General features: G+C 70.6%; 52 protein-coding genes and 1 tRNA gene (2 of these 53 cut by a window edge). 45 read left to right on the top strand and 8 right to left on the bottom strand.

Annotation, left to right across the window (positions count from 1 at the left end):
* Positions 1 to 1,091: the 3' portion of an exo-rhamnogalacturonan lyase family protein gene (locus HW837_RS29175; RefSeq protein ID WP_193380474.1), read on the top strand. It extends 1,657 nt beyond the left edge of the window; 1,091 of the gene's 2,748 nt are visible here — the last part of the coding sequence; its start codon lies off the left edge, out of view; its stop codon occupies positions 1,089 to 1,091.
* Between the two features lie 106 nt (positions 1,092 to 1,197).
* Here the strand turns inward: HW837_RS29175 and HW837_RS29170 are convergent, their stop codons facing one another.
* Positions 1,198 to 3,654, bottom strand: coding sequence for an SCO7613 C-terminal domain-containing membrane protein (locus tag HW837_RS29170; protein WP_237270428.1), 2,457 nt, complete (start codon positions 3,652 to 3,654; stop codon positions 1,198 to 1,200).
* Positions 3,655 to 3,756: 102 nt separating this feature from the next.
* Here HW837_RS29170 and HW837_RS29165 point away from each other — a divergent pair, with 102 nt between their 5' ends.
* Together HW837_RS29165 and HW837_RS29160 are read left to right on the top strand one after the other, a co-directional pair.
* Positions 3,757 to 4,215, top strand: a complete 459-nt coding sequence (locus HW837_RS29165; protein ID WP_045557367.1) for an SRPBCC family protein — start codon at positions 3,757 to 3,759, stop codon at positions 4,213 to 4,215.
* A gap of 39 nt (positions 4,216 to 4,254) precedes the next feature.
* A tRNA-Val gene (locus tag HW837_RS29160) sits at positions 4,255 to 4,326 on the top strand.
* A 39-nt stretch (positions 4,327 to 4,365) separates the two neighbouring features.
* Here the strand turns inward: HW837_RS29160 and HW837_RS29155 are convergent.
* Complete coding sequence (locus tag HW837_RS29155; RefSeq protein ID WP_193380476.1) at positions 4,366 to 5,094, bottom strand: 3'-5' exonuclease; 729 nt, start codon at positions 5,092 to 5,094, stop codon at positions 4,366 to 4,368.
* A 168-nt stretch (positions 5,095 to 5,262) separates the two neighbouring features.
* On the opposite strand from HW837_RS29155, the gene HW837_RS29150 reads away from it, so the two are divergent.
* From HW837_RS29150 to thrS, 3 genes are all read left to right on the top strand, one after another.
* Positions 5,263 to 5,829, top strand: coding sequence for a DUF4365 domain-containing protein (locus HW837_RS29150; RefSeq protein ID WP_193380477.1), 567 nt, complete (start codon positions 5,263 to 5,265; stop codon positions 5,827 to 5,829).
* Complete coding sequence (locus HW837_RS29145; protein ID WP_078853399.1) at positions 5,826 to 7,076, top strand: hypothetical protein; 1,251 nt, start codon at positions 5,826 to 5,828, stop codon at positions 7,074 to 7,076. The genes HW837_RS29150 and HW837_RS29145 overlap by 4 nt, the downstream gene beginning before the upstream one ends.
* A 105-nt stretch (positions 7,077 to 7,181) precedes the next feature.
* Positions 7,182 to 9,158, top strand: coding sequence for a threonine--tRNA ligase (gene thrS, locus HW837_RS29140; RefSeq protein WP_045557208.1), 1,977 nt, complete (start codon positions 7,182 to 7,184; stop codon positions 9,156 to 9,158).
* A 41-nt stretch (positions 9,159 to 9,199) separates the two neighbouring features.
* On the opposite strand, the gene HW837_RS29135 is transcribed toward thrS, so the two are convergent.
* The gene (locus tag HW837_RS29135) at positions 9,200 to 9,856 is read right to left on the bottom strand and encodes a potassium channel family protein (RefSeq protein ID WP_193380478.1); all 657 of its coding nucleotides are present in this window, start codon (positions 9,854 to 9,856) and stop codon (positions 9,200 to 9,202) included.
* A 67-nt stretch (positions 9,857 to 9,923) separates the two neighbouring features.
* Here HW837_RS29135 and HW837_RS29130 point away from each other — a divergent pair, with 67 nt between their 5' ends.
* A complete protein-coding gene (locus HW837_RS29130) occupies positions 9,924 to 10,484 on the top strand; it encodes an HIT family protein (RefSeq protein WP_045557210.1) in 561 nt (186 codons plus the stop codon).
* Positions 10,485 to 10,721: 237 nt separating this feature from the next.
* Here HW837_RS29130 and HW837_RS29125 read toward each other — a convergent pair whose 3' ends face one another.
* Entirely contained in the window at positions 10,722 to 12,395 is a 1,674-nt protein-coding gene (locus HW837_RS29125; protein ID WP_045557211.1) for a hypothetical protein, read from the bottom strand.
* 217 nt (positions 12,396 to 12,612) lie between these two features.
* Positions 12,613 to 14,811, bottom strand: coding sequence for an elongation factor G-like protein EF-G2 (locus HW837_RS29120; RefSeq protein ID WP_045557212.1), 2,199 nt, complete (start codon positions 14,809 to 14,811; stop codon positions 12,613 to 12,615).
* A gap of 229 nt (positions 14,812 to 15,040) precedes the next feature.
* Here HW837_RS29120 and pgsA point away from each other — a divergent pair, with 229 nt between their 5' ends.
* From pgsA to HW837_RS29040, 15 genes are all read left to right on the top strand, one after another.
* Entirely contained in the window at positions 15,041 to 15,781 is a 741-nt protein-coding gene (pgsA, locus tag HW837_RS29115) for a phosphatidylinositol phosphate synthase (RefSeq protein ID WP_193380479.1), read from the top strand.
* Positions 15,778 to 16,767: a phosphatidylinositol mannoside acyltransferase gene (locus HW837_RS29110; protein WP_193380480.1), complete on the top strand. Its 990-nt coding sequence runs from the start codon at positions 15,778 to 15,780 to the stop codon at positions 16,765 to 16,767. Before pgsA ends, HW837_RS29110 begins: the two co-directional genes overlap by 4 nt.
* Positions 16,764 to 17,924 carry a glycosyltransferase family 4 protein gene (locus tag HW837_RS29105; RefSeq protein WP_045557215.1) on the top strand — a complete coding sequence of 387 codons (1,161 nt, stop codon included), beginning with the start codon at positions 16,764 to 16,766 and terminating at the stop codon, positions 17,922 to 17,924. Before HW837_RS29110 ends, HW837_RS29105 begins: the two co-directional genes overlap by 4 nt.
* 102 nt (positions 17,925 to 18,026) lie before the next feature.
* Positions 18,027 to 18,572 (top strand): LemA family protein, encoded by a 546-nt coding sequence (locus HW837_RS29100; RefSeq protein ID WP_045557216.1) that lies wholly within the window; start codon positions 18,027 to 18,029, stop codon positions 18,570 to 18,572.
* 249 nt (positions 18,573 to 18,821) lie between these two features.
* On the top strand, positions 18,822 to 19,739 hold the full coding sequence (gene pdxS / locus HW837_RS29095; protein WP_045557217.1) for a pyridoxal 5'-phosphate synthase lyase subunit PdxS: 918 nt from the start codon (positions 18,822 to 18,824) through the stop codon (positions 19,737 to 19,739).
* 6 nt (positions 19,740 to 19,745) lie between these two features.
* On the top strand, positions 19,746 to 20,354 hold the full coding sequence (gene pdxT / locus HW837_RS29090; RefSeq protein WP_045557218.1) for a pyridoxal 5'-phosphate synthase glutaminase subunit PdxT: 609 nt from the start codon (positions 19,746 to 19,748) through the stop codon (positions 20,352 to 20,354).
* Between the two features lie 48 nt (positions 20,355 to 20,402).
* The gene (locus tag HW837_RS29085) at positions 20,403 to 21,155 is read left to right on the top strand and encodes a YebC/PmpR family DNA-binding transcriptional regulator (protein WP_045557219.1); all 753 of its coding nucleotides are present in this window, start codon (positions 20,403 to 20,405) and stop codon (positions 21,153 to 21,155) included.
* 202 nt (positions 21,156 to 21,357) lie between these two features.
* Complete coding sequence (gene ruvC, locus HW837_RS29080; RefSeq protein WP_045557220.1) at positions 21,358 to 21,888, top strand: crossover junction endodeoxyribonuclease RuvC; 531 nt, start codon at positions 21,358 to 21,360, stop codon at positions 21,886 to 21,888.
* Positions 21,885 to 22,490, top strand: a complete 606-nt coding sequence (gene ruvA, locus HW837_RS29075; RefSeq protein WP_045557221.1) for a Holliday junction branch migration protein RuvA — start codon at positions 21,885 to 21,887, stop codon at positions 22,488 to 22,490. Before ruvC ends, ruvA begins: the two co-directional genes overlap by 4 nt.
* 85 nt (positions 22,491 to 22,575) lie before the next feature.
* Positions 22,576 to 23,646 (top strand): Holliday junction branch migration DNA helicase RuvB, encoded by a 1,071-nt coding sequence (ruvB, locus tag HW837_RS29070; protein WP_045557222.1) that lies wholly within the window; start codon positions 22,576 to 22,578, stop codon positions 23,644 to 23,646.
* 174 nt (positions 23,647 to 23,820) lie between these two features.
* Positions 23,821 to 24,330, top strand: coding sequence for a preprotein translocase subunit YajC (yajC, locus tag HW837_RS29065; RefSeq protein ID WP_045557223.1), 510 nt, complete (start codon positions 23,821 to 23,823; stop codon positions 24,328 to 24,330).
* A 132-nt stretch (positions 24,331 to 24,462) separates the two neighbouring features.
* Positions 24,463 to 26,247 (top strand): protein translocase subunit SecD, encoded by a 1,785-nt coding sequence (gene secD / locus HW837_RS29060; RefSeq protein WP_093789360.1) that lies wholly within the window; start codon positions 24,463 to 24,465, stop codon positions 26,245 to 26,247.
* Between the two features lies 1 nt (position 26,248).
* Positions 26,249 to 27,343: a protein translocase subunit SecF gene (gene secF, locus HW837_RS29055; protein WP_045557225.1), complete on the top strand. Its 1,095-nt coding sequence runs from the start codon at positions 26,249 to 26,251 to the stop codon at positions 27,341 to 27,343.
* Positions 27,340 to 27,879 carry an adenine phosphoribosyltransferase gene (locus HW837_RS29050; RefSeq protein ID WP_045557226.1) on the top strand — a complete coding sequence of 180 codons (540 nt, stop codon included), beginning with the start codon at positions 27,340 to 27,342 and terminating at the stop codon, positions 27,877 to 27,879. The genes secF and HW837_RS29050 overlap by 4 nt, the downstream gene beginning before the upstream one ends.
* A gap of 347 nt (positions 27,880 to 28,226) precedes the next feature.
* Positions 28,227 to 30,788 carry a RelA/SpoT family protein gene (locus tag HW837_RS29040; protein WP_045557227.1) on the top strand — a complete coding sequence of 854 codons (2,562 nt, stop codon included), beginning with the start codon at positions 28,227 to 28,229 and terminating at the stop codon, positions 30,786 to 30,788.
* A gap of 89 nt (positions 30,789 to 30,877) precedes the next feature.
* Here HW837_RS29040 and HW837_RS29035 read toward each other — a convergent pair whose 3' ends face one another.
* Both HW837_RS29035 and HW837_RS29030 read right to left on the bottom strand, forming a co-directional pair.
* Complete coding sequence (locus HW837_RS29035) at positions 30,878 to 32,107, bottom strand: DUF349 domain-containing protein (protein WP_045557228.1); 1,230 nt, start codon at positions 32,105 to 32,107, stop codon at positions 30,878 to 30,880.
* Between the two features lie 135 nt (positions 32,108 to 32,242).
* Positions 32,243 to 33,088, bottom strand: coding sequence for a peptidylprolyl isomerase (locus tag HW837_RS29030; RefSeq protein ID WP_045557229.1), 846 nt, complete (start codon positions 33,086 to 33,088; stop codon positions 32,243 to 32,245).
* A gap of 170 nt (positions 33,089 to 33,258) precedes the next feature.
* Between HW837_RS29030 and HW837_RS29025 the strand changes: the two genes are divergently transcribed.
* From HW837_RS29025 to nusB, 20 genes are all read left to right on the top strand, one after another.
* Complete coding sequence (locus tag HW837_RS29025; RefSeq protein ID WP_193380481.1) at positions 33,259 to 33,975, top strand: MBL fold metallo-hydrolase; 717 nt, start codon at positions 33,259 to 33,261, stop codon at positions 33,973 to 33,975.
* Between the two features lie 13 nt (positions 33,976 to 33,988).
* Positions 33,989 to 35,251: a histidine--tRNA ligase gene (gene hisS, locus HW837_RS29020; RefSeq protein WP_045557231.1), complete on the top strand. Its 1,263-nt coding sequence runs from the start codon at positions 33,989 to 33,991 to the stop codon at positions 35,249 to 35,251.
* 147 nt (positions 35,252 to 35,398) lie between these two features.
* Positions 35,399 to 36,037, top strand: coding sequence for a vitamin K epoxide reductase family protein (locus HW837_RS29015; protein WP_177261790.1), 639 nt, complete (start codon positions 35,399 to 35,401; stop codon positions 36,035 to 36,037).
* A 90-nt stretch (positions 36,038 to 36,127) separates the two neighbouring features.
* Positions 36,128 to 37,483: a replication-associated recombination protein A gene (locus HW837_RS29010; RefSeq protein WP_045557233.1), complete on the top strand. Its 1,356-nt coding sequence runs from the start codon at positions 36,128 to 36,130 to the stop codon at positions 37,481 to 37,483.
* A gap of 295 nt (positions 37,484 to 37,778) precedes the next feature.
* Positions 37,779 to 38,393, top strand: coding sequence for a 30S ribosomal protein S4 (gene rpsD / locus HW837_RS29005; RefSeq protein WP_033532580.1), 615 nt, complete (start codon positions 37,779 to 37,781; stop codon positions 38,391 to 38,393).
* Positions 38,394 to 38,587: 194 nt separating this feature from the next.
* Entirely contained in the window at positions 38,588 to 39,034 is a 447-nt protein-coding gene (locus tag HW837_RS29000) for a DUF948 domain-containing protein (RefSeq protein ID WP_193380511.1), read from the top strand.
* Between the two features lie 7 nt (positions 39,035 to 39,041).
* Positions 39,042 to 39,416, top strand: a complete 375-nt coding sequence (locus tag HW837_RS28995; RefSeq protein WP_093789358.1) for a hypothetical protein — start codon at positions 39,042 to 39,044, stop codon at positions 39,414 to 39,416.
* A complete protein-coding gene (gene alaS / locus HW837_RS28990) occupies positions 39,416 to 42,088 on the top strand; it encodes an alanine--tRNA ligase (protein ID WP_193380482.1) in 2,673 nt (890 codons plus the stop codon). Before HW837_RS28995 ends, alaS begins: the two co-directional genes overlap by 1 nt.
* A 38-nt stretch (positions 42,089 to 42,126) precedes the next feature.
* Positions 42,127 to 42,591: a Holliday junction resolvase RuvX gene (gene ruvX / locus HW837_RS28985; protein ID WP_093789435.1), complete on the top strand. Its 465-nt coding sequence runs from the start codon at positions 42,127 to 42,129 to the stop codon at positions 42,589 to 42,591.
* A 124-nt stretch (positions 42,592 to 42,715) separates the two neighbouring features.
* Complete coding sequence (gene mltG / locus HW837_RS28980) at positions 42,716 to 44,512, top strand: endolytic transglycosylase MltG (RefSeq protein WP_193380483.1); 1,797 nt, start codon at positions 42,716 to 42,718, stop codon at positions 44,510 to 44,512.
* Positions 44,509 to 45,348 carry a shikimate dehydrogenase gene (locus HW837_RS28975; protein WP_193380484.1) on the top strand — a complete coding sequence of 280 codons (840 nt, stop codon included), beginning with the start codon at positions 44,509 to 44,511 and terminating at the stop codon, positions 45,346 to 45,348. Before mltG ends, HW837_RS28975 begins: the two co-directional genes overlap by 4 nt.
* Before the next feature lie 127 nt (positions 45,349 to 45,475).
* Positions 45,476 to 47,683, top strand: a complete 2,208-nt coding sequence (locus HW837_RS28970) for a xanthine dehydrogenase family protein molybdopterin-binding subunit (protein ID WP_193380485.1) — start codon at positions 45,476 to 45,478, stop codon at positions 47,681 to 47,683.
* 28 nt (positions 47,684 to 47,711) lie between these two features.
* Complete coding sequence (locus tag HW837_RS28965) at positions 47,712 to 48,170, top strand: (2Fe-2S)-binding protein (RefSeq protein ID WP_045557240.1); 459 nt, start codon at positions 47,712 to 47,714, stop codon at positions 48,168 to 48,170.
* Between the two features lie 190 nt (positions 48,171 to 48,360).
* Positions 48,361 to 49,545, top strand: coding sequence for a chorismate synthase (aroC, locus tag HW837_RS28960; protein ID WP_193380486.1), 1,185 nt, complete (start codon positions 48,361 to 48,363; stop codon positions 49,543 to 49,545).
* 32 nt (positions 49,546 to 49,577) lie between these two features.
* Positions 49,578 to 50,060, top strand: coding sequence for a shikimate kinase (locus HW837_RS28955; RefSeq protein ID WP_086800695.1), 483 nt, complete (start codon positions 49,578 to 49,580; stop codon positions 50,058 to 50,060).
* Entirely contained in the window at positions 50,057 to 51,148 is a 1,092-nt protein-coding gene (aroB, locus tag HW837_RS28950; protein ID WP_045557243.1) for a 3-dehydroquinate synthase, read from the top strand. Before HW837_RS28955 ends, aroB begins: the two co-directional genes overlap by 4 nt.
* A gap of 177 nt (positions 51,149 to 51,325) precedes the next feature.
* On the top strand, positions 51,326 to 52,318 hold the full coding sequence (locus HW837_RS28945; RefSeq protein ID WP_064744196.1) for an AAA family ATPase: 993 nt from the start codon (positions 51,326 to 51,328) through the stop codon (positions 52,316 to 52,318).
* 194 nt (positions 52,319 to 52,512) lie between these two features.
* Positions 52,513 to 53,619 (top strand): aminopeptidase P family protein, encoded by a 1,107-nt coding sequence (locus tag HW837_RS28940; protein ID WP_045557245.1) that lies wholly within the window; start codon positions 52,513 to 52,515, stop codon positions 53,617 to 53,619.
* A 59-nt stretch (positions 53,620 to 53,678) separates the two neighbouring features.
* Complete coding sequence (gene efp / locus HW837_RS28935) at positions 53,679 to 54,245, top strand: elongation factor P (protein WP_033532566.1); 567 nt, start codon at positions 53,679 to 53,681, stop codon at positions 54,243 to 54,245.
* A 2-nt stretch (positions 54,246 to 54,247) separates the two neighbouring features.
* Complete coding sequence (gene nusB, locus HW837_RS28930) at positions 54,248 to 54,682, top strand: transcription antitermination factor NusB (RefSeq protein ID WP_045557246.1); 435 nt, start codon at positions 54,248 to 54,250, stop codon at positions 54,680 to 54,682.
* 201 nt (positions 54,683 to 54,883) lie between these two features.
* On the opposite strand, the gene bldD is transcribed toward nusB, so the two are convergent.
* Positions 54,884 to 55,384 (bottom strand): transcriptional regulator BldD, encoded by a 501-nt coding sequence (gene bldD, locus HW837_RS28925; RefSeq protein ID WP_045557247.1) that lies wholly within the window; start codon positions 55,382 to 55,384, stop codon positions 54,884 to 54,886.
* Between the two features lie 219 nt (positions 55,385 to 55,603).
* On the opposite strand from bldD, the gene pyrR reads away from it, so the two are divergent.
* The 3 genes from pyrR to HW837_RS28910 all read left to right on the top strand — a co-directional run.
* The gene (gene pyrR / locus HW837_RS28920) at positions 55,604 to 56,197 is read left to right on the top strand and encodes a bifunctional pyr operon transcriptional regulator/uracil phosphoribosyltransferase PyrR (protein WP_193380487.1); all 594 of its coding nucleotides are present in this window, start codon (positions 55,604 to 55,606) and stop codon (positions 56,195 to 56,197) included.
* Positions 56,198 to 56,286: 89 nt separating this feature from the next.
* On the top strand, positions 56,287 to 57,267 hold the full coding sequence (locus tag HW837_RS28915; RefSeq protein WP_045557249.1) for an aspartate carbamoyltransferase catalytic subunit: 981 nt from the start codon (positions 56,287 to 56,289) through the stop codon (positions 57,265 to 57,267).
* Positions 57,268 to 57,271: 4 nt separating this feature from the next.
* Positions 57,272 to 57,671, top strand: the 5' end (the start) of a protein-coding gene (locus HW837_RS28910; RefSeq protein ID WP_193380488.1) for a dihydroorotase. It continues 887 nt past the right edge of the window; only the first 400 of its 1,287 coding nucleotides appear in the window; it begins with the start codon at positions 57,272 to 57,274; its stop codon lies off the right edge, out of view.

The raw sequence follows: 57,671 nt of genomic DNA, 5'->3' as shown, positions 1-57,671 counted from the left end.
GGTACGGCTTCTGGGACTACGGCGACATCATGCACAGCTACGACCCCAGCCGTCACCAGTGGTGCTACGACGTCGGCGGCTACGCCTGGGACAACTCCGAGCTCTCGCCCGACCTGTGGCTGTGGTTCGCGTACATGCGCTCCGGCCGCGCCGACATCTTCCGCTTCGCCGAGGCCATGACCCGCCACACCGGCGAGGTCGACGTGTACCACCTCGGGAAGTGGGCGGGCCTGGGCACCCGCCACGGTGTCCAGCACTACGCCGACAGCGCCAAGCAGCAGCGCATCGCCAACACCACCTACCGCCGCTACTACTACTTCCTCACCGCCGACGAACGCGTCGGCGACCTCATGCACGCCAACGTCGACTCCGACGAGACATTCCTCGTCCTCGACCCCATCCGCAAGATCCGCACCGAGCCCTACACCCCCGACCGCAACGCCCTGTCGATCGGCTTCGGCACCGACTGGTCGGGGCTGGTCTCGGCCTGGCTGACCGAGTGGGAGCGGCGCGGCCCCAAGTGGGAGAAGGCCAAGGCCCGCGTGCTGTCGACGATGGAGACGATCGCGGCCCAGCCCAACGGCTTCGTCCAGGGCACCGGGCTGTACGACCTCGACACCGGCAAGTTCGCCGTCGCCGACAAGCCCGTGGTCGGCGTCTCGCACCTGTCGGCGATGTTCGGCCTGGTCGAGATGTGCGCGGAACTCCTCGACCAGATCGAGATGCCCAAGTTCAAGGAGGCGTGGCTCGACTACTGCCGCTACTTCAACGCGACGAAGGCGGAACAGGCCGCCCGCTACGGCTCCAACTTCGGCACCCTGCTGCTCTTCCAGGGCCACTCGCGCCAGGACGCGTACGCGGCCGTGCAGTTGAAGGACGACAAGCTCGCGGCCCGCGCGTGGCGGCAGTTCTACAACAGCGCCGACACCTGGGACTACAAGGAGTCGACCGACTGGACCACGAAGAAGATTGAGGGACCGACGGCGCTCGTACCGGGCAGTGAGGCGGCGTGGGTGTCGACCAACGCGACGGCGCTGTACGGGCTGGCGGCCATTCAGAACCTGGCGTTGGTGGGCGACAAGATGCCGTAGCGCTCCGCTGGGTTGAGCGGGGGGCTTGGGGTGGCTGGGGTGGTGGGGAACTGCGGGATCGTTGTGGCTGATCGCGCAGTTCCCCGCGCCCCTGGCGGGGCGCGCCTCAGCTCAGCTTTCCGAGGAGGTTCCGCACGCGTCGTGCGTCGCGCAACCGATGCTCGTACGTGGCGCCCAGGGCGAGCAGGGCCAGGCCGGCGAGTGCCGGGGGTACCCAACGGGGGAGGGCGTCCACGACCTGGGCGATGTAGGGGGCCAGTTCGTGCAGGGCGACCAGGGCGAGGGCGGCGCCGCCGAGGAGCAGCGGGGCCTGGAGGCGGTGGCGGGCGCCCAGCAGGGTGACGGCCAGGGAGGCGAGGCCCAGCAGCAGGGGGCGGAGCCAGTGCGTGTCGCCCCACGCCGCGACGAGGCTCGGGACGAGCGTGACGGCGAGTCCCGGGCCGTACGCCGTCCAGGAGGAGACCGTCAGGTCCCGGCGTCGGCGCAGCAGGCCGACGACCAGGGCGGGGAGGGTCACCGGCAGGGTGTACGCCTCCGGTGAGCCGACCTCCCAGACCGCCAGCCGCACCCAGGAGGCCGTCACGAAGAGCGCGGCGGCCACGTAGCCGAGGTGACGGCGGTCCGGACGTACGGCTCTGCCCGTGACGATCACTCCGCAGAGCGCGAGGGTCAGGGCCAGCAGAGGCGGGTGGGTGGCCGAGAGGGCGATCGCCAGGAGGCCGGCCGCGGCGCCGGTCGCCTCGACCGGGATCGTCATGGGGGAGTCGCCGAGGCGTGCCGCGAGCAGGGCCGCGAACGCCGGGACGGTCAGGACGAGCAGCGCGGTGTGCTGCGGCTGCCAGCCGACGGACGCGCCGATCGCGCAGGTCAGAGCTGCGGCATGGACGAGGGAGGCGGGCGCGGCGAGGGGGCCGAGGCCGGTGCGCCATGCCGCCGCCGCGAACAGGACGGCCGAGGTCGCGAGGACGATGAGGGTCGCGGGTTCCGTGGCCAGGGAGTGCAGGACCAGGTTCACGGAGGTGACCAGGGCCAGGAGGATGCCGGTGAGCGGCAGCGGCGACCGCAGGCGGTCGAACGCCGTGGACGGCCGGGGGCGTTCCTCGGTCGCCGGCCGCGTGAGCCCGGCGAGGGCCAGAGCGGCGGCCACCAGGAGCCCCTGGGCCACCAGCCCGGCCGCGTACGGCAGTCGCAGCACCGCGGGGAGGACCAGGAGCGTCGCCCAGGCGAGGACCGAGGCACCGACCAGGCCCGGGGTCCGCCACGGGGCGGTGCGTCCGGTCAGGACGAGCACGCCGGCGACGGCCGCGAGCACGAGGGGGACGGTCGCCGTGTTCGGGGGCCAGGGGAGGTCGAGCGTCACCGCAGCGCGGGCGTCCGAGGGCGCGCCGGACCAGATCCGCTCGAGCACACCGACCGGCCCCAGCAGCGTGATCGCCACCACCGGCACCGTGGTGGCCAGCGCCAAGGCCTGGACGACGGCGGAGGCGTGGACGAGACCACGCCGTACGGGCTCGGGGGCCTGTGCCCGTACGGCTGTCAACAGGGCGAGCCCGCACGCGAGATGGGCCGGGACCGTCCACACCTCGGGCAGGATCGCGCGGGCGATGCCACCGAGGCCGACCACCGTGAGAAGTCCGGCGGTGACGGCGGCGGCGAGGGCCGGGGCGGGCTTCGGGGTGAGCCAGGCGCTCGTGAGGGCGATCGCCGCCGCGAGGGCGAGGAGCGCCGCCGCACGGGCGGCGGCGCTCGGGCCGGCGGCGGCCCACGAGAGCCACCCGGCCGCCAGTACACCCCAGAGACCCCAGCCGATCGCGCCGACCACGGCGACGATCCGTACCGGCTTCAGGGATCCCCGGAGCGCGATCGCGGTGTCGGCCGCCGCTGTCACCAGCAGTACGGCCGTGACCGTCTCCACGCTCGCGTTCACCGCGAACGACCAGAGCAAGAGCGGGAGTTGAGCGGCGACCAGGGCCAGCGGGAGCGGCAGGCCCAGGGCGGTGCGGGGCGCCGTCGAGCCGGGCTCCGACGCCCCGGCCGGCAGCGCGCCGAGCCCCAGCCCGTACGCCGCCCACACCGCCGCGAGCACCGCCGCCGCGTACGCCGCGTACGCCGTACCGTCCGCCCCGGTGAACGCGACCTCGTGCAGGGCGTACGCGTCCAGGACGGTCAGGGCGAGGCCGAGGCCGGCCACCGCCTCGGCCGTGGAACGCAGGCCGCGCCGCAGGAGCGGTACGGGAGTGCCGAGCGCGGCCACCGTCACCGCGCCGAGCACCAGCGCCCGGCCCGCGATGCCCATGCTCCCCCAGCTGACCAGTGTGAACGCGATCGCCGCGACGGTCAGCAGGACGCCGCCGAGGACCAGCAGCACGTTCTGCACGCCGGGCGCGGTCGCCTCGGGGCGCCGTACGGACGGTGCGGCGGCCGTCGGCCCGGGCGCGGCGGCGTACAGGGCGCCGACCAGCCACGCGCGACGGTTCAGCAGGAAGGCGCGGCGGGCGTCGAGGTGCCGCAGCTCGGCGTCGAGGACCCGCAACTCCTCGGCAGGGGACGGAAAGGACGTCATGCACCGGAGTGTGGTCCGCGTCACGGCGTACGACATGAGTGCGCATACTCAGGACGTACTCAGTTCCCGCACGAACCGGCCATGTGCGGGCACAATCCGACCATGGACTGGTGCCACTACCGCTTCCGCAGCCTCTGGAACCTGCCCGCCCGCCCCACCGCCGTGTACGACGTCCTCCAACGCGCCGACGACTACCCGCACTGGTGGCCGCAGGTCCGCGAGGTGACCCGGATCGACGACACCACCGGTGCCGTCCGGATCCGCTCGGTCCTCCCGTACGACCTCTACTTCACCGCGCGGGAGGTGTGGAGCGACCGGGCGGCCGGCGTCCTGGAGATCGAGATGACCGGAGACCTGGACGGCTGGGCCCGCTGGACGCTCACCGCCGACGAGACCGGCACGCTCGCCCGCTACGACCAGGAGGTCGACGTCCGCAAACCCCTGCTGCGACGGCTCGCCGTACCGGGACGGCCCGTGTTCCGCGCCAACCACGCGCTGATGATGCGGGCGGGACGACGAGGCCTCCTCGCGTACCTCACGACGGACGGGCAAGCGGTTTGAACGAGACCCGTCGGGACCTGTATTGTTCACTCCGTTCCCGGGCGATTAGCTCAGTGGGAGAGCGCTTCGTTCACACCGAAGAGGTCACTGGTTCGAACCCAGTATCGCCCACCGGGAAAAGGCCGGTCCGCAGCAGCGGACCGGCCTTTCTCATGCCGCCGCGGCCGGCAGCTCCGGACGCAGCGGCCACGCCGGGTCCACCGCCTCCTCCGTGCCGCTGCGGGCGAACCAGGCCTGGAGGCCACGGGCCTGGGCCGCGTGCCACACGGCTTGCAGGGTGTGCAGTTCGGCGGGGGACAGGCGGGCCAGCCGGGTCGCGAAACGGTGGCCCACCGCGCGGACGACGTCCATCGCGGCCTGCGCGTCGGCCGCCGCGTCGTGCGCGCCGTCCAGGGTCACCTCGTAGTGCGCGCACAGATCGGTCAGTGTGCGCCGACCCTTGCGATAGCGGTCCAGATGCTTGTCGAGGACCCGCGGATCGAGGACCCGCAACGGCGTCGTCTCGACATAGCGATCCAGCGACGAGGCGCGGTGCCGTCGCAACTCGCGGTCCAGCAGGGTCAGATCGAACGGCGCGTTCATCACCACCAGCGGACGGCCCCGCACCGCCTGCTCGGCCAGCGCCCTGGCTATCTCCTCCATCACCGGCGCCGGCCAACGGCCGTCGCGCTGCAGCTGCTCGTCCGTCAGCCCGTGCACCGCCGTCGCCGCGGCGGGCACCGGAACGCCCGGGTTCACCAGCCACCGGGTCACCCGGGGACGGGTACCGGGCGCGTCCTGGACGACGACGGCGGCCGACACGATCCGGTCGTTCTCGACGTCCACGCCCGTGGTCTCCGTGTCGAACGCCGCCAAGGGTCCCTCGTACCAACACGTCATGTGTCCACAACTCCTCGTTCACCCACGGCAGCTGACGTCCCGTCTTCTGCCAGTTTGGTGATACCCGGGCTGTTTGCGCCGTACGCCGGACGGAGACAACAGAAGTACGGGTCTGCGCAGTTCAGGGGCTCGGCACGGGGAAACACCTGTAGGGGAAGGCTGTTGGTCATGGCCATAGCGCAGCCCGAGCGGGGCGGGCTGCTGCCCGAGCACGCGGCACCGCTCCGCGGCTCCCTCGCCACCACCGCCTGCATGGAGACCTTGCAGGTGGGCTATCTGCACGCGGTGGCTGCCGCCGCCGGCTGCTCCCTGTCCCAGCCCTTTCCGGACAACGGCATCGACTGGCACGTCAGCCACGGCTCGTCCGGTCACACCGTCGACGACGAGGTCACCATCAAGGTGCAGCTCAAGGCCACCTACCAGCTCGCGCCGCACCCGCCGGGCCGGTCCTTCTCCTTCACCCTCGACAACAACCACCTGGCGAAGCTCGCCCGCACCCCCGTCTCGGTGCACAAGATCCTGGTCGTGATGATCGTCCCCAGGTCGCAGGAGCAGTGGCTGCGGGCCGGTCACGACCGGCTCGACCTGCGGCACTGCTGCTACTGGACCAATCTCGCCGGACACCCGATCACCGGTCGGCGCCGCACCACCGTGCGCGTCCCGACCTCGCGCATCTTCGACGACCGAGCGCTCTGCGAGATCATGACGCGGGTCGGAACGGGAGGCAGACCGTGACCCACGGCCCCATCGACGACACCCCGCGCCGCCCCATCAACCGGCCCGCGGGCCCTGCGCGCCCCCACCCCGTCGAACCCACCTGGACCCAGCCGCCCGACCCCGCACAGGTGGACCCCGCCGTGCTGGGCGCCCTGCTGCGACGGCACGGCTGGCAGCGGCGCGGCGGAGCCGCCGGGCGGTACGGGCGCTGGACCCCGCCCGAGCCGGCCGGGCGGGCCATGAGCCTGCTCGTGCCGGAGAACCGGGCCTTCCCCGACAGCGACGACCTGCTCGGCGAGGCGCTCACGGCCCTGTCCCGCAGCGGCTCGCCCGCCGCGCGGGACGTGCTCATCGCCCTCACCCTGCCCAGCGACGAGATCCACTGGTGGCGCGACGTCCCCACCGGCCCCCTCGGCACGGCCTCCTGGGTCGTCGAGGACCAACTGCGCTCCGCCGCACGCCAGATGCTCCTCGCGGCGGCCCTGGCCACCCGCGCCCGCGCCGGCTACCACGGCGCCCGGCATCGCCTGCCCGCCGCCGCCTCCCTCGACGGTGTCCTCGTCGGCGCGGCCCCCGGCGGCCGCCGGCTGACCGCCTTCGTCCCCGTCGCCACCGGCCGCCCCCTCGCATTACGACTCCACCAGGCCCTGTACGCCGCCCGCGAGGCCATCGACTACCAGCGCGCCACCGGCGGCATGGACGCCTTCGACGGGGCCGTCGAGGCCGGCGTCAGCCACGAGCTGACCGAGGCCCTCGTCGCCCTCGTCCGCGGCACCGAGGGCGCCCGCGTCGCCGTCGACTGGGCGCCCGCCGCCGGGGTCCCCGAGGGCGGTGCGACACCGGCCGACCCCGTCGAGTTCTCCCCGGGCGACCTGCCCGTACTGCGCGAGGCCGGGGCCCGCTACCTCCGCGCGGAACCCCCGATGCCGGTGCGGATCACCGGGGCCGTGGTGCGGATGCGCCGGTCGGCGGCGCGCGGCGAGGGCACGGTGAGGCTGCGGGTCATCGCCGGCGCCGCGGTCCCGCACGTCCGGATGACCCTGGACGAGGAGTCGTACCGGATCGCCGGACAGGCCCACCTCGTCGGTCTGCCCGTCCGGGTGCACGGCAGGCTGGAGAGCCGGGGCGGCTTCCGGCGGCTGACCGACGCCGACGGCATCGCACCTGTGCAGGTCGACGAGGCCGAACGGGACCGGCTGATGAAGTCGCTCCAGGAGACCGCGGAGATCACCGCCTTCTTCGAGGAGGCGTGCGGCGGGGAGTGACCGCGTCCGCCCTTAACCGTTTCGCAGAGGGCACCCCCGGCTCGGTACGATTCGGGGACCGCCTACGGAAATCCGTACGTGGTCCCCTTCAGTCAGGAGAGACCGGTGTCCGACGTCCGTGTGATCATCCAACGCGATTCCGAGCGGGAAGAGCGCGTGGTGACGACGGGCACTACGGCCGCCGACCTCTTCGCCGGCGAGCGCACCGTCGTCGCGGCCCGCGTGGCGGGAGAGCTGAAGGACCTCGCGTACGAGGTGCGTGACGGCGAGACCGTCGAGAGCGTGGAGATCTCCTCCGAGGACGGCCTCAACATCCTCCGCCACTCCACCGCGCACGTCATGGCCCAGGCCGTGCAGGAGCTGTTCCCGGAGGCGAAGCTGGGCATCGGGCCGCCGGTGCGGGACGGGTTCTACTACGACTTCGACGTCGAGAAGCCCTTCACGCCCGAGGACCTCAAGGCCGTCGAGAAGAAGATGCAGGAGATCCAGAAGCGCGGCCAGCGCTTCTCGCGCCGCGTCGTCACCGACGAGGCCGCCCGCGAGGAACTGGCGAACGAGCCGTACAAGCTGGAGCTGATCGGCCTCAAGGGCTCGGCCTCCTCCGACGACGGCGCGGATGTCGAGGTCGGCGCCGGCGAGCTGACGATCTACGACAACCTGGACGCCAAGACCGGTGACCTGTGCTGGAAGGACCTCTGCCGAGGCCCCCACCTGCCCACCACCCGCAACATCCCGGCGTTCAAGCTGATGCGCAACGCCGCCGCGTACTGGCGCGGCAGCGAGAAGAACCCCATGCTCCAGCGCATCTACGGCACCGCCTGGCCCTCCAAGGAGGAGCTGAAGGCCCACCTCGACTTCCTCGCCGAGGCCGAGAAGCGCGACCACCGCAAGCTGGGCAACGAACTCGACCTGTTCTCCATCCCGGACGAGATCGGCTCCGGCCTCGCCGTCTTCCACCCCAAGGGCGGCATCATCCGCCGGGTCATGGAGGACTACTCGCGCCGTCGGCACGAGGAGGAGGGCTACGAGTTCGTCTACACCCCGCACGCCACGAAGGGGAAGCTCTTCGAGGTCTCGGGCCACCTGGACTGGTACGCCGACGGCATGTACCCGCCCATGCAGCTCGACGAGGGCGTGGACTACTACCTCAAGCCCATGAACTGCCCGATGCACAACCTGATCTTCGACGCGCGCGGCCGCTCTTACCGTGAACTGCCGCTGCGCCTCTTCGAGTTCGGGACGGTGTACCGGTACGAGAAGTCCGGCGTCGTGCACGGCCTCACCCGCGCCCGGGGCTTCACCCAGGACGACGCGCACATCTACTGCACCCGCGAGCAGATGGCGGACGAGCTCGACAAGACGCTCACCTTCGTCCTGAACCTGCTGCGCGACTACGGCCTCACCGACTTCTACCTGGAACTGTCCACCAAGGACCCGGAGAAGTTCGTCGGCTCGGACGAGGCGTGGGAGGAGGCGACCGAGACGCTCCGCCAGGTCGCCGAGAAGCAGGGCCTCCCGCTGGTCCCGGACCCGGGCGGCGCCGCGTTCTACGGTCCGAAGATCTCCGTCCAGGCGAAGGACGCGATCGGCCGTACCTGGCAGATGTCCACGGTCCAGCTCGACTTCAACCTGCCCGAGCGCTTCGACCTGGAGTACACCGGTCCGGACGGGTCCAAGCAGCGCCCGGTCATGATCCACCGCGCGCTCTTCGGCTCGATCGAGCGGTTCTTCGCCGTGCTCCTGGAGCACTACGCGGGGGCGTTCCCGGCCTGGCTCGCGCCGGTCCAGGCGGTCGGCATCCCGATCGGTGACGCGCACGTGGAGTACCTGCAGAAGTTCGCCGCCGAGGCGAAGAAGCAGGGTCTCCGCGTCGACGTCGACGCCTCCTCCGACCGTATGCAGAAGAAGATCCGCAACGCCCAGAAGGCGAAGGTGCCCTTCATGGTCATCGCGGGCGACGAGGACATGGCGGCCGGTGCCGTCTCCTTCCGCTACCGCGACGGCTCGCAGGAGAACGGCATCCCCGTCGAGGAGGCCATCGCGAAGATCGCGCAGGTCGTGGCGGACCGCGTCCAGATCTGAGGCGTACCCGCACCGAGGTGAGGGCGAGGCCCCCGGAGAGTTCAGCTCTCCGGGGGCCTTGGCTCGTCCTCCCGCGCGAAGACCTGCAGCAGCCACGTCCCGAACGAGCCCGTCACCGTGCCGAGCAGGGCGAGGCCGCAGGCCATGAGGAAGACGGCGATCGTCCGGCCCATCGGGGTCACGGGGGTGACGTCCCCGTACCCCACCGTGGCGAGTGTGGAGCAGGTCCACCACACGGAGTCCCCGAAGGTCAGGATCGTCGCGCCCGGTGCGTCGTGCTCCTGCTGGTAGACGGCGAGGGCGCCGGTGAAGCCGAGCAGGGTCACCGAGAGGCCCGCGTAGACGGCCACGCGCGCGTGCAGGGAGAGCCGGGGCCGTTCGTGGCGGCGCTGCACGGCGTCGTGGATCTGCACCACCCGCAGGGGGCGCAGCAGGGGCAGCACGAGCACGATCGTGTCCAGCCAGTGGAGGCGCACGAACTTCGGGCCCAGCCCGCTCAGCCGCCAGCGCACCGCGTAGTCGAGGACGAAGATCGCCCAGCACGCCATGGTCACCGCGAGACAGAGGTCGAGCCAGACCTGGGGGAGATCGTGGGCCAGTACCCGCACCGCGTACGAGGCCAGGAAGAGGGCCGACGCCCCGGCGAGGACGCGTCCCGTGCGGCGTTCCCAGCGGAGCGCGAGGCTGTCGTGGTCCATCGCCTCAGCTTCGCCCCGGCCGTCCCGCGCCGGTACCCGGCGACACGCCGCGAACGGGCGAAGCCATATGCTGCACTGCATGACGAGTGAGCCGGAGCAGCAGATCGGAGTGGGGACGCAGGACGCGTTCCAGCGCCTGTGGACGCCTCATCGGATGGCGTACATCCAGGGTGAGAACAAGCCGACCGGCCCCGGGGCCGACGACGGCTGTCCGTTCTGCTCGATCCCGGCGAAGTCGGATGAGGACGGCCTGGTCATCAGGCGCGGGGAGCACGTGTACGCGGTGCTCAACCTCTACCCGTACAACGGCGGCCACCTCATGGTCGTGCCCTACCGGCACGTCGCCGACTACACCGACCTGACGGCGCCGGAGACCGCCGAGCTGGCCGAGCTGACCAAGCAGGCGATGACCGCGCTGCGGACCGCCTCCGGCGCGCACGGCTTCAACATCGGCATGAACCAGGGCTCGGTCGCGGGGGCGGGCATCGCGGCCCACCTCCACCAGCACATCGTTCCCCGTTGGGGCGGCGACACCAACTTCATGCCGGTCGTCGGCCACACCCGGATCCTGCCGCAGCTCCTGGCCGACACGAGGAAGATGCTGGCCGAGGCGTGGCCTACGGCGTAGCTGCCGGGTCGGGTGCGTGGGGGGTGGGGGCCGTTTTCGTCCGCGGGCCCGGTGGGGGCTGGTCGCGCAGTTCCCCGCGCCCCTGAAGGAGCCTGCGGCCCTTCATCAAAAAGCCAGGGGCGCAGCCCCTGCTTTTTGAGGGGCGCGGGGAACTGCGCGAGAACCCCCACCGGGCCCGCGGACGAAAACGGCCCCCACCCCCCACGCACCCCCCGTCGGCCAAGGCCAGCGCAGCGCTCACGCGTCGTAGAGGTCAGCCTTCCGCGGCGTCGGATCCTGTACCGCCCCGCTGAGGAAGCCGGCCCGGGAGCCGAACTTCTCCGTGTCCACGCCGTTGTCCTTGAGGACCTTGATCGCGGCGTTGTGCACCACGCGCAGTACGGGCGTGGCGGCGCGCAGCGCGTCGTCGGCCATGAAGCGGTGCCGCCACGGCTGGTCGGCCCAGGCGTGGCGCAGACCGAACGGCTCGGGCAGGCCGATGGAGCCGCCGAGCCAGTTGAGCAGCGGCGGGTACCAGGTCAGCGGGGCGCGCGCGGCGAGCCGTACGACCTCGTCGGTGTCGACGAGGGGGAGCTTGATCTTGCGTGTCTCCCAGAAGCGCAGTGACTTCTGGACTTCCTTCTCCTTGGCCGCGGGACCGGTCGTGAACAGGCCGTGCACCGGCCCGAGGGCGTGCCCGGTCACCTCGATGCGGAGCGTCTGGTGCAGCACGGTCACCGTGACCAGCATGGTGATGATCAACTGCCCGTCCCAGAGAGTCCATTGGACCCCCAGGTAGTGGCGGTTGCCGCTGCCGAAGTGCTGCTTGTTGCAGATCTCCTGTATGGCGTGGGTCTTGTACTGGTAGGCGTCCACGTCCGTGCTGTCGGGCCGGGCCACCGCGCCGGCGCCCTCGCCGATGGGGCTCACGATCCAGTGCTTGATGGAAGGGGCCGTGAAACCACCGGTGTTGAGGGGGGTGCGCTCCAGCATGCGCAGCTGGTCGTGGATGGCGCGTATGACGTCCCAGCTGCGGAACGGGTGGATCTCCTTGCCCGCTTCGGCCGGCACGAGGTCCTCGGCGAGCTGCCAGCTGCCCCAGCGGGTGCCCATGCCGAGGATGCCCTTGGGACCGGCGTAGAAGACGAGGTTGGAGCGCTGCTCGGCGCTGAGCCGGGCCAGCTCCTTGCGCAACTGCTCGGCCTTGGTCTCGCCGGGGCTGCCGGGCACGGCCTCGGGGATCTTGGCGCCGATGCCGCCGCCCGCCAGCAGGCCGGACCAGCGGTCCCGCAGGTCCTTCGCGGCGCGCTCACAGATCTGCTTGGCCCAGAACCAGCCGACCACCGGCAGCACCACGCACGCACGCGCGTACCAGGCCCAGAATCCGTCGAAGGGCATCTTGAGCAGGAAGATCACGGCGAGGGCGCCCACCGCGACGAGCAGGGTGGTGCCGAGGGCGCCCGCCCGCTTGTCGTCGCGCTTGGCGACCGTCGTACGGATCTGGAAGACCAGCAGCCACAGCAGCAGCCCGGGAAGGAAGAGCAGGCCGCACAGGACCATGATCGCCGAGAGCCAGTTGTCGCGCTCCCGGCGGATGTTGTTCGCCGCGAGGCAGTGCTCGACGACGACCTGTGGCTCCATGCCGAAGGACTGGATGAGGGGTTTGCGGCCCGCGCCGACCATCCGGTCCCGCACCGCCAGGGAGAAGGCCTCCCCGAGGTTGGGCCGGAAGATGGTGGCCCACTTGCGGCCCGGTTTGACCGAGGACTTGTGCCAGTCGTTGTTGGCCTTGAGGATCTCCGCGATCTCGTTGTCCCGGTAGGCCGCCGACGCCAGGGCGTACGTCGCCGCGGTCTGGCCCGCGGCGCCCGTCAGCGGCACCTGTGCCCCGGGAGTGAAATCGAAATTGTCCGCCACCGCCGCCGCCCCCATCGCCGCACACTCGCTCCTGCGGCTCTTCCCGACTTCCGTGCTCCGCACACCTGTTGATCAGGTCATAGCCTGATCTGGTCCTGATCGAGCCATACTTGGCGATCAGGTGATCAGCGTATCCGTAGCCATGGACATCGCGCGGCGCCGAGAACGGACATTCACGGAACCCACCGGTGGACGGCCGCGGCCGCGCACCGGTGACCTCCGTCCCCGCCGCTCAGTTCTCCCGGGCCTGCTCCCGGAGCTTCTCGGCGACATGGGACGGCATCGGCTCGTGCCGCGTGTACCGGCGGCCGAAGCGCGCGGTGCCGTGGGAGAGCGAGCGCAGATCGACGGCGTACCGGTCGATCTCGATCTCCGGCACCTCGGCCCGGACGAGGGTGCGTCCGCCGCCCGCCTGCTCGGTGCCGACGACCCGCCCGCGCCGCCCGGACAGATCACTCATCACCGGACCCACGTACGAGTCCCCGACCAGGACGGACACCTCCGCCACCGGCTCCAGGAGGTGGATCTTCGCGTCGGCCGCGGCCTCCCGCAGCGCCAGCGCGCCCGCCGTCTGGAACGCGGCGTCCGAGGAGTCCACCGAGTGCGCCTTGCCGTCGCGCAGCGTGATCCGGACGTCGATGAGCGGATAGCCGGCCGCCACACCCTTCGCGGCCTGCGCCCGCACCCCCTTCTCGACGGACGGGATGAACTGCCGGGGCACCGCGCCGCCGACGACCTTGTCGACGAACTCGATGCCGGAACCGCCGGGCAGCGGCTCCACCTCGATCTCGCAGATCGCGTACTGCCCGTGTCCACCGGACTGCTTCACGTGCCGACCCCGGCCCGCCGATCGGTCGGCGAACGTCTCCCGCAGGGAGACCAGGTGCGGTACGACGTCGACCTGGACGCCGTAGCGGCTGCGCAGCCGTTCCAGCGCCACGTCGGCGTGCGCCTCGCCCAGGCACCACAGGACCACCTGGTGCGTGTCCTGGTTCTGTTCGAGCCGCATCGTCGGGTCCTCGGCGACCAGCCGGGCGAGGCCCTGGGAGAGCTTGTCCTCGTCGGCCTTGCTGTGCGCCTGGATGGCGAGCGGCAGCAACGGGTCGGGCATCTCCCACGGCTCCATGAGCAGCGGGTCGTCCTTGGCCGAAAGGGTGTCGCCGGTCTCGGCGCGGTTCAGTTTCGCCACACAGGCCAGGTCGCCCGCGATGCAGTGCGTGAGGGTCCGCTGCTGCTTGCCGAACGGGGCGGACAGGGCGCCGATCCGCTCGTCGACGTCGTGGTCCTCGTGCCCGCGGTCGGCCAGCCCGTGCCCGGAGACATGCACCGTCTCGTCGGGGTGCAGTGTCCCGGAGAAGACCCGGACCAGGGAGATCCGGCCCACGTAGGGGTCGCTGGCGGTCTTCACGACCTCCGCGACCAGCGGCCCGTCCGGGTCGCACGCCGACGTGATCTCGCGGGGGCGGCCCTCCGGGGTCGTCACCGCGGGCGCCTCGCGCTCCAGGGGGGTGGGGAAGCCGCCGGTGATCAGTTCGAGGAGTTCGACCGTGCCGAGGCCCTGCCTGGCGCCCTCGGCCGCCGGCGCCGCCGCCAGCACCGGGTGGAAGACCCCGCGCGCGACGGCCCGCTCCAGGTCGTCGACGATCGTCTTGACGTCGATGGCCTCGCCACCGAGATAGCGGTCCATGAGGGTCTCGTCCTCGCTCTCGGCGATGATCCCCTCGATGAGCCGGTTGCGGGCCTCCCCGATCGCCGGCAGCTGCTCCGGGCCCGGTTCCGACTCCTTGCGCTCGCCGGAGGAGTAGTCGAACAGCTTCTGCGACAGCAGTCCGGTCAGCCCGGTCACGGGCGCGTGCCCGTCCGGGCCCTGGGGGCCGTGCAGCGGCAGATAGAGCGGAAGGACGGCGTCGGGGTCGTCCCCGCCGAACGTCTCCGCGCAGATCCGGGTCATCTCCTCGAAGTCCGACCGCGCGGCCTCCAGATGCGTGACCACGATCGCCCGCGGCATGCCGACCGCCGCGCACTCCTCCCACACCATGCGCGTCGAACCGTCGACGCCGTCCGAGGCCGAGACGACGAAAAGGGCCGCGTCCGCCGCTCGCAGACCGGCCCTGAGTTCCCCGACGAAGTCGGCGTATCCGGGAGTGTCCAACAGATTGATCTTGCACCCGCCCCATTCGACGGGGACGAGCGAGAGCTGTACCGAGCGCTGCTGCCGGTGCTCGATCTCGTCGTAGTCGGAGACGGTGCCGCCGTCCTCCACGCGGCCCGCCCGGTTCACCGCTCCCGCCGTCAGCGCGAGAGCCTCCACCAGCGTCGTCTTGCCCGAACCGGAGTGGCCGACCAGCACCACATTCCGTACGGACGCGGGGTGGTCGGCCGCCGTAGCCCTGCCGGCGGCTCCGGGATGTGCGTTCGCCTTGTCGCCCATGGTCCTGCCTCCCGTGCACGGTGAGGTCACTGTGGGCGCGGACATACCGATCCGCGTGCGGTGCGGCTCCGGTGACGCCCGCGGTGTCTTCGAGCTTTGCACTCGCGTCACGGTGCGTCCATACGAAGGACGTGATCGCTCCTCACGGCCCCGGTCCCGCCCGGGGGACACGGCGGGCTGGTGCCCGACGGTCGCACACGCGCGCGCGTGGCTACGATGGGCCAGCCGGATGGCCAGCAGGGGCCACGCGGCGACACCGACCCTCGGGAAGGCCATGCTGAACAAGTACGCGCGTGCATTCTTCACGCGTGTCCTCACACCGTTCGCCGCGTTTCTGATCCGCAGGGGCGTCAGCCCCGACACGGTCACCCTGATCGGCACCGCCGGAGTGATCGCGGGCGCGTTGGTCTTCTACCCCCGGGGCGAGTTCTTCTGGGGCACGATCGTCATCACGCTGTTCGTGTTCTCGGACCTCGTCGACGGCAACATGGCCCGCCAGATGGGCCGCTCCAGCCGCTGGGGAGCCTTCCTCGACTCCACGCTGGACCGGGTCGCCGACGGCGCGATCTTCGGCGGGTTCGCCCTCTGGTACGCGGGCAACGGCGACGACCTCGCCCTGTGCGCCGTCTCGATCTTCTGCCTGGCGAGCGGCCAGGTGGTCTCGTACACCAAGGCGCGCGGCGAGTCGATCGGTCTGCCGGTGGCGGTCAACGGGCTGGTGGAGCGCGCCGAGCGCCTGGTGATCTCGCTGGTCGCGGCCGGACTCTCCGGCCTGCACGCGTTCGGCGTGCCCGGGATCGACGTCCTGCTGCCCATCGCCCTGTGGATCGTCGCCGTCGGCAGCCTCGTCACGCTGATCCAGCGCGTGGTCACGGTCCGCCGCGAGTCCGCCGAGGCCGAGGCGGAGGCCGCCGCCACGACCGCCCAGGACACCCCGGACACCGCCCGCAACAGCGAGGCGACCCCGTGAGCGTGCTGCGGGAGCGGTTGACCGACGGGCTGTACGGCCTGGGCTGGGGCACCGTGAAGAAGCTCCCCGAGCCCGTCGCGGTACGTCTCGGGCAGACGATCGCCGACGCCACCTGGAAGCGGCGCGGCCCCCTGGTACGCCGGCTGGAGAACAACTACGCGCGCGTGGTGCCGGGCGCGAGCCCGCAGCGCCTGTCCGAGCTTTCCCGCGCGGGCATGCGCTCGTACCTGCGCTACTGGATGGAGTCCTTCCGCCTGCCCGCCTGGAGCGAGGAGCGCGTCAGGACCGGCTTCGCCGCCGAGGGCCTCCACCACCTCACCGACGGCCTCGCGTCCGGCCGCGGTGTCGTCCTCGCGCTGCCGCACCTCGCCAACTGGGACCTCGCCGGAGCCTGGGTCACCACCGAGCTGAAGACCCCGTTCACCACCGTCGCCGAACGTCTCAAGCCCGAGACGCTCTACGACCGCTTCGTCGCCTACCGCGAGGGCCTCGGCATGGAGGTCCTGCCGCACAGCGGCGGCTCCGCCTTCGGCACCCTCGCCCGGCGGCTGCGCGACGGAGGCCTGGTCTGCCTGGTCGCCGACCGCGACCTGTCAGCGTCCGGCGTCGAGGTCGACTTCTTCGGCGAGCCCACGCGGATGCCCGCAGGACCGGCCCTCCTCGCCCAGCAGACCGGCGCGCTGCTGCTGCCGGTGACGCTCTGGTACGACGACTCGCCCGTCATGCGGGGACGCGTGCACCCCCCGATCGAGGTACCCGGGACAGGTACCCGGGCGGAGAAGACGTCTGTCATGACACAGGCGCTGGCAGACGCCTTCGCCACCGGCATCGCCGACCACCCGGAGGACTGGCACATGCTCCAGCGCCTGTGGCTCGCGGACCTCGACCCCGCGCGGAGTCCCGACGGCCCCACGCCACCCGCGCCGAGACCGGCGACGGATCCCGTGAAGGACTCCGTGACGGACTCCGAGAAGGGACGCCCGTGAAGATCGGGATCGTCTGCCCGTACTCCTGGGACGTGCCCGGGGGAGTCCAGTTCCACATCCGCGACCTGGCCGACCACCTCATCCGCCTCGGCCACGAGGTGTCGGTCCTCGCCCCCGCCGACGACGACACACCCCTGCCGCCGTACGTCGTCTCCGCGGGCCGCGCGGTCCCGGTGCCCTACAACGGATCCGTGGCCCGCCTGAACTTCGGCTTCCTGTCGGCGGCCCGGGTACGGCGCTGGCTGCACGAGGGCACGTTCGACGTGATCCACATCCACGAACCGGCCTCCCCCTCGCTCGGCCTGCTGGCGTGCTGGGCCGCGCAGGGCCCGATCGTCGCCACCTTCCACACCTCCAACCCGCGCTCCCGGGCCATGATCGCGGCCTACCCGATCCTCCAGCCCGCGCTGGAGAAGATCAGCGCGCGGATCGCGGTGAGCGAGTACGCCCGCCGCACCCTGGTCGAACACCTGGGCGGCGACGCGGTCGTCATCCCGAACGGCGTCGACGTCGACTTCTTCGCCCGCGCCAAGCCCAACCCGGACTGGCAGGGCGACACCCTCGGCTTCGTCGGCCGTATCGACGAGCCCCGCAAGGGGTTGCCGGTGCTGATGAGGGCCCTGCCGAGGATCTTCGCCGAGCGCCCGCACGCCCGGCTGCTGGTCGCCGGGCGCGGGGACGAGGAGGAGGCGGTCGAGAGCCTGCCCAGGGAACTGCGCTCCCGCGTCGAGTTCCTCGGCATGGTCAGCGACGAGGACAAGGCCCGCTTCCTGCGCAGCGTCGACCTCTACGTCGCCCCCAACACGGGCGGCGAGAGCTTCGGCATCATCCTCGTCGAGGCCATGTCCGCCGGCGCCCCCGTCCTCGCCTCCGACCTCGACGCCTTCGCCCAGGTCCTCGACCAGGGCGCCGCGGGCGAGCTCTTCGCCAACGAGGACGCCGACGCCCTCGCGACAGCCGCCGTACGTCTCCTGGGCGACCCGGCCCGCCGCGCCGAACTCCGCGAGCGGGGCAGCGCGCACGTACGCCGGTTCGACTGGTCCACCGTCGGCGCCGACATCCTCGGTGTCTACGAGACCGTCACGGAGGGCGCGGCGTCGGTGGCGGCGGACGAACGGGTCGGACTGCGGGCCCGGTTGGGGCTGGCCAAGGAATGACCCCAGTGGGCGCGGGGGCCGCTCGCGCGGTCCCCCGCGCCTCTGGCGCCGGGCCGAACTCGGACGCGGCGGTGGTGGGCACCGGTAGTAGCCTTGCCGCCCGTGACTTCGACACTCATCTGGATCGCGGTCGTCCTGTTCGCGATCGGCCTCTATCTGAGCTGGACCGCGGGACGCCTCGACCGGCTGCACGCGCGCATCGACGCCGCCCGTGCCGCGCTCGACGCGCAGCTGCTGCGCCGCGCGTCGGTCGCCCAGGAGCTGGCCACCTCCGGAGTGCTGGACCCGGCCGCCTCGATCGTGCTCTACGAGGCGGCGCACGCGGCCCGGCAGGCCGAGGAGGAGCAGCGCGAGGTCGCCGAGAGCGAGCTGAGCCAGGCGCTGCGGGCCGTGTTCGCGGACGCGCAGCAGGTGGAGGTGGTCCGCGAGGCGCCGGGTGGTGAGGACGCGGCGAACGAGCTGGCCCAGGCGGTTCGGCGGGTGCCGATGGCGCGGCGCTTCCACAACGACGCGGTGCGGGCGGCGCGGGCGCTGCGTCGGCATCGCAAGGTGCGCTGGTTCCGGCTCGCCGGGCACGCGCCCTTCCCGCTGGCCTTCGAGATGGACGACGAGCCGCCGGCCGCCCTGGCCGACCGGGCCACGGCCTGACTTCTGGGTGCCTCATGGGCAGGGGCTGCGCCCCGTGCTTTTCAGGCCCGCATGGGCCTGGTCTCTCAGGGGCGCGGGGAACTGCGCGAGAAGCCCCACGCACCCGCACCCGACAACGCACCCCCGAACGCCCCCCGAACGCACCCCACAAAACGATCCACCGCCTCCCCATTGGCCCTTGCAGTGGCCCGCCCCCCTCGCGTTTCCTCGGTGTTTGCAGAAACCCCCTTCCCGAGCGAGGTCAAACCCGTGTCCAGCACGCTCTCCAACTCCGCCGCCCAGACCCCCGAGACCGGCACCGCCCGCGTGAAGCGCGGCATGGCCGAGCAGCTCAAGGGCGGTGTGATCATGGACGTCGTCACCCCGGAGCAGGCCAAGATCGCCGAGGACGCGGGCGCGGTCGCGGTCATGGCCCTGGAGCGGGTCCCCGCCGACATCCGCAAGGACGGCGGCGTGGCCCGGATGTCCGACCCCGACATGATCGAGGGCATCATCGAGGCCGTCTCCATCCCGGTCATGGCCAAGTCCCGCATCGGCCACTTCGTCGAGGCCCAGGTCCTGCAGTCCCTCGGCGTCGACTACATCGACGAGTCCGAGGTGCTCACCCCGGCCGACGAGGTCAACCACAGCGACAAGTTCGCCTTCACGACCCCCTTCGTCTGCGGCGCCACCAACCTCGGTGAGGCCCTGCGCCGCATCGCCGAGGGCGCGGCCATGATCCGCTCCAAGGGCGAGGCCGGCACCGGCAACGTCGTCGAGGCCGTCCGCCACCTGCGCCAGATCAAGAACGAGATCGCCCGCTTGCGCGGCTACGACAACAACGAGCTGTACGCCGCCGCCAAGGAGCTGCGCGCCCCGTACGAGCTGGTCAAGGAGGTCTCCGAGCTGGGCAAGCTCCCGGTGGTCCTCTTCTCCGCCGGTGGTGTGGCCACCCCGGCCGACGCCGCGCTGATGCGCCAGCTCGGTGCCGAGGGCGTCTTCGTCGGCTCCGGCATCTTCAAGTCCGGCGACCCGGCCAAGCGCGCCGCCGCCATCGTGAAGGCCACCACCTTCTACGACGACCCGAAGATCATCGCGGACGCCTCCCGCAACCTGGGCGAGGCCATGGTCGGCATCAACTGCGACACCCTCCCCGAGGCCGAGCGCTACGCGAACCGGGGCTGGTAAGCACCCATGAGCGACACCCCCGTCATAGGCGTCCTGGCCCTCCAGGGCGACGTACGGGAGCACCTCGTCGCCCTGGCCGCGGCCGACGCCGTGGCCAGGCCGGTGCGGCGCCCCGAGGAACTCGCCGAGGTGGACGGCCTCGTCATCCCCGGCGGCGAGTCCACCACCATCTCCAAGCTGGCCGTGCTCTTCGGCGTGATGGAGCCCCTCCGCGCCCGTGTGCGCGACGGCCTGCCCGTCTACGGCACCTGCGCCGGACTGATCATGCTCGCCGACAAGATCCTCGACCCGCGCTCGGGCCAGGAGACGATCGGCGGCATCGACATGATCGTGCGCCGCAACGCCTTCGGACGCCAGAACGAGTCCTTCGAGGCGGCGGTCGACGTGAAGGGCGTCGAGGGCGATCCCGTGGAGGGCGTCTTCATCCGCGCCCCCTGGGTCGAGTCCGTGGGTGCCCGGACGGAGGTGCTGGCCGAGCACGAGGGCCACATCGTCGCCGTACGCCAGGGCAACGCCCTCGCCACGTCCTTCCACCCGGAACTGACCGGCGACCACCGGCTGCACGCCCTCTTTGTCGACATGGTGCGCGCGAACCGGGCGGCGGAGTCCTTGTAGGATCTCTGGGGTTCGTACGGAGTTGGGTAACGCGAAGGAGACAGGCAGATGTCCGGCCACTCTAAATGGGCTACGACGAAGCACAAGAAGGCCGTGATCGATGCCAAGCGCGGCAAGCTCTTCGCGAAGCTGATCAAGAACATCGAAGTCGCGGCCCGGATGGGCGGCGTCGACATCGAGGGCAACCCGACGCTCTACGACGCCATCCAGAAGGCGAAGAAGCAGTCGGTCCCGAACAAGAACATCGACTCCGCGGTCAAGCGCGGCGGCGGCCTGGAGGCCGGTGGCGCCGACTACGAGACGATCATGTACGAGGGCTACGGCCCGAACGGTGTCGCGGTGCTCATCGAGTGCCTCACCGACAACCGCAACCGTGCCGCCTCCGACGTCCGGGTCGCCATGACCCGCAACGGCGGCTCGATGGCCGACCCGGGCTCCGTCTCCTACCTCTTCAACCGCAAGGGCGTCGTGATCGTCCCCAAGGGCGAGCTGTCCGAGGACGACGTCCTGGAGGTCGTGCTCGACGCGGGCGCCGAGGAGGTCAACGACCTGGGCGAGTCCTTCGAGGTGCTCAGCGAGGCCACCGACCTGGTCGCGGTCCGCTCCTCCCTCCAGGAAGCGGGCATCGACTACGACTCCGCCGAGGCCAACTTCGTCCCGACCATGCAGGTCGAGCTGGACGAGGACGGCGCCAGGAAGATCTTCAAGCTGATCGACGCCCTGGAGGACAGCGACGACGTGCAGAACGTCTTCGCCAACTTCGACGTCAGCGACGACGTGATGGCCAAGGTCGACGCGTAGCGCTGCCGCGAACCGAGCGGATCCGGCGGGCCGGTGGGACACGTCCTACCGGCCCGCCGCTGTTGTCGGTGGCAGCGGATAGCCTGACGGCAGTCAGTGATCGCCGCCCACGGGCCGCAACCATCGATTGAGGACCCCGATGGTGCTCAGCCAGGTCCGCGAGAGCGGCGGCGGTTCAGCCGCAAAGAGGGGAGGGGGCGCGGTGCGCGTACTCGGGGTGGACCCCGGACTCACGCGGTGTGGCGTGGGCGTTGTCGAGGGCGTCGCCGGACGGCCGCTCACCATGCTCGGTGTCGGAGTCGTCCGGACGCCCGCCGACGCCGAGTTGGGCCTGCGCCTCGTCGCGATCGAGCAGGGCATCGAGCAGTGGCTCGACGAGCACCGCCCCGAATTCGTCGCCGTGGAACGGGTGTTCAGCCAGCACAACGTACGCACGGTCATGGGCACCGCCCAGGCCAGCGCCGTCGCCATGCTGTGCGCCGCCCGCCGCGGCATCCCCGTCGCCCTGCACACCCCCAGCGAGGTCAAGGCCGCCGTCACCGGCAGCGGCCGCGCAGACAAGGCCCAGGTCGGGGCCATGGTCACCCGTCTCCTCCGGCTCGACGCACCACCGAAACCGGCGGACGCCGCCGACGCCCTCGCCCTCGCCATCTGCCACATCTGGCGGGCCCCCGCCCAGAACCGCCTCCAGCAGGCCGTGGCCCTGCACGCATCGAAAGGCCGTACGTCATGATCGCCTTCGTCAGCGGCCCGGTCGCCGCCCTCGCCCCGGACTCCGCGGTGGTCGAGGTGGGCGGGATCGGCATCGCGGTCCAGTGCACGCCCAACACGTTGTCCGGGCTCCGCATGGGCAAGCCGGCCAAGCTCGCCACCTCCCTGGTCGTCCGCGAGGACTCGCTGACGCTGTACGGCTTCGTGGACGACGACGAGCGCCAGGTCTTCGAACTGCTCCAGACCGCGAGCGGCGTCGGACCGCGCCTGGCCCAGGCGATGTTGGCCGTGCACAGCCCCGACGCCCTGCGCCGAGCGGTCGCCACCGGCGACGAGAAGGCGCTGATCGCCGTCCCCGGCATCGGCAAGAAGGGCGCCCAGAAGCTGCTGCTCGAACTGAAGGACCGCCTCGGCGAGCCCGTCGGCGCCCCCGCGATCGGCGCCCCGGTCACCCAGGGCTGGCGCGACCAGCTGCACGCCGCCCTGATCGGCCTCGGGTACGCCACCCGCGAGGCCGACGAGGCCGTGTCGGCAGTGACCCCCCAGGCCGAGGCCACCGAAGGCACGCCCCAGGTGGGCCAGTTGCTGAAGGCGGCACTCCAGACCCTCAACAGAGCCCGCTGACCGCCCTGTCGAGACCTCGTGCGCCACCCGCACGATGCCGCACCACCCTTCGCTCCATCCGACCGCGACCCGCGAGGCACACGCAATGAACTGGGACGACACGACCGACGACACGGCCGCCGACCGCCTGGTGGGCTCCGTCGCCGACCGTGAGGACCAGGCCGTCGAGGCCGCCCTGCGCCCCAAGGACCTGGACGAGTTCATCGGCCAGGAGAAGGTCCGTGAACAACTGGACCTGGTCCTGCGGGCGGCACGCGCGCGCGGCGCGACCGCCGACCACGTCCTGCTCTCCGGCGCCCCGGGCCTCGGCAAGACCACCCTCTCGATGATCATCGCGGCCGAGATGGGCGCCCCCATCCGCATCACCTCGGGCCCCGCCATCCAGCACGCCGGCGATCTCGCCGCGATCCTCTCCTCCCTCCAGGAGGGCGAGGTCCTCTTCCTCGACGAGATCCACCGCATGTCCCGGCCCGCCGAGGAGATGCTGTACATGGCGATGGAGGACTTCCGCGTCGACGTGATCGTCGGCAAGGGCCCCGGCGCCACCGCGATCCCCCTCGAACTGCCGCCGTTCACCCTGGTCGGCGCCACCACCCGCGCGGGACTGCTGCCGCCGCCGCTGCGCGACCGCTTCGGCTTCACCGCGCACATGGAGTTCTACGAGCCCGCTGAGCTGGAGCGGGTCATCCACCGCTCGGCGAACCTCCTCGACGTCGAGATCGACACGGCCGGCGCCGCCGAGATCGCCGGCCGCTCCCGCGGCACCCCCCGTATCGCCAACCGTCTGCTGCGCCGCGTCCGGGACTACGCGCAGGTCAAGGCCGACGGCGTCATCACCCGCGACATCGCCTCGGCCGCCCTCGCCGTGTACGAGGTGGACGCCCGTGGCCTCGACCGTCTCGACCGGGGCGTCCTCGAAGCCCTGCTCAAGCTCTTCGGCGGCGGACCGGTGGGCCTGTCCACCCTCGCCGTCGCCGTGGGGGAGGAGCGCGAGACCGTCGAGGAGGTCGCCGAACCCTTCCTCGTCCGCGAGGGACTCCTCGCCCGCACCCCCCGCGGCCGGGTCGCCACCCCCGCCGCCTGGACCCATCTCGGACTCACCCCGCCACGCGGCACGACCGGCGGAAACGGACAACAGGACCTGTTCGGGGCGTGACCGTCTCGTGACGGCGCGGTACTCGCCCGGCATGGAACCCCGGTGACATGCTGTGCGTTGTTCCATCACGGTGGACTCGCTTAGACTCCGCCGATGCCGCCCTTGTCGGCAGCACACATACCCCCAACCATCAGGCCGCTCGCCATCGCGGTCGTGTGAAGGAAGTTCCGACCCGTGAGTCTCGTGACCCTCCTCCCGTTCATCGTGCTCATCGGGGCCATGATCCTGATGACCCGATCGGCCAAGAAGAAGCAGCAGCAGGCCGTCGACATGCGGAACCAGATGCAGCCCGGTTCCGGCGTCCGCACGATCGGGGGCATGTACGCGACCGTCAAGGAGGTCAGCGAGGACACGGTCCTCCTCGACGCCGGGCCGGGCGTCGAGCTGCTGTTCGCCAAGAACTCCATCGGTGCCGTCCTCAGCGACGAGGAGTACAACCGCATCGTCCACGGCATCGAGCACGACCTGAAGTCCGACGTCGTCCCGGACGACGCCTCCTCCCTCACCGAGACCGACGAGCCCTCCGACGACGCTTCCGCCGCTTCCGACGACAAGCCCATCGACCTCGGCAAGAAGGACGCGTCGGACGACGCGACCGACGAGACCGCCGAGGCGAAGGCCGACGAGGCCAAGGCCGACGAAGCAGAGCCGAAGAAGACCGACGGCGAGTCCGACGCGAAGTAGTCACGTCCCGGGAGTGCGAGCGAGAACCGCCCGCGTCCCGGGCACGTGCCGTTTTCGCCGGATTCCCGACACAAGTCATGGCCGTCCCCGCGCTGACCCCGCGCACGGCGGCCCGAGAGGGAGTACGAGAAGGTGGCAGCACCGAAGAAGGGCCGGAGCGCGAGCGCCCAGAGCAAGCCTGGGCGCGCGCTGGCCCTCATCCTGATCGCCCTTGTGGCGCTCACCGGGGGAATGTTCGCCTCCGGACACACCACTCCGCGTCTCGGCATCGACCTCGCCGGTGGTACGAGCATCACACTGACGGCGATCAACGAGCCCGGCCAGCCCAACGCGATCAACAAGACCAACATGGACACCGCGGTCGAGATCATGAACCGCCGTGTCAACGGTCTTGGCGTGTCCGAGGCCGAGGTCCAGACGCAGGGCCGTGACAACATCATTGTCAACATTCCCAAGGGCACGGATTCCGAAGAGGCCCGGGAACAGGTCGGCACCACCGCGAAGCTGTACTTCCGTCCCGTCCTCGCGAGCCAGGTCGGCACCGGTGCGACGGAGAACCCCACCGCCTCGCCGAGCACCAGTGGCAGCGGCTCGCCGAGCCCGTCGAGCTCCGACGGCAAGGACGCGGCCACCGAGCCCGGCGCCGGTGACTCCGCGAGCCCGTCGTCCAGCCCGTCGTCCTCCGCCACGTCGCAGGGCCGCGCGCTCACCGACGCGCTGAAGGCCGACCCCACGCCGTCGGGCAGCGGTTCCGCGTCCGCCAAGGCCTCGGACAGCGCCTCCCCCTCCGCGGCCCCGAGCGCCGACAAGGCGACCCAGGCGCTCCAGGCCAAGTTCACCGCCCTCGACTGCAACGACCCCAAGCAGCGCGCCGAGGCCGGCAAGGGCAAGACCACCGACACCGTCGTGGCCTGCGGCCAGGACAACGGCAGCTGGAGCAAGTTCATCCTCGGCCCGGTCGGCGTCGACGGCACCGAGGTCGACAAGGCCCAGGCGCTGCTCGACACGCAGAGCGGCACCGGCTGGCAGGTCGTCATGGACTTCGACTCCAAGGGCGCCGACAAGTTCGCCGACATCACCGGCCAGCTGGCGACGCAGACCTCCCCGCAGAACGAGTTCGCGATCGTCCTCGACGACGAGGTCGTCTCCCACCCCTACGTGCAGGCGGCGGTCACCGGCGGCAAGGCCGAGATCTCCGGCAGCTTCACGCAGGAGGAGGCCCAGAACCTCGCCAACATGCTGTCGTACGGCGCGCTCCCGCTGACCTTCAAGGAGTCCAGCGTCAGCACCGTGAGCCCGGCTCTCGGCGGTGAGCAGCTGCACGCCGGTCTGATCGCCGGCGCGATCGGCCTGGCCCTGGTCATGATCTACCTGGTCGTCTACTACCGCGGCCTGTCGCTGATCGCCATCGCCTCACTGCTGGTCTCGGCCGCCCTGACCTATGTGATCATGGCGCTGCTCGGCCCGACCATCAACTTCGCGCTGAACCTCCCGGCGGTCTGCGGCGCGATCGTCGCGATCGGTATCACCGCGGACTCGTTCATCGTGTACTTCGAACGCGTCCGGGACGAGATCCGCGAGGGCCGCACCCTGCGTCCCGCCGTCGAGCGGGCCTGGCCGCGCGCCCGGCGCACCATCCTGGTCTCCGACTTCGTGTCGTTCCTCTCCGCCGCGGTGCTCTTCATCGTGACCGTCGGCAAGGTCCAGGGCTTCGCGTTCACGCTGGGTCTGACGACCGTGCTCGACGTCGTGGTCGTCTTCTTCTTCACGAAGCCGCTGCTGACGCTGCTGGCCCGCACCAAGTTCTTCGGCAACGGCCACAGCTGGTCCGGCCTGGACCCGAAGCGTCTGGGCGCCCGGCCGCCGCTGCGCCGCACCCGCCGTCCCGCCGTCCCCGCCGACCCGAAGGAGGCCTGAGATGTCGAAGCTCGGTGACCTCGGAGCCCGACTCCACCGCGGCGAGGTCGGTTACGACTTCGTCGGCAACCGCAAGATCTGGTACGGCGTCTCGATCCTGATCACCATCACGGCCATCGTCGGCCTGGCGGTGCGCGGGCTGAGCATGGGCATCGAGTTCCAGGGCGGCGCCGTCTTCACCACGGGGAAGACGAGCGTCTCGGTCAGCCAGGCGGAGACCTACGCGGAGAAGGCCTCCGGCCACGACGCGATCGTCCAGGAACTCGGCAGCGACAGCCTGCGCATCCAGATCTCCGGTGTGGACACGGCGAAGTCCGACGAGATCAAGCAGGAGCTCGCCAAGGACCTGAAGGTCGACGCCGACTCCATCAACGCGGACCTGGTCGGCCCCAGTTGGGGTGACCAGATCGCCAACAAGGCCTGGCAGGGCCTGGCCATCTTCCTGGTCCTCGTGGTGATCTATCTGGCGATCGCGTTCGAGTGGCGGATGGCCATCGCCGCGTTCGTCGCGCTGATCCACGACATCACCATCACGATCGGCATCTACGCCCTCGTCGGCTTCGAGGTGACGCCGGGCACGGTGATCGGTCTGCTGACCATCCTCGGTTACTCGCTCTACGACACGGTCGTCGTCTTCGACAGCCTCAAGGAGCAGACGAAGGACATCACCAAGCAGAACCGCTGGACGTACGCGGAGATCGCCAACCGCTCGATCAACAGCACCCTGGTGCGGTCGATCAACACCACCGTGGTGGCGCTGCTCCCGGTCGCCGGCCTCCTCTTCATCGGCGGCGGTGTCCTCGGCGCCGGCATGCTCAACGACATCTCGCTGTCGCTGTTCGTCGGTCTCGCGGCCGGTGCGTACTCCTCGATCTTCATCGCCACGCCGCTCGTCGCCGACCTCAAGGAGCGCGAGCCGCAGCTGAAGGCCCTCAAGAAGCGCATCCTCGCCAAGCGGGCCCAGGCCGAGCACGACGCGGAGACGGGGACAGACGGCCCGTACGACGACGAGCCCGAGGACGCCACCCCCGCGGTGGTCGGCCCGCGCGCCCAGACCGGGAGCCGCAGCCGGGGCCGGGGCGGGAAGCGGCGATGACCGACATCAAGGAGCTGCTGCTCAGCCGCATCCGTGACGTCGCGGACTACCCGCAGCCGGGCGTGATGTTCAAGGACATCACCCCGCTGCTGGCCGACCCGGCGGCGTTCACCGCGCTGACGGACGCGCTGGCCGAGCTGACCGTGCGGCACGGCGCCACGAAGGTCGTCGGCCTGGAGGCCCGGGGCTTCATCCTGGGCGCCCCGGCCGCCGTCCGCGCCGGCGTCGGCTTCGTCCCCGTACGCAAGGCGGGCAAGCTCCCCGGAGCCACCCTCGGCCAGGCCTACGACCTGGAGTACGGCTCCGCCGAGATCGAGGTGCACGCCGAGGACCTGAGCGCGGGCGACCGCGTCATGGTCATCGACGACGTCCTCGCCACCGGCGGCACCGCCGAGGCCTCCCTCCAGCTGATCCGCCGCGCGGGCGCCCAGGTCGCCGGCCTGGCGGTCCTGATGGAGCTGTCGTTCCTCCCGGGCCGCAGGCGCCTGGAAACCGCGCTGGCGGGTGCCCCGCTGGAGGCCCTGATCACCGTCTGACACACGGCACAGAGCACACGACGGGCGCCCCGGGATCCTCCCGGGGCGCCCGTCGTCGTAGATCCCCTTCAACACGACCGGCCCGCACCCAGCCCACCGCGCAGGCCCCCAAGCCCCCCGGCGGGACCGCCGCGCTCCCGAAGGGGCGCGGGGAACTGCGCGAGAAGCCCACCGGAGGCGCACCCGACAAGGCACCCCGAGACGGCCTCAGGAATCCGTCGCGCACCCCTCGTGTTTCATGGGTCGACCGCCCTCACTGTGGCCTGAAGGCGATCCTGGGGCGCGGGATCGCTACCATGGGTGCTCCGGAGCCTGACCGGGACCCGGATCGCGCACGAGGAGCCCTCTTGGCAGACGAGGCCCAGCACCTGACCGCCGCCAAGCCCGAGTCCGCCTCGGGCCCCGCGGCCAAGCCCGCGCAGAACGCGACGAAGGCGAACCCCGAGAACACCGCCACGTCCGCGCAGGGCTCCGTCGAGCACGCCCAGTCCGCGCCCGCCGAGAAGACCGACGGCCCGTCGCGCCCCAAGCCGGCCCCGCCCGAGCGCCCCGCACCCGCGCCCGCCCCGGCGTCCCCGGCCCGCCCCGCCACCACGGGCCAGCCCGCCCGCTCCGGGTCCTCCAACCGCGTACGGGCCCGGCTCGCCCGGCTCGGCGTGCAGCGCTCCAACCCGTACAACCCGGTGCTGGAGCCGCTGCTGCGGATCGTGCGCAGCAACGACCCGAAGATCGAGACGTCCACGCTCCGCCAGATCGAGAAGGCCTACCAGGTCGCCGAGCGCTGGCACCGGGGCCAGAAGCGCAAGAGCGGCGACCCGTACATCACGCACCCGCTCGCCGTCACCACCATCCTCGCCGAGCTGGGCATGGATCCGGCCACCCTGATGGCCGGTCTGCTGCACGACACCGTCGAGGACACCGAGTACGGCCTCGACCAGCTCCGCCGCGACTTCGGCGAATCCGTCGGCCTCCTCGTCGACGGCGTCACCAAGCTCGACAAGGTCAAGTTCGGCGAGGCCGCCCAGGCCGAGACCGTGCGCAAGATGGTCGTCGCCATGGCCAAGGACCCCCGCGTCCTGGTCATCAAGCTCGCCGACCGCCTGCACAACATGCGCACCATGCGCTACCTCAAGCGCGAGAAGCAGGAGAAGAAGGCGCGCGAGACCCTGGAGATCTACGCGCCGCTCGCCCACCGCCTGGGCATGAACACCATCAAGTGGGAGCTGGAGGACCTCGCCTTCGCGATCCTCTACCCCAAGATGTACGACGAGATCGTGCGGCTGGTGGCCGAGCGGGCACCCAAGCGCGACGAGTACCTCGCCATAGTGACCGACGAGGTGCAGCAGGACCTGCGGGCCGCCCGCATCAAGGCGACCGTCACCGGCCGCCCGAAGCACTACTACAGCGTCTACCAGAAGATGATCGTCCGCGGCCGTGACTTCGCGGAGATCTACGACCTGGTCGGCATCCGCGTCCTGGTGGACACCGTCCGTGACTGCTACGCGGCCCTGGGCACCGTCCACGCCCGCTGGAACCCGGTTCCGGGGCGGTTCAAGGACTACATCGCGATGCCCAAGTTCAACATGTACCAGTCGCTGCACACGACGGTCATCGGACCCAACGGCAAGCCCGTCGAACTCCAGATCCGGACGTTCGACATGCACCGCCGCGCCGAGTACGGCATCGCCGCGCACTGGAAGTACAAGCAGGAGGCCGTCGCCGGTGCCTCCAAGGTGCGTTCGGACGCACCCCGGACCACCGGCAAGGACGACCACCTCAACGACATGGCCTGGCTGCGGCAGCTGCTGGACTGGCAGAAGGAGACCGAGGACCCCGGAGAGTTCCTGGAGTCCCTGCGCTTCGACCTCTCCCGCAACGAGGTCTTCGTCTTCACCCCGAAGGGCGACGTCATCGCGCTGCCGGCCAGCGCGACCCCCGTCGACTTCGCGTACGCGGTCCACACCGAGGTCGGCCACCGCACCATAGGCGCCCGGGTCAACGGCCGCCTGGTCCCGCTCGAGTCCACCCTCGACAACGGCGACCTGGTGGAGGTCTTCACCTCCAAGGCGGCCGGCGCGGGCCCCTCCCGCGACTGGCTCGGCTTCGTGAAGTCGCCGCGCGCCCGCAACAAGATCCGCGCCTGGTTCTCCAAGGAGCGGCGCGACGAGGCGATCGAGCAGGGCAAGGACGCCATCGTCCGCGCGATGCGCAAGCAGAACCTGCCGATCCAGCGCATCCTCACCGGCGACTCGCTCGTCACCCTGGCGCACGAGATGCGCTACCCGGACATCTCCGCCCTCTACGCGGCCATAGGCGAAGGCCATGTCTCCGCGCAGAGCGTGGTCCAGAAGCTCGTCCAGGCCCTCGGCGGCGAGGAGGCCGCGACCGAGGAGATCGACGAGTCCGTACCGCCCAGCCGCGGCCGCAGCCGCAAGCGGCGCGGCAGCAACGACCCCGGTGTCGTGGTCAAGGGCGTCGACGACGTCTGGGTCAAGCTCGCCCGCTGCTGTACGCCCGTTCCCGGCGACCCCATCATCGGCTTCGTCACCCGGGGCAGTGGCGTATCGGTTCACCGCAGCGACTGCGTCAACGTCGAGTCGCTGTCCCGGGAGCCCGAGCGCATCCTCGACGTCGAGTGGGCCCCGACCCAGTCCTCGGTCTTCCTCGTCGCCATACAGGTCGAGGCCCTGGACCGCAGCCGCCTGCTGTCGGACGTCACCCGTGTCCTGTCCGACCAGCACGTCAACATCCTCTCGGCCGCCGTCCAGACCTCCCGTGACCGCGTCGCCACCTCCCGCTTCACCTTCGAGATGGGCGACCCGAAACACCTGGGCCACGTCCTGAAGGCCGTACGCGGGGTGGAGGGCGTCTACGACGTGTACCGGGTGACATCGGCACGCAGGCCGTGACCGCGCTCGCGCACATGTGAGAGGGGCTCCCGTACGAACCGTACGGGAGCCCCTCTCACAGGTGATGGGCGCTCGGCGTCAGCCGCCGATCAGCCGCCGAACTCCTGCAGACCCTTCAGCGCCTGGTCCAGCAGCGCCTGGCGGCCGTCCAGCTCGCGCTGGAGCTTGTCGGCCTTGGCGTTGTTGCCCTGCGCGCGGGCGGCCTCGATCTGGGTCTTCAGCTTGTCCACGGCGGCCTGGAGCTGACCCGTGAGGCCGGCCGCACGGGCACGGGCCTCCGGGTTGGTGCGGCGCCACTCCGCTTCCTCGGCCTCCTGGATGGCCCGCTCGACCGCGTGCATCCGGCCCTCGACCTTCGGACGGGCGTCACGCGGGACGTGGCCGATGGCCTCCCACCGCTCGTTGACGGAGCGGAACGCGGCACGGGCCGCCTTCAGATCCGTCACCGGCAGGATCTTCTCCGCCTCTCCGGCCAGCTCCTCCTTGAGCTTGAGGTTCTCCGTCTGCTCCGCGTCACGCTCGGCGAACACCGAGCTGCGGGCGGCGAAGAAGACGTCCTGGGCGCCGCGGAAGCGGTTCCACAGGTCGTCCTCGTGCTCGCGCTGGGCGCGGCCGGCGGCCTTCCAGTCGGCCATCAGCTCGCGGTAGCGCGCGGCCGTCGGACCCCAGTCCGTCGAGTTCGACAGGGCCTCGGCCTCCGCGACCAGCTTCTCCTTGGTCTTGCGGGCGTCCTCGCGCTGCGCGTCGAGCTGCGCGAAGTGGGCCTTGCGACGCTTGGAGAACGCCGAGCGGGCGTGCGAGAAGCGGTGCCAGAGCTCGTCGTCGGACTTCCGGTCCAGCCGCGGCAGCCCCTTCCAGGTGTCCACCAGCGCCCGCAGCCGTTCACCGGCGGACCGCCACTGGTCGGACTGGGCCAGCTCCTCCGCCTCGGCGACCAGCGCCTCCTTGGCGTGCCGCGCCTCGTCGGACTGCTTGGCCCGCTGCTGCTTGCGCTCCTCGCGCCGCGCCTCGACGGTCTCCACGAGCTTGTCCAGCCGGACCTTCAGCGCTGCGAGGTCACCGACCGCGTGGTGCGCGTCCACCTGCTCGCGAATGTGGTCGATCGCGGTCTGGGCGTCCTTCGCCGACAGGTCGGTGGTCCTGACGCGCTTCTCGAGGAGGCCGATCTCGACAACCAGGCCTTCGTACTTGCGCTCGAAGTAGGCCAGAGCCTCCTCAGGGGAGCCGGCCTGCCAGGAACCGACGACCTGCTCGCCGTCGGCCGTACGCACGTACACGGTCCCCGTCTCGTCGACGCGGCCCCACGGGTCGCTGCTCACAGCGCCTCCTCCACATGATGCCTGCAAGGGGCCTCAGTGCCCCCGGGCATCGTCCACAGTTTCGTCACGGCCAACATAGGCGACCGGCGGGTTGCCTGTCCGCATCCCGCGCGACCGAAATTTCGCTGTTGGTGGTCAGGACTTCTTGACAGTCGCCTTGTTGATGACCACGGTCGCGTTGGGTGCCGTGTTGCCGGTCTGAGGGTCCGCGGGCTCGGCTCCCGCGTCGGCGATCTTCTTCAGGACCTTCATGCCCGCCTCGGAGACCGTGCCGAACGGTGTGTAGTTGGCCGGCAGCGGACTGTCCTGGAAGACCAGGAAGAACTGGCTGCCGCCGCTGTTCTTGCCCTCGCCCGTCTGCCCGTTGAACTGGTTCGCCATCGCGACCGTGCCCGCCGGGTACACATCGCCCTTCAGACGGGAGTCCTTCAGGTTCTCGTCCGGGATCGTGTAGCCGGGACCGCCCATGCCGGTGCCCTGCGGGTCACCGCACTGGAGGACGTAGATGCCCTCGGTGGTCAGACGGTGGCACTTCGTGTGGTCCAGGTATCCCTTGTTCACAAGGAAGTTGAACGAGTTCACGGTGTGCGGTGCCTTCGCCGCGTCCATCGCTATGTCGATGGCACCACAGGTCGTCTGCAGATCCATCGTGTACTTCGCGGTCTTGTCGATGGTGATCGCGGGTTCCTTCTTGAAGGTGAGTTCCTTCACCTTGCCCGCGGCCGCCTTCTCACAGGGGTCCGGCGCCTTGCTGGGCGAGGTGCTCGGGCTCGCCTCCGCGCTCACGTTGTCCTTCTTGTCGTCGCCCTTGAGGACGTCGGTCGTGTAGAGCGCCACACTGCCGACCAGGATCACACCGAGCACCGAAGCGATTGCCGCGTTGCGGACTCGTGCCTTGCGTCGCGCGGACGTACGCCGCTGCTGCTGCCGCAAGAACTTCTCCCGGGCGAGCTGACGCCGCCGCTGATCCTGGCTGACCACGGGGTTCTCTCCTCATGCGTCTCGTACGTCGACGGGTGCGTCGCGCGTCCGTTGAGTGGACTGATTGCGTGTGACCCGTACCGTATATGGGTTCGCTGAGGAAACGGCAGCGCCGGTAGGCTCTGAGCCACAGCAACCCACCACCCTCGTACGCCACAAGAAGGACGATCGTGCTCATTGCCGGGTTCCCCGCCGGGGCCTGGGGGACCAACTGTTATCTGGTCGCCCCCGCCGCCGGTGAGGAGTGCGTGATCATCGACCCGGGCCACCAGGCCACCGAGGGAGTCGAGGAGACGCTGAAGAAGCATCGCCTCAAGCCCGTCGCCGTCGTCCTCACCCACGGCCACATCGACCATGTGGCCTCGGTCGTCCCCGTGTGCGGCGCGCACGACGTTCCGGCGTGGATCCACCCCGAGGACCGGTACATGATGAGCGACCCCGAGAAGGCGCTCGGCCGTTCCATCGGCATGCCGCTCATGGGCGAGCTGACCGTGGGGGAGCCCGGTGACGTCAAGGAGCTGACCGACGGCGCGAAGCTGGAGCTGGCCGGTCTGGAGCTGGCCGTCTCGCACGCGCCCGGCCATACCAAGGGGTCGGTGACCTTCCGGATGCCCGAGAACACGGAGATCCCCTCCGTGTTCTTCTCCGGGGATCTGCTGTTCGCCGGCTCCATCGGACGCACCGACCTGCCCGGCGGCGACATGGCCGAGATGCTCGACTCGCTGGCCCGCGTGTGCCTGCCGCTCGACGACTCGACCGTGGTGCTGTCCGGCCACGGCCCCCAGACCACCATCGGCCAGGAGCGCGCCACCAACCCGTATCTGCGGCAGGTGGCCGCCGACGGCCAGGGAGCGGGTCCGACGACCCCTCCCCGACGAGGAATGTGACGAGAGACCTTCCGTGAGCACCTTTCAGGCACCCAAGGGCACGTACGACCTGCTGCCCCCGGACAGCGCCAAGTACCTGGCCGTCCGCGAGGCCATCGCCGCCCCGCTGCGCGACTCCGGCTACGGCTACATCGAGACGCCCGGCTTCGAGAACGTCGAGCTGTTCGCCCGCGGTGTCGGTGAGTCCACCGACATCGTGACCAAGGAGATGTACGCCTTCGAGACCAAGGGCGGCACCAGGCTCGCCCTGCGCCCCGAGGGCACCGCGTCCGTGCTGCGCGCCGCACTGGAGGCCAACCTCCACAAGGCCGGCAACCTCCCGGTCAAGCTCTGGTACTCCGGCTCGTACTACCGCTACGAGCGCCCCCAGAAGGGCCGCTACCGCCACTTCTCCCAGGTCGGTGCCGAGGCGATCGGTGCCGAGGACCCGGCCCTGGACGCCGAGTTGATCATCCTGGCCGACCAGGCGTACCGCTCGCTGGGCCTCAGGAACTTCCGCATCCTGCTCAACAGCCTCGGCGACAAGGAGTGCCGTCCCGTCTACCGCGCCGCGCTCCAGGAGTTCCTGCGCGGCCTGGACCTCGACGAGGACACGCTGCGCCGCGCGGAGATCAACCCGCTGCGCGTCCTCGACGACAAGCGCGAGTCGGTGCAGAAGCAGCTCGGTGACGCCCCGCTGCTTCGCGACTACCTCTGCGACGCCTGCAAGGCGTACCACGAGGAGGTGCGCGCCCTGATCACGGCGGCGGGCGTCGCCTTCGAGGACGACCTCAAGCTGGTCCGCGGCCTGGACTACTACACCCGTACGACCTTCGAGTTCGTCCACGACGGCCTCGGCTCGCAGTCCGCGGTGGGCGGCGGCGGCCGCTACGACGGTCTCTCCGAGATGATCGGCGGCCCCGCGCTGCCCTCGGTCGGCTGGGCGCTCGGCGTCGACCGCACGGTTCTCGCCCTGGAGGCGGAGGGCGTCGAGCTCGAACTCCCCGCCGCCACCAGCGTCTTCGCCGTCCCGCTCGGCGACGAGGCCCGCCGGCTGCTGTTCGCGAAGGTCACCGAGCTGCGCAAGGTCGGCATCGCGGCCGACTTCGCCTACGGCGGCAAGGGCCTGAAGGGCGCGATGAAGAACGCCAACCGCAGCGGCGCGCGGTACACGATCGTGGCCGGCGAGCGCGACCTCGCCGAGGGCATCGTCCAGCTCAAGGACATGGAGTCCGGCGAGCAGGTCGCCGTCGGCGTGAACGAGATCGTGGCGGAGCTGGAAGCCCGGCTGGGCTGAGTTCGAACCGTTGTCGCCCTCGTCGCCCGTTACGGGTGGCGGGGGCGACTTTTACGTCCAGTGAACGGTCCGGGCGCGAGGGTGTACGGCACAATGACCGTGCCCCAGCGGCCCCTTCGACGCTACGGAATCGACGGAATCGACGTGATGAGCAAGACGACAGTCAGGGACGTCCCGACCACCGACCGGGAACACGGCGAGGCCCCGCGCACGGTGGGCGGCAGCCGTGCCTTCGCGATCCTGCTGCTGATCACCGGCGCGGCCGGGCTGCTCGCCTCCTGGGTCATCACGCTCGACAAGTTCAAGCTGCTGGAGGACCCGAACTTCACCCCCGGGTGCAGCCTCAACCCGGTCGTCTCCTGCGGCAACATCATGAAGAGCGACCAGGCCTCCGTCTTCGGGTTCCCCAACCCGATGCTCGGCCTCGTCGCCTACGGCATCGTGATCTGCGTCGGCATCAGCCTGCTCGCCCGCGCGACCTACCCGCGCTGGTACTGGCTCACCTTCAACGCCGGCACCCTCTTCGGGGTCGGCTTCGTGACCTGGCTCCAGTACCAGTCGCTCTACAACATCAACTCGCTCTGCCTGTGGTGCTGCCTGGCCTGGGTCGCCACCATCCTGATGTTCTGGTACGTCACCTCCTCCAACATCCGCAACGGCTTCCTGCCGGCGCCCGGCTGGCTGAAGAGCTTCTTCGGCGAGTTCACCTGGGTCCTGCCCGTGATGCACATCGGCATCATCGGCATGCTGATCCTGACCCGCTGGTGGGACTTCTGGACCAGCTGACGGGTCCACGGCCTCCCGGCGGCCCAGGCGGCCCAGGCGGCCCAGGCGGCCCCGGACGGACTGTCGGTGGCGTGACATAGGGTTTTCGGTGTGGAGCCCGATCTGTTCACCGCAGCCGCCGAAGAGCGCCAGGAGAAGGACCCGGCCGCCAGCCCCCTGGCCGTACGGATGCGTCCGCGCACCCTGGACGAGGTCGTGGGCCAGCAGCATCTGCTGAAGCCCGGCTCGCCGCTGCGCAGACTGGTCGGCGAGTCCGGCGGCGGCCCCGCCGGACCCTCCTCGGTGATCCTCTGGGGCCCGCCCGGCACCGGCAAGACGACCCTGGCGTACGTCGTCTCCAAGGCCACCAACAAGCGGTTCGTGGAACTGTCCGCGATCACCGCCGGGGTCAAGGAGGTCCGCGCGGTCATCGAGGGCGCCCGCCGCGCCACCGGCGGCTTCGGCAAGGAGACCGTCCTCTTCCTCGACGAGATCCACCGCTTCAGCAAGGCCCAGCAGGACTCCCTCCTCCCGGCCGTCGAGAACCGCTGGGTCACCCTCATCGCGGCCACCACGGAGAACCCGTACTTCTCGGTGATCTCCCCGCTCCTCTCCCGCTCCCTCCTCCTCACCCTCGAACCGCTCACCGACGACGACCTGCGCGGCCTGCTCAAGCGCGCTCTCACCGACGAGCGCGGCCTGAAGGGCGCCGTCACCCTCCCCGAGGACACCGAGGCGCACCTCCTGCGGATCGCCGGGGGCGACGCCCGCCGGGCCCTGACCGCGCTGGAGGCAGCGGCCGGCGCCGCCCTCGACAAGGGAGAGGACGAGATCGGTCTCCAGACACTGGAGGAGACCGTCGACCGCGCCGCCGTCAAGTACGACCGCGACGGCGACCAGCACTACGACGTGGCCAGCGCTCTGATCAAGTCCATCCGCGGGTCGGACGTGGACGCCGCGCTGCACTACCTGGCGCGGATGATCGAGGCCGGCGAGGATCCCCGGTTCATCGCCCGCCGCCTGATGATCTCCGCCAGCGAGGACATCGGACTGGCCGATCCGAACGCCCTGCCGATAGCCGTGGCCGCCGCCCAGGCCGTCGCCATGATCGGCTTCCCCGAGGCGGCCCTCACCCTCAGCCACGCCACCATCGCCCTCGCCCTGGCGCCCAAGTCGAACGCCGCGACGACGGCCATCGGCGCCGCCATGGAGGACGTGCGCAAGGGACACGCGGGACCCGTGCCGACGCACCTGAGAGACGGGCACTACAAGGGCGCGGCCAAGCTCGGTCACGCACAGGGGTACGTCTACCCGCACGACCTGCCCGAAGGGATCGCGGCCCAGCAGTACGCACCGGAGGAGCTCAAGGACCGGGAGTACTACACCCCCACCCGCCACGGCGCCGAGGCGCGGTACGCCGACGCGGTGGAGTGGACCCGTCAGCGCCTCGGTCGTAAGCGGTCCTGAGCAGCCTGTAGACTCGGTCGAAGTGCTGTGTCCCGTGCAGTCAGAACGGGACGGTCAGCCGGAACCCCTCCGGGGGTTCCAGGAGCGTCGCGCACCGTTCGAATGGTGTCGCGGGCAGCCCACCACCATCCGTCGTACGACGGGACCGGTCGGTGGGCCACTCGCGTGCTGCACGTATGTGCCCAGACCAGGGAGCGGCTGCCCATCGGGTCCCTAGCGGAGTCGGCGGGTTTCCCCGGCTGCGGATGCGACCTCCCTCAACCCTGACAAGCCGAACACCCAGAAATGAGAGATCGTGGCGAACCAGTCCCGCCCCAAGGTCAAGAAGTCGCGTGCCCTCGGCATCGCGCTGACCCCGAAGGCCGTCAAGTACTTCGAGGCCCGCCCCTACCCGCCGGGCGAGCACGGCCGCGGCCGCAAGCAGAACTCGGACTACAAGGTCCGTCTGCTCGAGAAGCAGCGTCTGCGCGCGCAGTACGACGTGTCCGAGCGCCAGCTCGTCCGCGCCTACGAGCGTGCCTCCAAGGTCCAGGGCAAGACCGGTGAGGCCCTGATCATCGAGCTCGAGCGCCGTCTCGACGCGCTGGTCCTGCGTTCGGGCATCGCCCGCACGATCTACCAGGCCCGCCAGATGGTCGTCCACGGCCACATCGAGGTCAACGGCCACAAGGTCGACAAGCCGTCCTTCCGCGTCAAGCCGGACGACGTCGTCATGGTCCGTGAGCGCAGCCGTCAGAAGCCGCTGTTCGAGGTCGCCCGCGAGGGTGGCTTCGCCGCCGACGGCGAGACCCCGCGCTACCTCCAGGTGAACCTGAAGGCCCTGGCCTTCCGCCTGGACCGCGACCCGAACCGCAAGGAGATCCCGGTCATCTGCGACGAGCAGCTCGTCGTCGAGTACTACGCCCGTTGATCCTCTTTCGACGGACGTAGGACCCACGCACCGAGCGTCAGCCCGTCGTTCCCCCGCCTTCCGAGGCGGGGGAACGACGGGCTGACGTCTTGGTGCGGTAGGCATTAATGCGGTACTGAGCGATCGCTGCGGCGCGATAGGCTCGGGACACGACTTTCGACGTTCAGGCATGTTCCAGGGAGCGGGTGCAGACAGTGTCCGGTGGAGAGGTGGCCGGGATCCTGGTGGCCGTCTTCTGGGCGATCCTGGTCTCCTTCCTCGCCGTCGCGCTGGCGAGGCTGGCCCAGACGCTCAAGGCGACCACCAAGCTCGTCGCGGACGTGACCGACCAGGCCGTCCCCCTCCTCGCCGACGCGTCCACCGCGGTCCGCTCCGCGCAGACCCAGATCGAGCGGGTCGACGCCATCGCGTCCGACGTCCAGGAGGTCACGTCGAACGCCTCGGCGCTCTCCACGACCGTCGCGTCCACCTTCGGCGGCCCCCTCGTCAAGGTCGCCGCCTTCGGCTACGGCGTGCGCCGGGCCATGGGCGGCCGCCGGGAGGGCGAGCCCACCAAGGAGCCGCGTCGTACGGTGATCGTGGGGCGTACCGTGCCGGGCACGCGCCGGAGCAGGCGTGGCACCCGTGGAAAGAAGGACTGACCGAGCGATGTTCCGTCGTACGTTCTGGTTCACCACAGGGGTCGCCGCCGGTGTGTGGGCCACCACCAAGGTCAACCGCACACTGAAGCAGCTCACCCCCGAGCACCTCGCCGCCCAGGCGGCGAACAAGGCGGTCGAGGCGGGCCATCGGATCAAGGACCGGGCCGTCGGCTTCGCGCTCGACGTCCGCGACAACATGGCCCAGCGGGAGGCCGAGTTGGGCGAGGCCCTCGGTATCGAGGCCGACCCCGATCACCTTCCGGAACTCCCGGCCCCCCGGCGCGTCGTCGCCATCGAGAGCAGCAACACCCAGAAGTACAGCAGGAATTCGAGGTACGCGGACAACTCGTCGTACCCGTACAACCGGAATGAGGACCACTGATGGAGTCGGCCGAGATTCGTCGCCGCTGGTTGAGCTTCTTCGAGGAGCGCGGTCACACCGTTGTCCCTTCGGCGTCGCTCATCGCGGACGACCCGACTCTGCTCCTGGTCAACGCGGGAATGGTCCCCTTCAAGCCGTACTTCCTGGGTGAGGTCAAGCCCTCCTTCGACCGCGCCACCAGTGTGCAGAAGTGCGTCCGTACGCCGGACATCGAAGAGGTCGGCAAGACCACCCGGCACGGCACGTTCTTCCAGATGTGCGGCAACTTCTCCTTCGGTGACTACTTCAAGGAAGGCGCCATCCAGCACGCCTGGGAGCTGCTCACCAGCCCCCAGGACAAGGGTGGTTACGGCCTGGAGCCGGAGAAGCTCTGGATCACCGTCTACAAGGACGACGACGAGGCCGAGCGCATCTGGCACGAGCAGGTCGGCGTGCCCAAGGAGCGCATCCAGCGCCTCGGCAAGAAGGACAACTACTGGTCCATGGGCGTCCCCGGCCCGTGCGGCCCGTGTTCCGAGATCAACTACGACCGCGGCCCGGAGTTCGGCGTCGAGGGCGGCCCCGCCGTCAACGATGAGCGGTACGTGGAGATCTGGAACCTGGTCTTCATGCAGTACGAGCGCGGCGAGGGCACCTCCAAGGAGGACTTCGAGATCCTCGGCGAGCTGCCCAGCAAGAACATCGACACCGGCCTCGGCCTGGAGCGTCTCGCCATGATTCTGCAGGGCGTGCAGAACATGTACGAGATCGACACCTCCATGGCCGTCATCGACAAGGCCACCGAGCTGACCGGCGTCCGCTACGGCGACGCCCACGCCTCCGACGTCTCCCTGCGCGTGGTCACCGACCACATCCGCACCGCCGTGATGCTCATCGGCGACGGCGTCACCCCCGGCAACGAGGGCCGTGGCTACGTCCTGCGCCGCATCATGCGCCGCGCCATCCGCAACATGCGCCTGCTCGGCGCCACCGGCCCGGTCGTCCAGGACCTCATCGACGTCGTCATCGGCATGATGGGCCGGCAGTACCCGGAGCTCGTCACCGACCGCAAGCGCATCGAGACGGTCGCCCTCGCCGAGGAGGCCGCCTTCCTCAAGGCCCTCAAGGGCGGCACCAACATTCTCGACACCGCCGTCACCGAGACCAAGCAGGCCGGCGGCCAGGTCCTCTCCGGCGACAAGGCCTTCCTGCTCCACGACACCTGGGGCTTCCCGATCGACCTCACCCTGGAGATGGCCGCCGAACAGGGCCTGTCCGTGGACGAGGACGGCTTCCGCCGCCTGATGAAGGAGCAGCGGGACCGCGCCAAGGCCGACGCCCGCGCCAAGAAGACCGGCCACGCCGACCTCGGCGCCTACCGCGAGATCGCCGACGCCGCCGGCGAGACCGAGTTCATCGGGTACTCGGACACCGAGGGCGAGTCCACGGTCGTCGGCATCCTGGTCGACGGTCTCTCCTCGCCCGCCGCCACCGAGGGCGACGAGGTCGAGATCGTCCTCGACCGCACCCCGTTCTACGCCGAGGGCGGCGGTCAGATCGGCGACACCGGCCGGATCAAGGTCGACTCCGGTGCCGTCATCGAGATCCGTGACTGCCAGAAGCCGGTTCCGGGCGTGTACGTCCACAAGGGCGTCGTCCAGGTCGGCGAGGTCACCGTCGGCGCCAAGGCCCAGGCCTCGATCGACGGCCGTCGCCGTACGGCCATCGCCCGCGCCCACTCGGCCACCCACCTGACCCACCAGGCCCTGCGCGACGCCCTCGGCCCGACGGCCGCCCAGGCCGGTTCCGAGAACCAGCCCGGCCGCTTCCGCTTCGACTTCGGCTCCCCGTCCGCCGTCCCGACGGCCGTGATGACCGATGTCGAGCAGAAGATCAACGAGGTGCTCGCCCGCGACCTGGACGTCCACGCCGAGGTCATGGGCATCGACGAGGCCAAGAAGCAGGGCGCCATCGCCGAGTTCGGCGAGAAGTACGGCGAGCGTGTCCGCGTCGTCACCATCGGCGACTTCTCCAAGGAGCTGTGCGGCGGCACGCACGTCCACAACACCTCGCAGCTCGGCCTGGTCAAGCTCCTCGGCGAGTCCTCGATCGGCTCCGGTGTGCGCCGTATCGAAGCCCTCGTCGGTGTCGACGCCTACAACTTCCTCGCCCGTGAGCACACGGTCGTCGCCCAGCTCCAGGAGCTGATCAAGGGCCGTCCGGAGGAGCTTCCGGAGAAGGTCTCCGCCATGCTCGGCAAGCTGAAGGACGCCGAGAAGGAGATCGAGAAGTTCCGCGCGGAGAAGGTGCTGCAGGCCGCCGGTGGTCTCGCCGAGTCCGCCAAGGACGTGTCCGGCGTCGCTCTCGTGACCGGTCAGGTCCCGGACGGCACCACCGCCGACGACCTGCGCAAGCTGGTCCTCGACGTGCGCGGACGCATCCAGGGCGGCCGGGCCGTCGTCGTCGCCCTCTTCACCGTCGTGAACGGCAAGCCGCTCACGGTCATCGCCACCAACGAGGCCGCCCGTGAACGTGGTCTGAAGGCCGGCGACCTGGTCCGTACGGCCGCCAAGACGCTCGGCGGCGGCGGTGGCGGCAAGCCGGACGTCGCCCAGGGCGGCGGCCAGAACGCGGCCGCCGTCGGCGAGGCCGTGGACGCGGTCGAGCGCCTGGTCGCCGAGACGGCCAAGTGAGCACCACGGATCACACGAGCGAAGGCGACGGTCCGGCCATGCGCCGTGGCCGTCGCCTCGCGATCGATGTCGGGGACGCCCGGATCGGGGTCGCCTCCTGCGACCCCGACGGGATCCTCGCCACCCCGGTCGAGACGGTTCCCGGACGTGATGTCCCGGCCGCTCAGCGGCGATTGAGACAACTGGTCGACGAATACGTACCTATCGAGGTAATCGTCGGGCTGCCACGCTCTCTGAAAGGCGGAGAGGGCCCGGCGGCCGTCAAGGTACGGGGTTTCGCCCAGGAGTTGGCTCGCATGATCGCGCCCGTTCCGGTCAGACTCATCGACGAGAGGATGACCACGGTGACGGCCGGTCAAGGACTGCGTGCCTCAGGTGTGAAATCCAAAAAGGGCAGGTCGGTCATCGACCAGGCAGCAGCCGTGATCATCCTGCAACAGGCGTTGGAATCCGAACGGATGTCAGGCAAAGCTCCGGGCGAGGGCGTCGAAGTGGTCATCTGATCGCGATACGGTAACGTTCCGCGCGATGTGGTGGCCTTCGAACAGCCACCGCACAAAAAGAGGCGGGGACGACAGCCGAGCCACAGGCCCCGCGTGACCGCCGCCTCGCGGCTCTAGGGGATCGATGACTGAGTATGGCCGGGGCCCAGGCTCCGAACCGTGGCATCCGGACGACCCGTTGTACGGGGACGGCGGATGGGACGGACAGCAGGCCCAGGGAGGCCAGCAGTCCGCCTACGGCGGCCAGCCGCAGCAGCACTACCCGGAGCAGCAGCAGTACCAGCAGCACTACGGCAACGGACACGGCGACGGCAACTGGGGCAACGGCCACCAGGACGCCTACGCCCAGCAGCAGTACCAGCAGGAGTACGGCGACCCGGGCCAGCAGTACGCCGGCCAGCAGCAGCCCCAGCACCACCAGCAGCAGTACCCCGGACCTGGTCAGCAGCAGTACGACCAGGTCAACGGCGGCTGGAACGACGGAACACACCAGCACCAGCAGGGCACTTACCCGGGCGACCCGAACGACCCCTACGGCGGCCAGCAGCAGGCGATGGCCTACGGGGGCGGCGACCAGCAGGACTTCTACGGGACGCCCGACGCGTATCCGCCGCCGGAGCCGCCCGCCCGCCGCCGCGCGAACACCACACCCGCGCCCGCTCCGGAGCCCGAGCAGCCGGCCGCCGAACGGACCGACTGGGACCCCGGGCCGGACCAGGGCGAGCACGCGTTCTTCGCCGGCGGCGCCGATGACGACGACGAGGACGAGTCGGAGGGGCGCGCCGGCCGCGGCGACCGGAAGGGCCGCGGCGGCAAGGGCAAGAAGCCGGGCAAGGGCGGCAAGAAGCGCCGCAGCGGGTGCGCCTGCCTGGTGGTCGTCATGGTGTTCGGTGGTGGCTTCGCCGGTGTGAGCTATTTCGGGTACCAGTTCTTCCAGAGCCGCTTCGGTGAGGCTCCCGACTACTCGGGCAACGGAACGAACGAGACCGTCACGATCACGGTCGCCAAGGGTGAGTTCGGGTCGGACATCGGGCAGAAGCTGAAGGCGGCCGGGGTCGTCAAGAGTGTGGACGCCTTTACGGCCGCTCTGGCGAAGAACCCCAAGGGCATTCAGGCCGGCGTTTATCTCCTCAAGAAGGAGATGTCTGCTGAAAGCGCTATCGCCTTGATGTTGGATCCGAAGAGCCAGAACAACTTCACTGTCACCGAAGGTGAGCGGAACAACTCGGTCTACGCGAAGATCGATAAAGAGTTGGGCCTCGACAAGGGCACGACCGAGGATGTCGCCGAGAAGAAGTGGGACTCACTCGGGCTGCCGAAGTGGGCGAACGACAACGACGACATCAAGGATCCGCTGGAAGGATTCCTCTACCCGTCCACCTATCCGGTCGCGAAGGGGATGAAGCCCGAGGCGGTCCTGAAGGAAATGATCGATCTCTCGAAGGCGAAGTACGAGCAGTTCGATCTGGAGGGTAAGGCCAAGGGCCTCAAGCTCGAAAGTCCGCTTCAGGTGCTCACCGTCGCAAGCCTTGTGCAGGCTGAGGGAAACAACAAGAAGGACTACAAGAAGATCGCGCGGGTCGTCTACAACCGTCTCGAACCCAACAACGCGGAGACGGCCGGTCTGCTCGACTTCGACTCGACGGTCAATTACCTGCGCGGTGAATCCAAGTTGGCGACCGGCTCGGTCGACTCGCTGCGGCGGATCGACGACCCGTACAACACGTACAAGGTGTATGGATTGCCGCCCGGGCCGATCGGTAACCCCGGCGACGAGGCGATCGAGGGAGCACTCAAGCCGGCCAAGGGTGACTGGTACTACTTCGTGTCGATCAGCGAGGACGAGACGCTGTTCGCCGTCACCAACGAAGAGCACAACAAGAACCGCCGGAAGTACCAGGAAGCGCAGAACGCACAATGAGCCGCACCGCCAGCAAGAACCGCGCCGCCGTACTCGGTTCGCCCATCGCCCACTCGCTCTCCCCGGTGCTGCACCGGGCCGCGTACGCCGAACTCGGGCTCAGCGACTGGGCGTACGACCGTTTCGAGGTCGACGAGGAGGCGTTGCCCGGGTTCGTCGAGCAGCTCGGGCCGGAGTGGGCGGGGCTCTCGCTGACCATGCCGCTCAAGCGGGCGGTCATTCCGCTGCTGGACGAGATCAGCGAGACGGCGACCTCCGTCGAGGCGGTCAACACGCTGGTGTTCACCGAGGGCGGACGTCGCGTCGGCGACAACACCGACATCCCCGGGATGGTCGCGGCCCTGCGGGAGCGCGGTATCGAGCAGGTGGAGTCGGCGGCCATCCTCGGCGCGGGCGCCACGGCGTCCTCCGCGCTCGCCGCACTCGCCCGGATCTGCACCGGTGAGGTCGTGGCGTACGTCCGGAGCGAGGCGCGGGCCGCCGAGATGCGGCAGTGGGGCGAGCGGCTGGACGTCGAGGTGCGGACGGCGGACTGGGCGGAGGCCGAGCGCGGGCTGAGCGCTCCCCTCGTCATCGCCACGACACCGGCCGGGGCGACGGACGCGCTGTCCGGTGCGGTGCCGGAGCGGGCGACGACGCTGTTCGACGTGCTGTACCACCCGTGGCCGACGGAACTCGCCGCGCGCTGGTCGGCCTACGGCGGCGCGGTCGTCAGTGGGCTCGATCTGCTCGTCCACCAGGCGGTGCTCCAGGTCGAGCAGATGACCGGGTGCAAGACGGCGCCGGTGGCGGCGATGCGGACGGCGGGGGAGCGGGCGCTGGCCGAGCGCGGCTGAGCGCGGCGGAGACAGGGCGGGCATCCCGCGTGTGCTGATCCTGTGAACCCCTTGTACCGAGGGGTAACCAGCGGCGATCATCGCCGGGCGGCCCGGCGACGCAGGCGGGCCGTCGAACGGAGCCCCCATGTCACGTCACTCCCGGCGCAGGTTTCTCACGTATCTGGTGGCCGCGCCCACCCTCGCGGTCGCGACCAAGATCGGCCTGGACGTCTACGAGCCCGGCAGCGCGGAGGCGGCGATCCCCACACTGCCCGCACCGGCGGATCTGGTGGACCTCGGTGATCTGCTGATCCTGGCGGGGACACCGACGGCGCACATGCTGGTGCTGAGCGTCGACGAGAAGGGCGTGGCCCACTTCCGGCTGCCGCGCGAGGAGGTCGGGCAGGGGCTCACCACCGCCGTGGCGATGCTGGTGGCGGAGGAACTGGACACTCCGCTCGACCGGGTCAGGATCCAACTGGACGACGCACGGCCGGAGTTGCTGTTCAACCAGCTCACCGGCAGCTCCAACTCCGTCCGCTCGCTCTACGATCCGGTCCGGCACACGGCAGCCGCCGCACGGGCCCGCCTGGTTGGCGCCGCCGCGAAACAATGGGGAACACCGGCAAGCGGGTTGACGGTGCGTCAGGGTGTCGTCGTCGCGCCGGACGGGCGTACCGCCTCCTACGGCTCGCTCTCGGCGGCCGCCGCCTCCCTCGACCTCGGCTCCCTCACCGTCACGCCGAAGAAGGAGGCGGAACACACCCTCGTCGGCACGCCCACCTCACGCATCGACGCCCGCGCCCTGGTCACCGGAAAGCAGGCCTACACGCTCGACCTCGACGTCCCCGGGGCCAAGCCGTGCATGGTGCGCAGGCCGCCGACGATCAACGGCACCGTGAAGGCGGTGAACAACGAGGCGGCCGTACGGGCCATGCCCGGCGTGCTCGACGTGGTGACCATCGACACGGGCGTCGCCGTCGTCGCGGAGACGTTCGGACAGGCTCTCGACGGCAAGGAGGCGCTGGACGTCACCTGGGGCCCGGGGAGCGTCGACACCCTCTCGGACGACGGCATCAGGGCGAAGCTGAAGGCGGCCACGCCCTCGCTGGACGTCCTCGGGCTGCTGGTGAAGAAGGTGGAGGGCGAGTTCGACTTCGCGTTCGCCAGCCACGCTCCGCTGGAGACCAACTCGGCCGTCGCGGACGTACGGGAGGACCGGGCCGAGATCTGGTCCGGGCTGAAGTCGCCGATCGTCGCCCAGGCCGCCATCGCCAAGGCCGTCGGGCTTCCCGTGTCCAAGGTCGAGGTGCACGTCGTCCAGTCCGGCGGCTCCTTCGGGCGGCGGCTCTTCTACGACGCGGCACTGGAGGCCGCCGTCGTGTCGAAGAAGAGCGGGCGGCCCGTACGGCTGATGTGGTCCCGTATCGACGACATGCGGCACGGGCGGATGCGGCCCGCCACCCACCACCGGGTCCGGGCCACCTACGCGGCCGGGCAGGTGCTCACCTTCCAGCACCAGGTGGCCGCCGTGGAGACCGACTTCCGGCACGGCCTCGGCGACGCGATCACCGCCGCCGCGGCGAGCCTGCCGTCCGGCATCGGGAACGCGACCTTCGCCCAGACCTTGTTCCTGACCACGGTGAAGTCCCCGTACAACTTCGGCGTCACCACCCAGACGCTCACCGAGGTACCGATCAGGATGCACACCGGGTCGTGGCGCTCGGTGTACTCGGCCAACAGCCGCGGCGCCGAGGAGATCATCGTCGACGAGCTGGCGGCGAAGCTGGGCAAGGACCCCGTCGCCTTCCGGCGCGAGTTCCTCAAGACCGCGCGGCAGCGGGCCGTGCTCGACAAGGTCGCGACGGAGGGGGACTGGGGGCGGAGCCTCCCCGACGGCTGGGCGCAGGGCGTCGCCTTCCACGACGAGTACAAGGCCTGCACGGCCTGTCTGGTCGAGATCGACGCGACCGATCCGAAGAAGCCCCGGGTGACGAAGGCGGTCATCGCGGCCGACGTGGGTCGGGTCATCAACCCGCGCGGCCTGGAGGCCCAGCTGCTCGGCGGGCTCACGGACGCCATCTCCACCACCTTGCGGGCCGGCCTCCACATCGACGAGGGGCTGCCGCTGGAAGGCAGCTACTCCCAGTTCCACTACGCCCGCCAGAAGGACTCCCCGAAGGACGTAAGGATCTTCGTCATCGAGGGAGCCGACGAACCCGGCGGCGCGGGCGAACTCGGCGTCCCCGCGGCCGTCGGCGCCGTCGCCAACGCCTACGCGCGGGCCACCGGCACCAAGCCGCGCAGCTTCCCCGTCAATTTCGACGTCGACTTCACGCCCTTCCCCCGCTGAGCCGGCCGCACGATCCAGGAGCACCTCGATGCCCTCCCACACCTTCACCGTGAACGGCGAGACCGTCACCGTCGACGCCCCCGACGACCTGCCCCTGCTGTGGGCCCTGCGCGACCTGCTCGGTGTGCGCGGGCCCAAGTACGGCTGCGGCATCGACGTCTGCAAGGCCTGCACCAGCCACCTCGACGGCGAGGCCGTCCGCCCCTGTGTGGTGCCGGTCGCCGAGGCGGCGGGCCGCGAGGTCACCACCATCGAGGGCCTGGCCGACGGCGACGAGCTGCACCCCGTCCAGGAGGCCTGGCTGGAGCAGGACGTGGCCCAGTGCGGCTACTGCCAGCCCGGACAGATCATGGCCGCCGTCGCCCTGCTCAAGCGGACCAGCGACCCCACCGACGCCGACATCGACGAGATCGCCAACGTCTGCCGCTGCGGCACGTACTTCCGTATCCGTGAGGCGATCAAGAGCGCGGCGGCGAAGATGCGCTGACCCGCCTCGGTGCCCCGTCCCGCGCGCCCGGCCCGTCCGTCTGCTGGACCTGTGACCGGCTCCCGCCCCGGACGTGGGAGGATCGGAGGTGGCGGGCCGGGGCCGCGCACCCGGTAGCCGTCGCCGTACGCGAGGACGCGCGTACACGCAGGCAGGACGCAGTACCGGGCGCGAGCACTGAGGAGCACCGTTGAGCAGGTTGCGCTGGCTGACCGCGGGGGAGTCCCACGGTCCCGCACTTGTCGCGACGCTGGAGGGCCTTCCCGCCGGCGTGCCGATCACCACGGAGATGGTGGCGGACCACCTGGCCCGGCGGCGCCTGGGCTATGGACGCGGTGCCCGGATGAAGTTCGAGCGCGACGAGGTCACCTTCCTCGGCGGTGTGCGCCACGGCCTCACCATGGGCTCCCCGGTGGCGATCATGGTCGGGAACACCGAGTGGCCGAAGTGGGAGCAGGTCATGGCGGCCGACCCGGTCGACCCGGAGATCCTCGCCGGACTCGCCCGCAACGCGCCGCTGACCCGCCCCCGGCCCGGCCACGCCGACCTGGCCGGCATGCAGAAGTACGGCTTCGACGAGGCCCGCCCGGTCCTGGAGCGCGCCTCCGCCCGCGAGACCGCGGCCCGGGTCGCCCTCGGTGCCGTCGCCCGGTCGTACCTGAAGGAGACGGCCGGCGTCGAGATCGTCAGCCACGTCGTCGAGCTGGCCGCCGCGAAGGCCCCGCAGGGTGTGTACCCGACCCCGGCCGACGTGGAGAAGCTGGACGCCGATCCGGTGCGCTGCCTGGACGCGGACGCGTCGAAGGCGATGGTCGCGGAGATCGACCAGGCACACAAGGACGGCGACACCCTCGGCGGCGTCGTCGAGATCCTGGCCTACGGCGTGCCCGTGGGCCTCGGCTCGCACGTGCACTGGGACCGGAAGCTGGACGCCCGCCTGGCCGGCGCGCTGATGGGCATCCAGGCCATCAAGGGCGTCGAGATCGGCGACGGCTTCGAGCTGGCGCGGGTGCCCGGCTCCAAGGCGCACGACGAGATCGTGAACACCCCCGAGGGCATCCGCCGGGTCTCCGGCCGCTCCGGCGGCACCGAGGGCGGGCTCAGCACCGGCGAGCTGCTGCGGGTCCGCGCGGCGATGAAGCCGATCGCGACCGTGCCGCGCGCCCTGCAGACCGTCGACGTGACCACGGGCGAGGCCACGCAGGCCCACCACCAGCGCTCCGACGTCTCCGCCGTGCCGGCGGCCGGCATCGTCGCCGAGGCGATGGTGGCCCTGGTGCTGGCCGACGCGGTGGCCGAGAAGTTCGGCGGCGACAGCGTCCCCGAGACGGCCCGCAACGTCCGCTCCTACCTCGACCACCTCGCGATCCGGTGAGCCCGGTGCCTCTGGTCGTCCTCGTCGGCCCCATGGGCGTCGGCAAGTCCACCGTCGGACGGCTGCTCGCCGAGCGGCTCGGTGTCGCCTACCGCGACACCGACGACGACATCGTGGCCGAGCAGGGCCGCGAGATCGCGGAGATCTTCGTCGACGAGGGCGAGCCCGCCTTCCGCGCCGTCGAGAAGAAGGCCGTGCACACGGCTCTCGCCGGTCACGACGGTGTCCTCGCCCTCGGCGGCGGCGCGATCCTCGACGCCGACACCCGGGCTCTGCTCGTGGGACACCGCGTCGTCTACCTGTCGATGGACGTCGAGGAGGCCGTCAAGCGCACGGGCCTCAACGCCGCCCGCCCCCTGCTGGCCGTCAATCCCCGCAAGCAGTGGCGGGAGTTGATGGAGGCCCGGCGCCACCTCTACGAGGAGGTCGCCACGGCCGTCGTCGCCACCGACGGCCGCACGCCCGAGGAAGTCACCCGAGCGGCCCTGGACGCACTGGAGTTGAAGGAAGCATGAGCGAGACAGTGACCCGTATCCAGGTCGGCGGCACGGCGGGCACCGAGCCGTACGAGGTCCTGGTGGGGCGTCAACTCCTCGGCGAGCTGGGCGGGTTGATCGGCAACCGCGTCAAGCGCGTCGCGGTGATCCACCCCGAGGCGCTGGCGGACACCGGGGAGGCGCTGCGCGCCGACCTGGCGGAGCAGGGCTTCGAGGCGGTCGCGATCCAGGTGCCGAACGCGGAGGAGGCCAAGACCGCCGAGGTCGCCGCGTACTGCTGGAAGGCCCTCGGCCAGTCCGGCTTCACCCGCACCGATGTCATCGTCGGTGTCGGCGGCGGCGCCACCACCGACCTGGCCGGCTTCGTGGCGGCGACCTGGCTGCGCGGAGTCCGCTGGATCGCCATCCCGACCACCGTCCTGGCCATGGTGGACGCGGCGGTCGGCGGCAAGACCGGCATCAACACGGCCGAGGGCAAGAACCTGGTGGGCTCGTTCCACCCGCCGGCCGGCGTGCTGTGCGACCTGGCCGCGCTCGACTCGCTGCCGGTCAACGACTACGTCTCCGGACTCGCCGAGATCATCAAGGCCGGCTTCATCGCCGACCCGGTGATCCTGGACCTCGTCGAGGCCGACCCGCAGGCCGCCCGCACCCCGGCCGGACCGCACACCTCCGAGCTGATCGAGCGGTCGATCCGGGTCAAGGCCGAGGTCGTCTCCGGCGACCTCAAGGAGTCCGGCCGCCGCGAGATCCTCAACTACGGGCACACGCTGGCCCACGCGATCGAGAAGAACGAGCGCTACCAGTGGCGGCACGGTGCGGCCGTCTCCGTGGGCATGCACTTCGCGGCCGAACTGGGCCGTCTGGCGGGCCGGTTGGACGACGCCACCGCGGACCGTCATCGCACGGTCCTCGAGTCGGTCGGGCTGCCGCTGCACTACCGCTACGACCAGTGGCCCCGGCTGCTGGAGACGATGAAGGTCGACAAGAAGTCCCGGGGCGACCTGCTGCGCTTCATCGTCCTGGACGGACTGGCCAAGCCCACCGTCCTGGAGGGACCCGACCCGGCGATCCTGCTCGCCGCCTACGGCGAAGTGGGCCAGTAACGCCCGCTCGGGCACCACTTGCCCGATTCGCCTTGTGTCCATGGCCACTTGGGCACTTCGGGCTGCCCCCGGCCGTTCACCAAACGGCGGCCGGGGACGGTACCGTTCGGTAAGGGCGGGGTCGCGAGACCCCGCTCGCCAGTGTCGATGTGACTGTACGAGACGGAGTGGCACCGGATGCAGCACGCAGTGGGAGCTCCGCTGCCGCCGCCCCATCGGCCGGGGCAGGACCCGGCGGCCCCCTGGTCGCCGACCGCGAACCACCAGGGACACCCGGCACCCCCGCATCCGGGAGCGCCGGGCGCCAACCCGCCGGGACACCCCGGTGCGGGCCACCCGGTCCCCCCGGGCTCGCACCCGGGCCCCGTGCCGCCGCCCCCGCACGCACCGGCGGCCCCGCCCACGCCCGCCGCGCCCCCCGTCTCGGCACCCCCGCCCGCCCCTCCCGGTTCGGTGCCCCCCGCGCCGGGCTTCGCCGGCGGCCCCGGGCACCCGCACCCCTCCGCCCCGCAGCAGACCGGGATGCCGAGGGACACCACCGGGCATGTGCAACTGCCCCCGGGCGGTCCCGTCACCATGCCGCCGCCCGCCACCGGCGCCCCCGACGTCACGACCACCACGCTCGCGGTGCTGCTCATCGGGCCCGCCGGGGCCGGCAAGACCAGCGTCGCCAAGTACTGGGCGGACCACCGCAGGGTGCCCACCGCGCACATCAGCCTGGACGACGTGCGCGAGTGGGTGCGCTCGGGCTTCGCGGACCCGCAGTCCGGGTGGAACGACAACTCCGAGGCGCAGTATCGTCTCGCCCGCCGCACCTGTGGCTTCTCCGCCAGGAACTTCCTGGCCAACGGCATCTCCTGCATCCTCGACGACGCTGTCTTCCCCGACCGCCCGGTCGTCGGCCTCGGCGGCTGGAAGCGCCATGTCGGTCCGGGTCTGCTGCCGGTGGTCCTCCTCCCGGGCCTGGAGATTGTCCTCGAACGCAATGCCGAGCGCTCGGGCAACCGCCGCCTGACCGACGAAGAGGTCGCCCGCATCCACGGCCGGATGGCGGGCTGGTACGGCTCGGGCCTGCCGATCATCGACAACTCCCAGCTGGACGTCCCGGCCACGGCCCGCGTCCTGGACGAGGTCCTGGCACGGTCGATCGCGAGCCCTCCGAAGTGGTAGCGGGACACGGGCGGACGGCACCGATGGCCCCGGCGGCCTGAGCCGACCCTTCAGGGGCGCGGGGAACCGCGCGAACAACCCCACCGGCGCGCACTCGGCTCACAGCCTCAAGTACGTCCTCCGTTCCCGTGGGGCGCCCCCCACTCGGCCCCGCTCGACCGGCGGCCGTCCGGCGAAGCTCATACGCTCGGCACATGTCTGAGGTCTACGCGGCCCGCCGAGCCCGGCTGAGAGAACGCTGCCAGGCCGGCGGCAGCCCCACCGCACTCGTCACCCGCCCGGCGAACGTCCGCTACCTCGCGGGAGCGGCACCGCGGGGTGCGGTGCTGCTGCTCGGGAGGGGCGAGGACGTCCTGCTCTGCGGCGCACCGCCGAGCGGCGAGATCGGCGAGGGCCGGCCCGACGACGCCGTACGCGTCCAGGTGCTGCCGCGGCCCGGCGGCGACCCGGCGGTCGCGGCCGCCGACCTCGCCACCGCCCTGGGCGCCGACTCCCTGGCCGTGGAGGAGCACCACCTCACCATGGCCCGCGGCCGAGCCATCCGCTCGGTCGCGCCCCGGCTGCGGCTGGCCGACCTCGGCGGCGCGGTCGAGCAGCTGAGAGTGATCAAGGACGAGGACGAGATCTCCTGTCTGCGGATCGGCGCGGAGATCGCCGACCAGGCGTTGGGCGAACTCCTCGAATCGATCCTCGTCGGCCGCACCGAGCGCCATCTCGCCCTGGAACTGGAGCGCCGCCTCGTCGACCACGGCGCGGACGGCCCCGCCTTCGCCACCTCCGTCGCCACCGGCCCGAACTCCGGCCGTCCCCGGCACGTCCCCACCGACCGCCGGGTCGAGGAGGGAGACTTCCTCTCCGTCTGCCTCGGCGCCACCTATCGCGGCTACCGCTGTGAGATCGGCCGTACGTTCGTGATCGGAACCTCGCCCGCCGACTGGCAGATCGAGCTGTACGACCTGGTCTTCGCAGCCCAGCGGGCCGGACGGGAGTCCCTGGTCCCCGGTGCGGCCTACCGGGCCGTGGACCGCGCGGCCCGCCAGGTCCTGGACTCCGCGGGGCACGGTGAGGGTCTCCCGGTGCTGATGGGGCACGGGGTCGGACTCGAAATCGACGAGGACCCGCAGTTGGCCCCCGCGGCCATGGGTAAACTGGACGCTTGCGTGCCGGTCACCGTCGAACCGGGGGTCCACCTCCCGGGCCGGGGCGGAGTCCGGATCGATGACACGCTCGTCGTACGCCCCGAGGCGGACGGCGGACCCGAGCTACTCACCATCACGACCAAGGAGCTGCTCGCGCTCTAGCTCATCGGCTGGGCGCGTGGCCCGGGGTCGTCCACGTCAGTCCAGGAGATTCCGCAACCGTGGCTTCCACGAACGACCTCAAGAACGGCCTGGTGCTCAAGCTCGAAGGCGGCCAGCTCTGGTCCGTCGTCGAGTTCCAGCACGTCAAGCCCGGCAAGGGCCCGGCCTTCGTGCGCACCAAGCTCAAGAACGTGCTCTCCGGCAAGGTCGTCGACAAGACGTTCAACGCCGGCGTCAAGGTCGAGACGGCCACTGTCGACAAGCGCGACATGCAGTTCTCCTACATGGACGGCGAGTACTTCGTCTTCATGGACATGGAGACCTACGACCAGCTCATGGTCGACCGCAAGGCCGTCGGCGACGCCGCCAACTTCCTGATCGAGGGCTTCACCGCCACCGTCGCGCAGCACGAGGGCGAGGTGCTCTTCGTCGAGCTGCCGGCCGCCGTCGAGCTCGTCATCCAGGAGACCGAGCCCGGCGTCCAGGGCGACCGCTCCACCGGTGGCACCAAGCCGGCGACGCTGGAGACCGGCCACCAGATCCAGGTGCCGCTCTTCATCACCACCGGCGAGAAGATCAAGGTCGACACCCGCACCAGCGACTACCTCGGCCGGGTGAACAGCTAACCGTGGCTGCCCGTAACACGGCCCGCAAGCGCGCCTTCCAGATCCTTTTCGAGGGCGACCAGCGCGGGGTCGACGTCGTGACCGTCCTCGCGGACTGGATCCGGCACGCCCACAGCGACACCCGCCAGCCGCCGGTCAGCGAGTACACCATGCAGCTGGTCGAGGGGTACGCCGAGCGTGCCAAGCGGATCGACGAGCTGATCGCGCAGTACTCGGTGGGGTGGACGCTCGACCGGATGCCGGTGGTGGACCGCAACATCCTGCGGCTCGGCGCGTACGAGCTGATCTGGGTCGACGCCACCCCGGACGCGGTGGTGCTCGACGAGATGGTGCAGCTGGCGAAGGAGTTCTCCACGGACGACTCGCCGTCGTTCGTGAACGGGCTGCTCGGTCGGTTGAAGGACCTCAAGCCTTCGCTCCGCCGGGAAGCCGAGTAAAGAGCGGGGGAGCGCCGTCGGGGTGCTGTGCGGAGTCGGCTGCGGGTGATTCGTGGCTGGTCGCGCAGTTCCCCGCGCCCCTCCGGGGGCGCTGCCGCCGCTCCTTCCGTGAGGACGTACCGAAAAACCGCCGGGGTGACCTCGAACCATCAGGTTCGAGGTCACCCCGGCGGCACGTTTCTGCTGATGTTGCCCGAGGTGTCAGTTGTCCTCGTGGGAGACCGCGCGGCGCGCGTCCGCGTCGAGGACGCCCCAGCTGATCAGCTGCTCGGTGAGGACCGAGGGGGACTGGTCGTAGATGACGGCGAGTGTGCGCAGGTCGTCCTGGCGGATCGAGAGCACCTTGCCGTTGTAGTCACCGCGCTGGGACTGGATCGTCGCCGCGTAACGCTGGAGCGGGCCCGCCTTCTCGGCCGGCACGTGCGCCAGACGCTCCAGGTCCAGGACCAGCTTCGGCGGCGGCTCGGCGGCGCCACCAGGGGTCGTACCAGGAAGCAGCTCCTGCACGGGGACCCCGTAGAAGTCCGCCAGCTCCGCGAGGCGCTGCACGGTGACGGCGCGGTCGCCGCGCTCGTACGAACCGACCACGACCGCCTTCCAGCGTCCCTGGGACTTCTCCTCGACTCCGTGGAGGGAAAGGCCCTGCTGGGTGCGGATGGCCCGGAGCTTGGCCCCGAGCTGTTTGGCGTATTCGCTGGACATATAGCTCCCCGGACGAAGGCTGGTGACTCACTGTGAGGTTACGCAGCGTGACTCTGCCCCGTCAAGCCGAATGGTCCGGACCGACTCTTCCGTGGTAACCGCGTTCTGTTGGGCCAGGGGGGTGATCAGGGGCGTTTCGAGGGCCTGCTAACGTTGACGGCGCAAATCCGACGTCCTTTAAGGTCCGTCCCGTGAGGCGGAGAAGGAGGTCCGTTTCGTATGGACACGCAAGACGCGCAGGACCTGCCCCAGAACCCGCAGTCGTCCGATGCCCGGCCCGTTCTCGAAGGCCCCGACATCGCACGCGTACTGACCCGCATCGCCCACGAGATCGTCGAACGCGCCAAGGGTGCCGACGACGTGGTGCTCCTCGGCATTCCGACCCGGGGCGTCTTCCTCGCCCAGCGGCTCGCCGCCAAGCTCGCGGAGATCACCGACCGCAAGATCCCGGTCGGCTCGCTCGACATCACCATGTACCGCGACGACCTGCGCATGCACCCGCCACGTGCGCTGGCCCGCACCGAGATCCCCGGTGACGGCATCGACGGCCGCCTGGTCGTCCTCGTCGACGACGTGCTCTTCTCCGGCCGCACGATCCGCGCGGCGCTCGACGCGCTGAACGACATCGGCCGCCCGCGCGCCGTCCAGCTCGCGGTCCTCGTCGACCGGGGCCACCGCGAACTGCCCATCCGCGCCGACTACGTCGGCAAGAACCTCCCCACGTCGCTGCGGGAGACGGTCAAGGTTCAGCTCGCCGAGGAGGACGGTCGGGACACCGTTCTGCTCGGCGCGAAGCGGACCGCCCAGCAGTAGCACGCGCGCGTGCGGCCTCGTGCCGTACGTCCCTCCGCGATGCCCCTGACTGCCCGTAATCTCCCGAACTGCCTTACGGAGCCTGAAAGATGCAGCGTCATCTCATCTCGGCCGCCGACCTCACCCGTGACGACGCCGTCCTGATCCTCGACACCGCCGAGGAGATGGCCCGGGTCGCCGACCGGCCGATCAAGAAACTGCCGACCCTGCGCGGCCGCACGATCGTCAACCTCTTCTTCGAGGACTCCACCCGCACCCGGATCTCCTTCGAGGCCGCCGAGAAGCGCCTCTCGGCGGACGTCATCAACTTCACCGCCAAGGGGTCCAGCGTCTCGAAGGGCGAGTCTCTGAAGGACACCGCCCAGACGCTGGAGGCCATGGGGGTCGACGCCGTCGTCATCCGGCACGGCGCCTCGGGGGCCCCGTACCGCCTGGCGACCTCCGGCTGGATCGACGCCGCCGTGATCAACGCCGGCGACGGCACCCACCAGCACCCCACGCAGGCCCTGCTGGACGCCTTCACGATGCGCCGCCGCCTCGTCGGCCGGGACGCCGGGCTCGGGCAGGACCTGTCCGGCAAGCGGATCACGCTCGTCGGCGACGTCCTGCACAGCCGCGTCGCCCGCTCCAACGTGGACCTGCTGCACACCCTCGGCGCCGAGGTCACCCTCGTCGCCCCGCCCACCCTGGTCCCGGTCGGCGTCGAGACCTGGCCCTGCGAGGTCTCCTACGACCTCGACAGCACGCTCGCCAAGTCCGACGCGGTGATGATGCTGCGCGTCCAGCGAGAGCGGATGAACGCCGCGTTCTTCCCCACCGAGCGCGAGTACTCGCGGCGCTACGGCCTCGACGGCGACCGCATGGCGCGGATGCCCGAGCACGCCATCGTGATGCACCCCGGCCCGATGGTCCGCGGCATGGAGATCACCGCCGAGGTCGCCGACTCCGACCGCTGCACCGTCGTCGAGCAGGTCGCCAACGGCGTCTCCATCCGGATGGCCGTGCTGTACCTGCTGCTGGGCGGCAACGAGCCCGCCGTGACCCACACCCGCACCACCGAGGAGAAGTAAGTCCATGAGCAAGATCCTGATCCGTGGTGCGAAGGTGCTGGGCGGCGAGCCGCAGGACGTGCTGATCGACGGCGAGGTCATCGCCGAGGTGGGCACCGGGCTGTCGGACGAGGGCGCGGTGGTCGTCGAGGCCGAGGGCAAGGTGCTGCTGCCGGGCCTCGTCGACCTGCACACCCATCTGCGCGAGCCCGGACGCGAGGACTCCGAGACCGTGCTCACCGGCACGCGCGCCGCGGCCTCCGGCGGCTACACGGCCGTCTTCGCCATGGCCAACACCTTCCCCGTCGCCGACACCGCCGGTGTGGTCGAGCAGGTCTACCGGCTCGGCCAGGAGCACGGCTACTGCGACGTGCAGCCCATCGGCGCCGTCACCGTCGGCCTGGAGGGCAAGAAGCTCGCCGAGC

This window comes from Streptomyces caniscabiei, assembly GCF_014930365.1.
Lineage (GTDB): Bacteria > Actinomycetota > Actinomycetes > Streptomycetales > Streptomycetaceae > Streptomyces > Streptomyces caniscabiei.
Note: the sequence above shows the minus strand (reverse complement) of the source record. Positions and strands in the feature narration are given on the sequence as shown.

Bases quoted from the DNA above. Each gene is read 5' to 3' on its own strand.
- HW837_RS28915 (WP_045557249.1), top strand. From the start codon at position 56,287: ATGCAGCGTCATCTCATCTCGGCCGCCGACCTCACCCGTGACGACGCC.
- ruvX (WP_093789435.1), top strand. From the start codon at position 42,127: ATGCGCCGTGGCCGTCGCCTCGCGATCGATGTCGGGGACGCCCGGATC.
- aroB (WP_045557243.1), top strand. From the start codon at position 50,057: ATGAGCGAGACAGTGACCCGTATCCAGGTCGGCGGCACGGCGGGCACC.
- pdxT (WP_045557218.1), top strand. From the start codon at position 19,746: ATGAGCGACACCCCCGTCATAGGCGTCCTGGCCCTCCAGGGCGACGTA.
- HW837_RS28995 (WP_093789358.1), top strand. From the start codon at position 39,042: ATGTTCCGTCGTACGTTCTGGTTCACCACAGGGGTCGCCGCCGGTGTG.
- HW837_RS29085 (WP_045557219.1), top strand. From the start codon at position 20,403: ATGTCCGGCCACTCTAAATGGGCTACGACGAAGCACAAGAAGGCCGTG.
- HW837_RS29120 (WP_045557212.1), bottom strand. From the start codon at position 14,811: ATGGGCGACAAGGCGAACGCACATCCCGGAGCCGCCGGCAGGGCTACG.
- HW837_RS28970 (WP_193380485.1), top strand. From the start codon at position 45,476: ATGTCACGTCACTCCCGGCGCAGGTTTCTCACGTATCTGGTGGCCGCG.
- pgsA (WP_193380479.1), top strand. From the start codon at position 15,041: ATGGCCAGCAGGGGCCACGCGGCGACACCGACCCTCGGGAAGGCCATG.
- secF (WP_045557225.1), top strand. From the start codon at position 26,249: ATGTCGAAGCTCGGTGACCTCGGAGCCCGACTCCACCGCGGCGAGGTC.
- HW837_RS29050 (WP_045557226.1), top strand. From the start codon at position 27,340: ATGACCGACATCAAGGAGCTGCTGCTCAGCCGCATCCGTGACGTCGCG.
- ruvA (WP_045557221.1), top strand. From the start codon at position 21,885: ATGATCGCCTTCGTCAGCGGCCCGGTCGCCGCCCTCGCCCCGGACTCC.
- HW837_RS29170 (WP_237270428.1), bottom strand. From the start codon at position 3,654: ATGACGTCCTTTCCGTCCCCTGCCGAGGAGTTGCGGGTCCTCGACGCC.
- mltG (WP_193380483.1), top strand. From the start codon at position 42,716: ATGACTGAGTATGGCCGGGGCCCAGGCTCCGAACCGTGGCATCCGGAC.
- HW837_RS29125 (WP_045557211.1), bottom strand. From the start codon at position 12,395: ATGGGGGCGGCGGCGGTGGCGGACAATTTCGATTTCACTCCCGGGGCA.
- ruvB (WP_045557222.1), top strand. From the start codon at position 22,576: ATGAACTGGGACGACACGACCGACGACACGGCCGCCGACCGCCTGGTG.
- HW837_RS29150 (WP_193380477.1), top strand. From the start codon at position 5,263: ATGGCCATAGCGCAGCCCGAGCGGGGCGGGCTGCTGCCCGAGCACGCG.
- HW837_RS28955 (WP_086800695.1), top strand. From the start codon at position 49,578: ATGGGCGTCGGCAAGTCCACCGTCGGACGGCTGCTCGCCGAGCGGCTC.
- HW837_RS28940 (WP_045557245.1), top strand. From the start codon at position 52,513: ATGTCTGAGGTCTACGCGGCCCGCCGAGCCCGGCTGAGAGAACGCTGC.
- alaS (WP_193380482.1), top strand. From the start codon at position 39,416: ATGGAGTCGGCCGAGATTCGTCGCCGCTGGTTGAGCTTCTTCGAGGAG.
- HW837_RS28945 (WP_064744196.1), top strand. From the start codon at position 51,326: ATGCAGCACGCAGTGGGAGCTCCGCTGCCGCCGCCCCATCGGCCGGGG.
- pyrR (WP_193380487.1), top strand. From the start codon at position 55,604: ATGGACACGCAAGACGCGCAGGACCTGCCCCAGAACCCGCAGTCGTCC.
- HW837_RS29015 (WP_177261790.1), top strand. From the start codon at position 35,399: ATGAGCAAGACGACAGTCAGGGACGTCCCGACCACCGACCGGGAACAC.
- HW837_RS28965 (WP_045557240.1), top strand. From the start codon at position 47,712: ATGCCCTCCCACACCTTCACCGTGAACGGCGAGACCGTCACCGTCGAC.
- HW837_RS29165 (WP_045557367.1), top strand. From the start codon at position 3,757: ATGGACTGGTGCCACTACCGCTTCCGCAGCCTCTGGAACCTGCCCGCC.
- HW837_RS28975 (WP_193380484.1), top strand. From the start codon at position 44,509: ATGAGCCGCACCGCCAGCAAGAACCGCGCCGCCGTACTCGGTTCGCCC.
- HW837_RS29155 (WP_193380476.1), bottom strand. From the start codon at position 5,094: ATGACGTGTTGGTACGAGGGACCCTTGGCGGCGTTCGACACGGAGACC.
- HW837_RS29135 (WP_193380478.1), bottom strand. From the start codon at position 9,856: ATGGACCACGACAGCCTCGCGCTCCGCTGGGAACGCCGCACGGGACGC.
- HW837_RS29130 (WP_045557210.1), top strand. From the start codon at position 9,924: ATGCTGCACTGCATGACGAGTGAGCCGGAGCAGCAGATCGGAGTGGGG.
- bldD (WP_045557247.1), bottom strand. From the start codon at position 55,384: ATGTCCAGCGAATACGCCAAACAGCTCGGGGCCAAGCTCCGGGCCATC.